The organism is Flavobacterium granuli, assembly GCF_900129705.1.
Lineage (GTDB): Bacteria > Bacteroidota > Bacteroidia > Flavobacteriales > Flavobacteriaceae > Flavobacterium > Flavobacterium granuli.
The window spans coordinates 57,672-98,221 of record NZ_FQWO01000014.1; the positions used below are offsets into that span (position 1 = coordinate 57,672).

The window sequence follows — 40,550 nt, forward strand, 5'->3', positions numbered from 1 at the left end:
TTTTTGACCCGTACGGCAGGAAAGAATAAGGTTCCCACCGTTCTCGACATATTTAGTCCATTTGTCAACCAGTTTTTGGTCAATCAATTGGTAGGCGGGTGCCACCATAAACGGATATTGAGAAAAATCATCCTCTTCAGTAATAAAATCCATCGGTGCCCCGGTTGATTTTACTGCCGCCGTATAGAAATTGCGGTGTTGCCAAGTGTTCCAGAATTCCGTTTGTTTTTGATTTTCCAAATCCCATAGGTTTTCGTGGTTCCAAAGAAAAGCGGTTTTACGTTGGGCAATTTCTTTAGGGATGACTGCTTTTGGATTGTATTCTTTGCGAAGCATTTTCATTTCTTCGATGGCTTGTACAAATTCTTTTCCTCCTGTAGAAAGACTTACTCCATCAGTACCTACAATTCCGTCATGGTACATTTCGCTGCTTCCCAGCGGGTGTCTGTAACGGTAGGTATTCGAAAAAGAACATCCGCCACCAAAGGCCTGCATCAGCCACATGTGTACTGTCCCGGGTTGTAGTTGTGGGTTAATGGAAGCCCAGTTTACCTGACCCGGTTGTAGTTCCATAATACCCGTTACCCCATTGATGGATCGGTAATAATCGTTGGCCTCAGCAATTTTATAAGGTGATCCCATTCTGAAATTATTGCCTCCCAACGTATTTCTTCCGCTCACAGGATACATGGTATAGGTGATGAAATCCATTTTGTTGGCGCGTCTAGGATCGGCATCATAGGTTACGTTGGTGAAATTGGTCGTGATCCACTGTTTTGGATCGGTATATTTTCTTAGTATTTCGGCTTGTCTGTTCAGGTATTCTGATTGCGCATCGGCGGTGAATCTTTTGAAGTCCAAAACAGCGTGTGGACTCAGTTTGTCTTCAACATAGATTTCAGTATTCGGCAATACAATTTGTTCGAAATTATTATAACGGGTGCTCCAGAAACTGCCAATCCATTCGGTATTGAGTTTGTCAATAGTTTTGTATTTGGCTTTAAGCCAATTTTGAAAAGCTTTGCGAGCTGATGGACTAAAATCAGGAGTAGCCAAGGGTTCATTGTCAATCTGCCAACCCATGATATTTTTGTTTTTTCCGTATCTTTTGCCCAATTCGGCTACGATCTGATCGGTATATTCACGGTATTTTTCGTTGGTAACCGAGACGTTGGCTCTATTGCCGTGTTCTCTTTGGCGGCCATTGGCATCGATCAAATAGATTTCGGGGTGTTTCTCTCCTAGCCAGGCCGGTGGTGTTAATGAGGGAGTACAAAGGATTACTTTAAGGCCTGATTTTTCGGCTAGCGCCAAAGCCTCATCCAGCCATTTGAAATCGTATTTCCCTTCTACGGGCTCCATGAATGTCCATGCAAATTCGGCAAAATGGGTAAATTCAAAACCCAGTTTTTTAATGTTTTTCAAATCGCGTTCCCATTGTTCTCTTGGCCATTGTTCCGGATAATAGTAAACACCAATACTCATTAAATCGGATTTTGGAAAAAAACGCTGCGCATCTTTCTTTTCTTGGGAAAAAGAAGGCACGCAATGGATGATGCTTAGGATTACAAAAAGAATTTTTGTCAGTAAATCGTTTCGTTTGTTCATTTTGGTTAGATAATAGAATTATTGGTTTGTAAATGTTTGCGTTATAGGTTACTCTTTTAATAATAGCATCAGGTAATGCGCGGCTGACCAGCTAAAGTTAAAAGATTCTAATCCTTTTCCGGTTAAGGGTTGATAATTTTCCCGAATAGCTTCGCCCGCTTGCATGACTCCTTCGGCATTGTGGATTAGTTTGTGAGATAATTCATTGGCTTCGGCAGTATAGCCGTAATTATACAAGCCTTTTATGCCAAAATAACTTTGGTCCAGCCAGATTGGTCCTCTCCAATATCCACCTTCGGGTTTGAATTTCGGGTGATCGGCGGCCAGAGTTGGCAAAGGCACAAAGGTGTTGAAAATAGCCGGATTCATCATATTTTCTTTGGCCATTTTTACTTGTGTTGGAGTGGCAACTTTGGCCCAAATAGGCAGATAGCCTTCACATCCCATATCTTTTAGTAAAGTGGTTCCATCGATGGTACTGTCATAAAACCAAGCTGTTTCCTGATCCCAAAATTGCTTTTGAATTTTTTCTTTTAAATGTAGGGCTTCTTTTTTTAAAGTCGCTGTCTCTATGGGCAATGAAATGATAGCCGCGATGTTGCTTAAAAACAATTTTTCAGCATATAAAAAACTATTTAGGTCTACACTTTCACGATCAAGAGAATAGGCTCCTTCGCTATTTTTTAAAATAGTACTATTATCAAAACGGACTGCGTTATCCATTCCGCTTTCCCATTTAGCCGCAATCAGCGTGCCATCTGTAGAACCAAATTCGCATAAACCATCCTGATCATGATCCCTCTCCTTGTACCACCAGTTGTGATATGCCTTCAATTTTGGATACATTTCGGCTAGGAATTTTTTGTCTTTTGATTTTTCAAAAGTTTTCCAAACAGCCCAAGCGGCCAAAGGGGATTTTGTGTTTCGGTAATTATTTTGTTCTATCAAGTGGTCTCTGTAAATACAATCAGGAATAAAACCATTCGGCTCTTGATAGTCAAACATGGCTCTGATTTGGTTTTTTGCCAATTCAGGATTGTAATTGGCAACCGCTACTGCGTGTTTCCAACTATCCCAAGCCCAGAAGCCATTAAACCATTGGTAATTATAACTCGGAAAAAGGCCATCGTGACGCAGACCTTCTGCTGCAATTCGGGTGTTATTTTGCAGGGTGAGTACCAGCTTAGCCACTAAATTCGAATAAATTTCGTTTTTGTAGATGTCTTTTTTATTGGCTATTAATTTTGCCAATTGAAGTTCTTTCTCTTTTTTGTTTCTTTCCAGTTCTGTTTCGAAGTTAATTTTTGTCAATGATTCTTTTTCTTTTTGCCAGGAATATTGAGGAAAAATGAAAGTTTGTGAAACCAATATTTCTTTGGTTTCATTTGGTTTTAGCGTTAGCTTTTCAATTTGGACTTTGTATCCTTCTTTTGTAATCTCAATAGCTGTAGCATTCGAAAATTGAATGTATCCAATGGCCTCGCTTTTTGTGGAAACGATTTTTAGTTGTTGATTTTCTTTCGATAATTGTAAATCATCCAAAAATAATTTCGATTCACAAGAGGGAAATAAGCTTATTTTTTGTGAGGAGCGATTGGTGATGGTCGTTTTTTGTAGTGCAGTGTGGCCGGAAACAAAAAACAATTGTTGTTTTACGGTTATTTTGTCATTTTTAAATTCCTGTTCCAAATGACTATTATAGCTGTTTTGGTTCACCAAAGTCATTTTCCAGTCGATAATTTCTTTTTGATTTTCATTCATCAAATGAAGGGAAATAAAAGAAGGACTGATCCAAACTCCGTTTTGTTCTGTCAATAAATAAGGTCCTGAGAAACCGCCTTGTGCTGCGGAAGATTCTAAAAATCCAAAAGCAAACCAAGCTCCTTTGTCTGAAAAGGCTAAAGATTTTCTATCGCTAGCATTGGACGGTCTTCCTTTGTAATTTAAGCTGTTTTTGCTGCTTTCTAAATTAGGAAATTTTTTTTGGGCATGTCCAATACTAATAAAAGCAAATGCTAAGAGTAATAAAGTGGTATTCTTGTGTTTCATGTTAGCTGAAAATAAATCGTTTTAGTCTTATTGGTTTTTGTTATTGGACTAAAATAGGAGATTATTTTGTCTTAATTATTTTTTAGTTGCAATATGATAAAATAGAATAATTTAGGGTTAATATAGTATAGGATTTAGAGGCTGTACGGATTTGTTCAAATACAGAAAAGAGGATGATTGTTTTGTAATAAAAAAGAGGCTGTCTTTATTGGGACAGCCTCTTTTTTATAAAGTTTTCTTTTGTTTTTCGACAAAATTATGAGCTTGTAATTCCAGAAGCTCGGTCGCTTTTTGTCTTTGTAAATCATATAACTTTTTATCTTCGGCGATATCAGCATATACTTTATCGTGCATCGTAGCACTGGTTTTTACCAAAAGTTCTCTTTGGTATTTGTCTTGTGACAGCGTCGTTTTTAAAGCGGTTTCCAGATCTTCCAACTTATAATCGTATTCTCCTTTTGGAGAAAGTAATTTGGCTATGATTGGTGAAGTTTCGATAGCTAAGAATAACAGCATGATAAAGAATGAAGGCAGCCAAGGCAATTTATTCAAAGCATTTATTCGTGCCATTAAACCGTCAAAACCATCAATGATGGGTTGTGTTTCGCTTACTTTTTTGTCCAAATCAGCCTGAAGAAGTTTTGCCTTGTTTTCTTTTTCGGTAATTTTTGCCAAATTGTTTTTTCGAATGGTATCCAGTTGAGTTGAAGCGAGATTGTGTTTGGCTATTTTTTCTTTAAAAACGGGGCCTTTGCCTAATTTCATGGTTCCTTTGGTTCCTTCGGCTTCCGTGATATAGGTTTCATACAGCGTATTGACTTCTTTCTCTTTTTTGGCGATGTCTGATTTTAAACTGTCAATTTCCGCTTTGTTTTTATCTAAATCCGTTTGGAAATAAGTAGCGACTTCTTTTTTGTTTTCGAGAGCCATCGCATTTTTTTCTTTCAATAAAACGGTGTTGATTTCCTTTTCGAAAATTTTAATTTCTAATGGTTTTGAAATGACGATAGCGATGATAATGGCTAAAATAATTCGGGGAGTGGCTTGTAGAAATTCACTTGAGAATCGATCTCTCTTTCGAATGGTAGAAACAATAAAACGATCTAGATTAAAAATAAGTAATCCCCATACTAGACCAAAAATTAGTGCGGGATAAATAGAGTCAAAGACGGTGAAGAGCGCGTAAGCACTGGCAATAAAGGCCATAATTGCTGTAAAAAAAACGGTGGCGCCAATGCCCACATACTTAGTTTGTTCTCCTTGGGAGCATCCCTCCAGGATGTCTTTGTCTGCTCCGGAGCAAACGATGAAAAATTGTTTTAACATGATTGATTTTTTTGATTGATTGATTGCTTCAGCAGTTCGCCTTTCAGGCTCTTTTGGTGCTGCAAATTTAACGCCAAAAAATCAATATTGTTGTAAAGCGCTGATTTGTTTTTGATTGTAGGCTTAAAACGAAAAAAGAGCTATTCATAACGAACAGCTCTTTTCATTTATTGAATTATAATTAACTTATGCTTTAGGTGCGCCAGCCATAATTTCGGCATTGGCAAACTCTTCAAATTTAGCGAAATTAGCTTTGAATTTTTGACCTAATTCAATCGCTTTTTTATCATACAAATCTTTGTCTTCCCAAGTGTTTCTCGGGTCTAAGATGTCAGCAGGAACATCCGGGCAAGATTGCGGAATTGCAATTCCAAAAACGTTATGGTCTTTATATTCTACATTGTCCAATTCTCCGTTTAAAGCGGCAGTAATCATGGCACGGGTATATTTTAGTTTCATTCGGCTCCCTGTTCCATAAGGGCCTCCAGTCCATCCAGTGTTGATTAGCCAAACTTTTACGTTAGCATCTTTGGTTTTTTTACTCAACATTTCAGCATATCTTGTTGGGTGTAAGGGCATAAATGGTGCTCCAAAACAAGCAGAGAAATTAGGTTGAGGTTCTGTTACCCCAGCTTCTGTACCAGCAACTTTAGCGGTATAGCCAGAAATAAAGTGATAAGCGGCCTGTCCTGGTGTTAATCTTGAAATAGGAGGTAGGATACCATAAGCATCTGCTGTCAAGAAGAAAATGTTTTTTGGGTTTTTCCCTATAGAACCAGGTTGTATATTATCAATATGGTAAATAGGGTAGCTTACTCTGGTATTTTGTGTTATCGAAATATCGCTATAATCCACATCGTTTGTGCCTTCTTTGAAAACCACGTTCTCCAGAATAGCTCCTTTTTTGATTGCTCTAAAGATGTCTGGTTCATTTTCTTCTGAAAGATTGATCACTTTTGCGTAACAACCGCCTTCAAAATTAAAAACAGTATTTTCGTTAGTCCAACCGTGTTCATCGTCTCCAATTAGTTTTCTTTTAGGATCTGCTGATAGAGTAGTTTTTCCTGTTCCTGATAATCCAAAGAAAATAGCAGTATCGTCTTCCTCTCCTACATTGGCACTGCAATGCATCGGTAAGGTGTTTTTGTCAACTGGGAGGATGAAGTTCAAGGCAGAGAAAATTCCCTTTTTCATTTCACCGGTATAACCTGTTCCTCCAATTAGTGCAATTTTTCGAGTAAAATCTAAGATAGCAAAATTACTTTGTCGGGTTCCGTCCACAGCTGGATCGGCAAGGAAACTTGGTACACACAATAAAGTCCAATCGGATTTAAAATCGGCAAGTTCTGCTGCCTCTGGTCTTAGAAACATATTGTAGCAAAACAGGTTTGCCCAAGCAGTTTCTGTAATTACCCTTACATTTAATCTGTAATTGGGATCTGCACATACATAAGAATCTCTTACAAAAACTTCTTTGTTAGATAAATAGGCAGTTACCTTATTGTACAAAGCATCAAACGCTTTTGATTCGAAAGGGATATTTACATTTCCCCACCAAACCTGATCTTTGGTGATGTTGTCTTTTACAATAAAACGATCTTGTGGCGAACGTCCTGTATATTCTCCTGTATTAATAGCTAAAGCACCAGTCGAACTTTCGATCCCCTGGCCTGACGCTATTGTCATGTCATGTAATTCGTTGGCTGATAATTGATAATGAATCTTTGCGTTTTCAATTCCTAAGTCTTCAAGCGAAATCGATTGCGTAAACGGTGTGTTATTATCCATAAAATTATTTATTGTGTTGTTTATTTTAAAGGCAACAAAAGTAGAAATTATATTTTAGATATGTTTTGATTATCTTAGTTTTATGATTTTTTGTTAAAATAATGCAATAATAAGGTCCCCCAAGCTAGTATTAACAGGAGTCCGCCTATAGGTGTTACAAAACCAATTGTTTTAAAATCAAAAGAAGTTAGGTTGTTTGTAGCTAATAAGTAAATGGATCCGGAGAATAAAAAGATCCCTGAAAGGGTCAGGAAATAGATAGTTTTCTTTGTTTTTTCGGGTAAGTCTTTTAGTGTTGCAATAAAAATTAAAAATAGTGCATGGTACATTTGGTAACGAACCCCTGTTTCAAAAGTAATGAGTTGTTCTGCGTCTAAAACTTTTTTGAGAGCATGTGCTCCAAATGCCCCCAAAATGATCGTTAACATTCCAATAAAAGCAGCTGTAGAGAGTATTCTTCTGTCCATTTTTTCTTTTTTTTTAACTGTAAAAGTATTCCTTATCTGAGATATCTAAAAGGAATTTGATAGATACTTTTGATTATTGTCGTTTTTTTAACAAAGCGCATTTGTTATAAATACAACAATTATGTATGTTTGTGTTATATTTATAAAATCATGAGAGTCATTTTAGTAATTGGGGCAGGAAGATCGGCATCTTCATTGATACAGTATTTTTTAAATAAATCTACAGCAGAGAATCTGCATCTCGTTATTGGTGACTTGTCATTGGAATTAGCGCAAAAGAAAACGAACAACCATCCTAATGCTACGGCAATGGCTTTGGATATTTTTGATGCCAATCAAAGAAAAGAAGCAATCCAAAAAGCCGATATCGTTATTTCGATGCTGCCGGCCCATTTGCACATTGAAGTGGCTAGAGATTGTGTTGTTTATAAAAAGAATATGGTTACGGCATCTTATATTAGCGATGAAATGCAGGGACTCGATGCGGCGGCAAAAGAGAATAATCTTATTTTCATGAATGAGATTGGTCTTGATCCGGGAATAGACCATATGAGTGCGATGAAAGTTATTGATGGGATTAGGGATAAAGGCGGAAAAATGCTTTTGTTTGAATCTTTTTGTGGCGGACTTGTTGCTCCTGAGTCAGATACGAATCTTTGGAACTATAAATTTACTTGGGCTCCCCGAAACGTGGTGCTTGCCGGACAAGGCGGTTGCGCTAAGTTTATTCAAGAAGGAACTTATAAATACATTCCTTATTGTAATTTATTCAGGAGAACGGAATTTTTGGATGTAGAGGGTTATGGTCGTTTTGAGGCTTATTCCAATAGGGATTCTCTGAAGTATAAAAGTGTCTATGGTTTAGATAATGTACTTACCTTGTATAGAGGGACGATTCGTAGAGTTGGTTTTTCAAAAGCTTGGAACATGTTTGTCCAACTTGGTATGACAGATGACAGCTATGTGATGGAAAATTCTGAAAACATGAGTTACCGTCAATTTGTCAATTCCTTTTTGCCGTATCATCCAACGGATTCTGTTGAAATAAAAACACGTCTGATTCTGAAAATTGACCAAGATGATATTATGTGGGATAAGTTGTTGGAATTGGATTTGTTTAATAATAAAAAAATCGTAGGGCTCAAAAATGCAACTCCTGCGCAGATTTTAGAAAAAATATTGAGCGATAGCTGGACACTTCAGGCCGATGATAAAGATATGATTGTGATGTACCATAAATTCGGTTATGAATTAAACGGAGTAAAACAGCAAATCGATTCAAAAATGGTTTGTATTGGTGACGATCAAACTTATACTGCAATGGCAAAAACCGTTGGTTTGCCGGTAGCAATGGCCACTTTGCTGATTTTGAATGGAAAAATAAAAACTCCCGGAGTGCAGCTTCCTATTAATAAAGAAGTGTATCTGCCTATCTTGGAAGAATTAGAAGAGTATGGAGTTGTTTTTAAAGAGGAATCCATGCCTTATTTAGGGTATAGACCGGATAAAATTTTTAGTTAGTGTTTTTTTTAGATTTTTTTTAGTTTTTATTATTCCGCTTCCATGCCTGGAAGCGGATTTTTTTTTACAGTTTATATTTTAGATTGAATAGTGATGGGTACGCTGTACATTGTTCGAACGGCTTCTCCATTTACTTTTCCGGGAGTCCATTTAGGGCTTAATTTTAAAACTCTTACCGCTTCTTCTCCTGTTCCATAGCCAATGTCTCGAAGTATTTTAAAGTCGTTTAGACTTCCATCAACCTCAACAATGAATGTTACATATACTTTTCCTTTTAATTTTACATCATCCGGTGTTTGGGGTATTTTGAAATTTGCTGCTACAAATTTGAAGAAATTTTCCATTCCCCCCGGGAAATTTGGTTTTTCATTTACTGAAGCGGTATTGTGAATTTTGTTTTCTTTTTGATCGTCAGTTTTTATTCTGACTGGTTGAGTCTTGTCTTTTTTGTTGGAAATTTTATTGATTGCTTCGGTATTTTTTTTCTTGTTTAATATTATTGTAATTTTTTTTCCTGAAAATTTAAGATGGGAATCCTTTAAATTTTTATCAAAATAGGCGGGGCTATATAAACTGAGCTGATGTAGTTGAGGGTGTTGTTTTGTTCGAGCGTTTTTATAGATAAAACTTACCGAAAAATAGGCAATGTCCTTTGTTGTGTAATGGTCTAATTTTGAGTTTGGAATATTTTTTCCGTCAAACCAGATTGCAAAATCCTTTTCGTTTTTCCAACTTTGGAATTCTTTTTCCGTGGGTGTTTTTTTAGCGTTCGCAGAAGGAATATAGCTTAAATACCTCGTTTTTTCGGCTAGAGTTAATTCTTCATATTTCTTGTCGATCAGTATTTTTTTGTTGGGGTCTTTAACGATGATTTTAACACCTGCATAATAGGTATCTCTCCTTTTGTCTTTAGAACTTTCGGATTGAATTGTTTTTTTAGGAGTAGAAGGCGTTTTTTCTTGGGCAACTGTTTCAACACATACTAAGAAAGTAAGTCCTGTTAATACTGGTATTAATACCAGTTTTTTCAACACAGTTCTTGATGCAGATGTGGTTTTTGTCATCATAATTAATCTTTTTTTGGTTACTGAATAATTCAAATTACTGGCCAAGTAATAGGTTGGGTTCGCGTTTGCCTTCGATAGGAGTAAATTCTGGTAAAACGGAACATTGTTATGGGATTTTACAACTTTTTCATCTGCGAGGAATTCGTGATTGAGTTGAATGGCTTTTTTGTAAAAAACAAAAATGGGATTGAACCAAAAAATTACTTTCAGGGTTTCGATAAATAGAATGTCTAAGGTGTGTTTTTGGCTTACGTGAATCAGTTCATGAGTGTATAATTCGGCTTCAATTTTTCGATGATGATAGTCGGTTTTATTGATAAAAATGCTGTTTAAGAAGGTATAAGGAAGCGTTTCTTCTTGCAACAAAACCAGTTTCGCCTTTTTGTAATCAATAGTTGGATTTGATTTTGTTTTTGCATTCAATTTTGAAACATTTAAAATGAACCGAAACAATAATGCCAAAGCCACTAAACCATATAAACTCCAGGCGGCGATAAGCCAATAATTAGTGGATTCTTCCAGAACATTCACACTGCTTCCTTCCATTGAGATGGTGTTTTGAGTTGCCTCGTGTTGGGCGACTTCCTGAATCACTTCGATGCTTATGAAAGGAATGGCAAATGAAAACAGCATGCTAAACAACAGGTAAAATCTATTGAACTGATGCATTTTTTCTTTTTCCAATGCCAGATGGTATACGGCCAGTAGCACAACTAAGGAAAGTGTCGATTTGATTAGAAAGTCTATCATTTTTTCTTTTTTTGAATGGCGCTATCTACTATTTTTTTGAGTTCTTCCAATTCTTTTTCAGATAGATTGGTCTCTGTGGTAAAGAAAGAGGCAAATTGGGAAGCGGAATCGTTAAAGAAGTTCTTTATTAATCCGTTGACGTGTTTGGAGAAATAAGCTGTTTTTTTGACCAATGGATAATATTCCCTTGAATTTCCAAATTCAGTATAAGCGATAAATTGCTTGTCGATCATTCTTTTTAATAAGGTAGCGACGGTGGTGGTTTTGGGTTTTGGTTCCGGATAAGCTTCGAGTAAATCTTTCATAAAGGCTTTCTCTAGTTTCCAAAGGTGTTCCATCAGCTGTTCTTCGGAGTTGGTGAGTTGTTGCATTTTTGATGTTTTTTTATTTTAAAATTGTTTCAGAGACAAGTTTGCCCTTGTCGTAATTTCGTTGCATTATGAGTTGGCCTTTGTTGTCATAAAAATTCCAATTGCCATTATAAAACCAATGTGCATATTTCTTGCTGAGATCTAAAGTGGTTTTTCCTTGGGATTGTATTTTTCCATTTTGGTGAAAAAATGTAGTGATACAATCGTTTTTCTTGTGTTTCTCTTTTTTGATTATTTTCCCGTCCAGGTAATAGCGCCATTTTTTGATGGGATCGTCATTACGGTATTTTCCAATGGACTTGTAATTGGCACTATCTAATGAGTATTTTTCGATCCAAAGTCCTTCTCTTTTCTTGTTTATCTTCTGATTGATTAATCTAGGTTTACATGAAAATAAACTTAAAAGAATACAGCTTAGAATGATAATTGATTTTTTCATACGCTTTATGTTCTACAGAAAAAGACATTGCTCTACAAATGTAGAATTAAAATTGAAATAAACAAATAGTTTTGTAATTGTTTTATTTTTAGCTGTTTATCTTTTTTGATGGCGTTAGGGATAGTAGCGACATCCTTTTGCTTTTTTTAAGAAAAGCAAAAGATATAGCGAATAGCCCGGCCGAAGGAAACGCTAAAAAAAAATCCGCTCATTGCTGAACGGATTTCGTGAAATTATTTTGAGGCAATTTATTTGCTTAACTCGACAAAATATTTGTAAAACAACGGAATGGTTTCAATTCCTTTCAGGTAGTTGAATACGCCGAAATGTTCGTTGGGTGAGTGGATGGCATCGCTGTCCAAGCCGAATCCCATTAATATTGTTTTGCTTTTTAGTTCTTTTTCGAATAAGGCAACAATAGGGATGCTTCCTCCGGAACGAACCGGAATGGCAGGAACGCCGAAAGTTTCGGTATAGGCCATATTGGCCGCTTTGTAGCCAATGCTGTCTATAGGAGTTACATAGCCTTGACCTCCGTGATGCGGTTTCACTTTTACTGTTACTCCGGCGGGAGCAATGCTTGTGAAATGTTTAGCAAACAGTTCAGTGATTTCTTCCCAGTCTTGATTAGGCACTAATCGCATCGAGATTTTGGCAAAAGCTTGGCTTGCAATAACCGTTTTGGCTCCTTCGCCAGTGTAACCGCCCCAGATTCCGTTGACGTCCAGTGTAGGACGGATGGAATTTCTTTCATTGGTCGTATAGCCTTTTTCCCCATAGACATCATTTAAGTCCAATGCTTTTTTATAATTTTCCAAGTTGAAAGGCGCTTTGGCCATTTCGGCTCTTTCTTCCAGAGATAATTCTTCTACCTTGTCATAGAATCCAGGAATGGTGATATGGTTGTTTTCGTCATGAAGCGAAGCAATCATTTTTGCCAAAACATTTATCGGATTGGCAACCGCTCCACCATAGAGTCCGGAGTGTAAGTCGCGGTTTGGACCTGTAACTTCCACTTCTACATAGCTTAATCCGCGTAATCCTGTTGTGATAGAAGGTTGCTGGTTAGAGATCATTCCGGTATCCGAAATCAAGATGACGTCGTTTTTAAGCTTTTCGGTATTGTTTTCAACGAATGTTTTCAGGTTTACGCTGCCTACTTCTTCTTCGCCTTCAATCATGAATTTAACATTACAAGGCAGGGTGTTGCTTTGGATCATGTATTCGAACGCCTTTACGTGCATGTACATTTGACCTTTGTCATCACAGGCGCCACGGGCAAATATGGCTCCTTCGGGATGTATTTCGGTAGTTTTGATTACCGGTTCAAATGGAGGAGAGGTCCATAACTCGATCGGATCGGCCGGTTGTACGTCATAATGACCGTAAACGAGAACCGTTGGTAAATTTTTATCAATTATTTTTTCGCCATAAACGATAGGGTAACCGGCAGTTTCGCAAATTTCGACTTTGTCGCAGCCTGCTTTTTCCAAGCTTCTTTTTACGGCTTCAGAAGTATCTATGACATCCTGCGAATAGGCTGTGTCTGCGCTTACGGATGGGATTTTTAGTAATTCAATTAATTCGTTGAGGAAACGCTCCTTGTTTTCTTGTACGTATGACTTAATATTTTCCATTTATGGGCTTTTTTTTATAAAAATCAAAAGTACAAAAAATAGAATGAAAATTTTTTTCAAAAATTGCTTTGAATATTAGAAGTTATGATTATATTTGCACCCACAATTACACGCGGATATGGTGAAATTGGTAGACATGCCAGACTTAGGATCTGGTGCCGCAAGGCGTGTAGGTTCGAGTCCTATTATCCGCACACAAATCAAGACTTAAACAGCTGTTATTCAGTTTTTTAAGTCTTTTTTGTTTTTATTCTATCCCCAATATTAGCCCGATCAGTCGCAAAATACTTACTTTAGGTTGTATTTTAGTTATAAAGAATCTAAAACTAAGCATAGACTATCCATACTGTATCTATACACGATCTATGCTATATCTGTACTATATCTATGCTATATCTATGCTATATCTGTACTATATCTATGCTGTATCTGTGCTATATCTATGCTGTATCTGTGCTTGATGTGTCGGGCTAAAATAATTATTTTCCGCTTGCTATCCAGGCATCTATTTTCTTTTCCAGTAAAGCCAATGGCATCACGCCGGATTCCAATACTTTTTGGTGGAATTTTTTAATATCAAATTGGGTACCCATTTTGGTTTCGGCTTTTTTTCGAAGTTCCAGGATTTTTAACTGGCCGATTTTATAGGACAATGCCTGGCCCGGAATGGCCATATATCGTTCTATTTCGGGGATGATGCTGGCTTCGCTTTCGGCTTCGTTTTCGAGGGAGTATTGGATGGCTTGTTCTCTCGTCCAGCCTTTGCTGTGTAGTCCGGTGTCAACTACTAAACGGATGGCTCTGTGCATTTCGTTACTCAGCATCCCAAAATACTGATAAGGATCTTGATACAGACCTAATTCCTTACCCAGACTTTCGGTGTATAATGCCCAGCCTTCGCCGTAAGCGCCAAACCAGTTGAACTTTCTGAAATCAGGTAGTTCGTTGTTTTCCTGTTGCAGCGAAATTTGGAAATGATGCCCGGGAATGGCTTCGTGCAGAAATAAATCCTCGTCGCCATAAGTATTGTAATTTGCCACATCGGGGATGGGAACATAAAAGATTCCTGGTCGGGAACCGTCTGCGGTGCCTTGAATGTATTCGGCGCTGGCCGTTTTTTCCCTGAAGGCTTCTGTTCTTCTGATTTCGAATTTGGTTTTGGGCTGCAGCGAGAATAGTTTGTCCACATTAGGTTTTATGATACCGTAAATGCGTTGGAAATTGGCAATTACCTCTTCGGGTTTTTTGAAGGGTTTTAGTTCTTTTTTGTTTCGAACTTCGTCAAAAAATTGAAGTAAAGTACCCTTGAAAGCCAGCTGAGTTTTTACTTTTTCCATTTCGGCCTGTAATCGGGCGACTTCTTTTAATCCCAATTCGTGAATTTGTTGAGGAGTCATTGTTGTCGTGGTCCATTGTTTGGTATAGCTGGCATATAATTCTTTGCCAAAAGGCAAACTTCCAATTCCGCTGCTTGCTCTCGAAGCGGGAAGGTATTCGTTTTTAAGAAAATCGGCCATTTTCTGGTATTGCGGAATTAGTTTTTCGTTGATCGCCGCAGTGTATTTGGCAGTTAAATCCTTTTTTACCTGATCAGAAAAAGTGTTCGGCATCCGTTTTATCGACGAATAAAAAAGGTTGTCTTCAATATTTGGAGTGGCCATTTCGGCAAATTGCGGGATTAGTTTCACGGTCAATGCTTTTGGCAGAACAATGCCTTGGTCGATTCCTTTTTTCATATAAACCATTGCCGAGTCAATCCAAAGGCTGTATTTTTCCATTCTGGACAGGAAATTAGCATAGTCCTTTTCTGTCTTGAAAGGCTGTGCACTGGTTCCTCCTGCAAATTGGCCCATGGTTAAATGCGTTCCCCAAAATTGGTGAATCGGCATCAGATTGGTCGGCTGTTTTAAAAGATCTTTTCCCACTTCAACTTCCCATCGGATAATTTCATAGCTGTTTTTCTCTTCTTCCGAAAGTTGTGTTTGGTCGATCGCATCCAAGGCAGCATTGTATTTATTGAAAAATGCCAGTTGTTTGCTTCTAAAATCATCAGTCATTTCGAACTGCAATTGGTCGTTGTACTGATTCTGTCCGTTTTGGGTTGCGTCCAGCGGGTTTAGGCTATTTTTATCGTCAAAATAGTTTTTTGTCAACAGGCTAAAGTCATTTTCCATGTCTTTCGATTTACAGTTTGCTAACAGAAAGATAAGGCTTAATGTGATGAAAACGGCGGTTATTTTTTTCATAGTCATTGGTTGTTACATAGTTGTAGCTAATTTATTTAAAAATAATGGATAAACTGCTATATCTATTTTTAGTTTGTTTTAAGTCAAGATGGTGAGAGGATTCGAATTTTTACTTGGCACGATTTGATGCATATTTTTTTGATTGTTGGAGTCGGATGAATAAATTGTATAAAATTTTATTAAAATTTAGTTAACTAATTGCATTATGTGCAAGTCTTGAGTTGTTTTGTATAAATTTACTTTTTTATAATTAATTAATTCCAAATGAGAAAAAAATCCTTTTTTATTTTGTTAGTCATTGGTAATATGCTAACAGTTGAAGCTCAGGAAAAAAGAGAAGAAACGATAGCGAATCCTTTTTTTCAACCGTATAATACGCCTTTTAATGTGCCGCCTTTTGATAAGATCAAAAACGAGCATTTTAAACCTGCAATTTTGGAAGGTATCAAAAAACACGATGCTGAGATTAATGCCATTGCCAATAATACAGCGGCTCCTAGTTTTGACAATACGATTCTTGCCATGGAAAATGCAGGAGAATTATTGTCGAATGTAAATGTGGTTTTTTCGAATTTGAATGGTGCGAATACCAATAAAGAAATGCAAAATATTGCCAAAGAAGTGGCGCCGAATTTGTCGGCACACAGAGACAATATTTATTTGAATGCGAAGTTGTTTGCCAGGGTAAAAACACTTTGGGATCAAAAAGAATCTTTGGGATTGAACTTAGAGCAGGCTAAAATTCTGGATAATTCCTATAAAGATTTCGTGCGAAGCGGAGCTAATTTGTCTGATTCTGATAAAGAAACTTTGCGAAAAATAAACGGGGAACTTTCGCTGTTAAGCCTGAAATACGGTCAAAATATCTTAGCAGAAACCAATAAATACGAATTGGTTATCACCGCTAAAAAAGACTTAGCCGGCTTGCCACAAGGATTGATAGATGCGGCAGCCGCAGATGCCAAGGCCAAAGGGAAAGAAGGAAAATGGGTTTTTACACTTGCTAATTCTAGCGTAATGCCGTTCTTGCAATACAGCTCTAACAGAAAATTGCGTCAGGAAATTTGGAATGCTTATCAAACCAGGGCAAATCATGACGATGAATTCGATAACAAAGAGAACGCCGTAAAACTGGCTAATCTGCGCGGTCAGAAAGCCCGTTTGCTGGGTTATAAATCCCATTCTAATTATGTGTTGGAGGAATCGATGGCCAAAACACCTGAGAATGTCAACAAACTTTTGAGTGATTTGTGGAAGCCTGCTTTGGAGATTGCTAAGCAAGAAGCGGCCGATATTAAAAAAATGATGGCCAAAGACGGGATCAAAGGCGAGGTGCAGCCTTATGATTGGAGGTATTATACCGAAAAAATCAGAAAGGCCCGTTTTGATTTGGACGAGGAGGAATTAAAACCTTTCTTTAGTCTGGAAAATGTGAGAAGCGGAGTTTTTCAAGTCACGGAGAAGTTATACGGAATTCAGTTTAAAGAATTGAATAATGTTCCTAAGTATCATGAAGATGCCTCTGTGTGGGAAGTTTTGGAGGCAGACGGAAGGCATATTGGGATTATTTATATGGACTTTCATCCTCGTGAATCAAAACGTGGTGGCGCCTGGATGACCTCGTATAGAAGTCAAAAAACAGTTGATGGAAAACGTATGGCACCAGTCATTTCTATTGTTTGTAATTTTACTAAACCTACAGGATCGGCTCCGGCATTGTTGACTTTTGACGAGGTGACTACTTTTTTCCATGAATTTGGACATGCTTTACATGGATTATTATCTAATGTGACTTATAAGAGTCTTGCGGGAACAAGTGTTCCAAGAGATTTTGTTGAATTGCCATCTCAAATTATGGAAAACTGGGCAGCAGAACCGGAGGTTTTGAACCTGTATGCCAAGCAGTATAAAACGGGTGAAGTTATTCCGGAGTCTTTAATCAATAAATTGAAAAAAGCGGGAACTTTTGATCAAGGCTTTACTACAACTGAATATCTTGCGGCTTCTTTGCTTGATTTGGAATACCATTCGCAAACCCAAGATATAAAGGTAGATGCTAATGCTTTTGAAAAGGCAGCGATGAATAAAATAGGTTTAATAGATGCGATTATCCCAAGGTATAGAAGTACTTATTTTAACCATATATTCGCGGGAGGTTATTCTTCAGGTTACTATAGTTATATCTGGTCCGGTGTTTTGGATACCGATGCATTTGAAGCCTTTAAAACCACTACTTTGTTCAATCCGGAGAAAGCAAAACTATTCCGCGAGAATATTTTGGAAAAGGGTGGAACGGAAGATCCGATGATTCTTTATAAGCGTTTTCGCGGGGCAGAACCGAGTATTGAGCCTTTGTTGAGAAAAAGAGGATTAGATAAAAAGGAAGTGCCGACTAAAAAAGTGAGGGACTAAAAAAGAGTTTCACTTTTTAATAGAAAAACCTACAACGGAATGATTTCGGTTGTAGGTTTTTTTTTGTTTCTGTAATTCAAGAATACTATCCGTGATATACGCGTGAAGCAATGATTTTATCTTCTTTTACAACGAGAACTTCGGCTATCAGCATGTTCTCTTCTCCTTCTACAGATCGGGTGTATTCCATGAAAACGCGATCGCCATTTGCCGTAAGCGAAGTGACTTTGTAATTTAGGCTTGGCAATCTGTGAAAGGCGTCCTGCCACCATTCGCGAATCGCTTGTTTCCCAATGACAAGTCCGTTAGTTTCGGGTTTGCGAAGTTTCAGTTTTGGACTGAAATGTTGTGCGTCATCATCATAAAGCGAAAGCAGTTGTTCTAGATTGTGTGTGTTAAAAGCATCAAACCATTTGAAGGCAATAGACTGTAATTTTTCGGGTGTCATAATAATTGTGTTGGTCAAGCATAAAAAAATCCCATTTCGTTTGTCACGAAAGGGATTTTAATTGTAATGATTTCAATGAATTTATTTTAAATTCTTCAAATTGATGATTTCTTGTTCGGTAAGTAATCTCCAGTTTCCTCTTGGTAAATTTTTCTTGGTTAAACCAGCGAATGAAACACGGTCAATTCTTAAAACATCGTATTTGAAGTGTTCGAAGATAGCACGAACCACTTTTACATTAGAAGATCTTAATTTAAGTCCGATCTCGCTTTTTGCTTCTCCTTCAATATAGCTTACATCTTCTACAAAAACACGGTGTCCGTCAAGAACAAGACCTTTACTGATTTTTTCTAAATCCTCAAATTTCAAATTCTTGTCTAAAGAAACCTGGTAGATTTTAGATGATTTTTGGCTTGGTAAGGAGAATTTACGAATCATATCCGTATCATTCGTAAACAATAGCAGACCGGTAGTGTTCTTGTCCATTCTTCCTACAGCGGCAATTTTTGAAGTTGTAGAACCTTTAACCAGTTCTAATACATTTCGAAATTCCTGACCTTCGTCAAGTGCTGTTGTAAAGTTTTTTGGTTTGTTTAACAAGATGTATACTTTTTTCTCCGGAGTAAGTGTTGCTCCGTCAAAATTTACGGTATCGCCTGGTTTTACCATGTATCCCATTTCGGTAACCGGAATTCCGTTTACTTTTACGTTACCGGATTGAATGTAAATATCCGCATCACGACGGGAACAAGCGCCAGAGTTGGCGATATATTTATTCAAACGAATTTCGTCTTTTACTTTAGGTCTTTTAGGTGCCTGATTTGGTTTTTTTTCCACTTTATCAGAAACCACTTCTACTGCTTTAGTATTTATTTTTGCTTTTTTTGGACCTTGTGCCCTTTTTTGCATCGCAGGTTTTGGCTTATTGGAGCTAGGTCTAGAACTTGTTGGTCTAGCGCCACTTCTTTTATTATTGCCTTCCTTATTATTCATAATATTCCGTTAATTTACTTCGTCAGTTCGGGCTACTTAGCCCTCATGCGTGCAAAGATAGTATTTATATCATTGAGAATCGATAAATGCAAATTATAAAACGCTAACTCTCTAATTAATAAGTAAATTCAGGAAATTGGAAAAGTGGATTCCGTTGGTTTTCTTTATTGTCTGGACCGGAATATGGTTTTTTATTTTTAAAGTCAGAAGATCAGATGGAAAAACAGCCTTTAATGACTGACTTTAAGGAAAGTCTTAGTTGGAGTGTGAAGCTTTAAAAAAAATAGTTTTTAGCTCCAGTCTGACTTTAAAATAAAAAAGCCCCAATTGGGATTGGAGCTTTAAGTTGTTTCAAGTTTTTTTATTTTACGATGAGTTTTCGGGTAGCTGTTGCGTTCTGTTCGTTAATCTTTATGATGTAAACACCCGGTGATAGATTGGAAACATTCAGTTCTCTGGAGCTAATCATCGTTTGGAGTACTTTTTTTCCTAGAAGGTCAAAAATAATTATTTCTTTTTCTAAATCATTTTTTGTCGAAATATATACTTTACCATTACTCACAGGATTGGGGTACAAGTTCAAACCTTCAATGACCGAGGCTTCTTGTGTTTTTGGCACTTGTTTGAGATCTTGTGCGCTGAGGCTCAAGGAAAAGAAAAGTACCATTAAGATTGTACTATAAAAGTAATTTTTTTTCATTAGCAAGATTTTGAATAGTAAAGATATAAAAAAATATTCAAATAGTATGCCAAAAAAAGAGGCTGTTGATTGACCAACAGCCTCTTTGAATGCTTTTTTTATGTTTTTTATAGACCTGCAGTCCATCCAGCAGCCCATGTTGGGGCAGCTGCACCATTACCTGCACCACTATTGTTTCCGGCAGTAATGTAAGTAGTGTTTGTTCCTGTGTAATCAGAAGTGATGAAATTAGCTCCAGAATTAGCAAATTGGATAGGATTGAATTTGATGTTTCCATCCGTTACATTCTTGTTTGCTGCTGCATCAGTAGATGAAATTTTAATTCCTTTACCTGCAAATGCACCATCAATATATATGTTTGAAGCCGTCCATTTTCCAGCACCTTCTTTCAGGTAGATTGCATTTTCAGAGTTTGCTAAAGTTCCCATTACAATCGAAATGTTTTTTAAAGTAGCGTTTGTTGTAGGAGTAGCATATCCGTTAGTTCCGTTGTTTGATCCTTCGATACCGGCTTTAGCTGTATTTTTGATATACCAATTTTCACCTGTTCCAGCCCATCCGTCTGCGAAGTCAATAGAATCATCATCACTGTCAGTTGATACTAAGAATTTACCGTTTACTGTTCCTCCGAAGAATTCGATTCCGTCATCTCCATTGTGGTTAGCCTGAACATATTCTAAAGTTGTTCCAGCACCTACACCAAACAATGATAAGCCATTAAATTCTTTTGTAGACGTATAAGCATATCCTGTGTATTCGATTCTCAAGTATTTAATTACTCCGGAGTTGTCATTTACATCAGAACCACCGTAAGTTAAGTCAGAAACTTCAGCTGAGGCCGTACCTCCGGCAGTAGCAGAAGTATTGATCGGAGCTTTTCCGCAGATTACTAAACCTCCCCAGTCACTTTTAGCAGGACTTGCTTTAGCAGAAGTCATTACTACAGGATTTGTAGCGGTACCATTGATGAAGATTTGCGCGCCTTGTGAAACGGCAATGTATCTCACGGTACTGTCAGTGTTTTCAGTAGCTTTGATTACTGTTCCAGCAGGAATAGTTAGTTTAGCTCCACTTTTTACGATAAATGCTCCCGTTAAATAATATACTTTTGAAGGGTCTAAGGTAGCTTCTTTTCCACTTTCTAAGACACCTTTCAAATTAGCAGGATCTAGAGAAACTTCATTTGGATTTGTTTCAGTATTACTACCGTTATCACATGAAGTGAAAGCTAATGTTACTACTAATGACAGCATTGATAAAAATACTTTTTTCATTTTAATTGTTTTAATTTGGTTTGTTTTTTTGTTTTATAACTATGAAGCAAACTTAGAGCTGTTTTTTCGAAGTTTGATTTTTTAAAGTTTATGAGTTTGTTAAATAAACGTAAACTATTTTAGAAGGTGTAAGTCATTGATAACTTGAAGTTAACGCCTTTTTTATAGGATTGTACTAATACGTTTTGTTTGTCTTGAAATCTCTCGATAGTAGGGTCTAGGATGTTCTTTGCAGAAAAGCCAATTCCAATGTTTTTAGTAAGCTTTGATTTTAATATTACATCCAGAGTTCCTACGGCTTTGTCTATTAAGTCACCTCGTTCGCTGGTTCCAAGAGCATAGATTCGGTCTGAAAAATAACTGTAAGTCAGTGTGGCTAAAATGTTTTTTTCTTTAGAAAACTCTTTGAAATAGCTGACATCCCCATTTAATAATAAGTCGGAAGCACCGGTTAATTTACCTTCGGTTTTAGAGAAGAAAACAGTCAGGTCTGTTTCATCTTCCACTTTTTTACCGTTGAAATCTTGGTTGTTGTACATGTACGAAGCATTGAAACCAGCGCTTAAGTTTTCTTTGTTGTCAGATTCTTTTTCAAAGATGTTTTTTCTGATTTCAAATTCAGCTCCCAGGGCTACTGCTTTGTCTCCCGTATTTACATAGGAAATATCATTGGTTGCCGATGCAATTGTGATTTCATTGATTGGATTTTGGATTAATTTACCAAAGGCTGTCAAGGAAATGATTTCGTTTGATTTTGGGAAATATTCCCATTTTATATCTGCATTGTAGTTTGATGAAGAATATAATTTTGGATTACCAATAATTACTTCGGTAACATTTTCAAACTGAAAAGGAGCTCTTTCTTTGAACTGTGGCAGTGTATAGGATTTGCTGGCAGCAAATTTCAAATTTTGCTTCTCGTTTAGTTCGTATTTGATGTTTGTTGTAGGTAGGATTTCAACTTTATCAAATTTGTTTGTTCCCTTACTGATGTTGGTAAACCAGTCAATGTTTTGAATGATGTATTCTCCTCTTGTTCCTAGCACAACAGTAAGTTTAGGGTTGAATTTGTATTCCACTCCTACGAATCCTGTTTGAATATTTTGTTCTCCATTATAAGTTTGAGGTTTTAATCCTCCGTTAAATGTTTTAATAGAAAACAAGTTGTTGCTAAAATTAGCCTGATTAAAGTAGCCATCAATATTGTTTTTGTCTACTATTGGTTGGCTGATGGCAGTGTTGATGTCAAAGTTGAACTGTCTTGCCTGAAAATCTACTTTTTTAGTGTAACCACTATAGCCTAAAGTTACTTTTCCTTTATAACCCTCTTCGCCTTCTTGGAATTTGTAGTCCAGTGCAAAGTTTGCGGCCAGTTGATTGTCTTTTAGGTTTTGATAGAATCTGTGGTTTTCAGAATCATTATTGTCAGAAACCTGCTTGATGTTTGGATCAGATTGACCGTTCAATGGGATTAAAGTATTTTGCATTCTGTCCGGAATACTATTCTTTAATGCATTATAGGATACAGCCCAGTTGATTTTTGTTCTTTCGTTTAAGCTATGTTTTCCTAATAATTGGTTGATGTACATCGTAGTTTGATCAAAATTGGATCTTCTGATGTATCCGCCGCCGTCAGCTGCAATGTCATATCGGTCAATGATTCCATCGTATTCACTGTGGTCCTGCGCAGATGAATTGATAAAAAGGGAGTTGTATTGCAATGTGTTTGAAGCATTGATTTTGTAATTGATATTCCCCATTAAGGTTGTATTGGTATTATAGGAGAAAGATTTAAAAGCCAAGTTTCTTCTTGGGATGCCATCTGTTCCAATGGATCCATTTGAAACTCCACTTTTATAATTATAATCATTATCAAAGGAAGCAGTTCCAAAAAAACCTATTTTTCCATTTTCGCCAACGTGGAAAGAATCTCCTCCTCTTATGAAATAGGAGTTGTTGATAGGCGTTGCTGCCTTTGTATTCCAATTGGTTTTAAAGTTGTATCCTGAGAAAGGATCTGTAGGGTAATTCGTGTTCGAAAAACCAAATTTTGGTGCCCCATCTTGCAGGCGGAAGTCTTTTTGAGCTATTGCCTGAGTGTTTAATCCTAAGTCTACGCCAAATTCTAACATTCCATTTCCGGTATAGGATTTAGAAACGATATCAATGTTTGCTCCTCCAAAGTCACCAAAGTTTCTAAAATTATAGGTTTTGTCAATTCCGATGGATTCAACGATATCGGTATTGAAGATGTCTAGTTTGATGTTCTTTTTTGAAGGATCATTAGAAGGCAGGGGTAATCCATTCATCGTAGTGGAGTTGTAACGATCGCCTAAACCTCTTACGAAAATGTTTCCGGAACCCTCTTGTTTAGTGATTCCCGTGGTTTTGGTAACGGCTGTTGCAACGTCACTTACTCCTTTTCGGGATAATTCCTGCGCTCCAATAGACTGTTTGATTTCGACTGCATTTTTTTGTTCTAATAATAATGCAGATTCCTTCTGTCTGTTGACTTTTGATTTAATGACCACTGTGTCCAGATTATAGCTGGCAGAAACCAAAGTTTCATTAATAACAGTGGTTTGTCCTTCTTTTACAGTTACCAGTACTTCTACTGTTTCATAACCCATTAAGCTGAACTGGACCACGTAGTTTCCAGGTGTAATGGTTAGGCTGTATTTTCCGTCAGCATCAGTGTTGGTACTAATGTTTGTTCCTTTAATCAGTACGTTTGCTGCTGGTAAACCTTTGTCATTAAGGTTTCGGTCTTTCAGTATTCCTGTAATTGTACCTTGACTTTTGGAGAAAGCCAGAGTTGTAATTAATAAAGCAATAAATGCTAATCTAAATTTCATTGTGTGTGTTGTTTTTATTTGGTGCAAAGTAATGTTGTCTTTGTAAAGTTCAGGTTAATGCTTTGTTACGATTGTGTTGTTCCAGTATTAACAAAAGGTTATGATATTAAATTAAAGTAAACACAGTTTTTTAGCCGTTGTTTTATTCTTACATTTACAACACATTTAACAATTATTGGGTCTGATTGCAGATGAAGATTCGATAGCAAAAAATATAATTTTGCATTTATGAAGCAGCTATGATTCACTAAACAAGATCATTAACAAAGTGAAATTCTTATGGCGTATGGCATAGGTCCAAAATTTAATATTATTTATATATGAAAAAGAAAAACACAAAGATTTTATTGGTAGATGACGAGCCGGATATCTTGGAAATTGTAGGGTACAATCTTGCACAGGAAGGTTATCAAATAGTTACCGCAGCAAATGGTAAAGAAGCCATTTTGAAAGCCAAGAAAGAATTGCCGGATCTTATTATTATGGATGTGATGATGCCAGAAATGGATGGAATGGAAGCTTGCGAGAATATTCGAAAAATCCCGGAATTAAGCAATGTAATCATTACTTTTTTAACGGCGAGAAGTGAGGATTATTCTCAGGTTGCCGGATTTGATGCCGGCGCTGATGATTATATTACAAAACCAATTAAGCCTAAATTATTGGTGAGTAAAGTAAAGGGACTTTTGCGTAGATTAAAGGAGAAAGAACAAAATACGGAGACGCTGAATGTGGGCGGAATAGAAATAAATCGCGAAGAGTACAAAATTGTAAAGGACGAAATTGAAATATCGCTACCCAGAAAAGAATTCGAATTGTTTTATTTATTAGCTTCAAAACCGGGCAAGGTTTTTAAGAGAGATGAAATTTTGGATAAGGTTTGGGGAAATGAGGTTGTTGTTGGAGGCAGAACCATTGATGTTCACATCAGAAAACTGCGAGAAAAAATAGGAGAAGATCTTTTTAAAACCATAAAAGGAGTAGGTTATAAATTTGAAGTTTAACGGATACTATATAGTAGTCGCGTGAATTTTAAAGGGGTCGTTAGCTGTTTGGCTTTCGATTGTATAAACAGAGTGTATATCAGATGAAAATCAGTTTTAAAAAAACCTACAAGTTTGCTATAAAATCGGCATTGTATATCAGTGTCTTTGCCACAGGATTTGGATTGCTAATTGTGAATTCAATTTTTAAGCCCAGCTTTCCAAGTTTATTACTTTTTGGGTTTGTCTTTATTTTCTGCGTTTATGCTTTTTCCTTTATTGTTTTGCAATACCGGGTGGAACGTTTTATCTATAGGAGAGTAAAAAAGATATATGATGAGGTTTCCTTACTCGAATCCAGTAGTTTGATTAATCAGCCCATTACCACAGATATGGAGACCCTGTCCAGGGAGGTAAAGAAATTTGCCACTGATAAAAAACTGGAAATCGAAATGCTTCAAATTCGCGAAGAATACCGAAGAGAATTTCTGGGTAATGTGTCGCATGAGTTAAAAACCCCTTTGTTTACCGTTCAAGGTTATCTTTCTACCCTGATTGACGGCGCTATGGAAGATAAGAATATTCGAAAAAAATATTTGAAACGTGCCGAGAAAGGAGTGGAGCGATTGATCTATATCGTGGAGGATTTAGACATGATAACCAAATTGGAGGCCGGAGATTTGAATTTAGAGTATTCTGAATTTGATGTTGTCGAATTGATCCAGAACGTCTTTGATTTATTGGAGATGAAAGCCGAAAAAAGACATATTAAATTGAGTTTCGAAAATGCCAATATTCAGCCTAATTTTGTTCAGGGAGACAAAGACAGAATCCAGCAGGTCATCGAAAATTTAATAGTCAACTCCATTAAGTACGGAAAAGAGAATGGGCTCACCGAGGTAGCCGTTGTTAATCTAACCAAGAAAAAGATATTGATTCGCATAAGCGATAACGGCGAGGGGATTGAAAAGCAAAATATTCCCCGACTTTTTGAGCGTTTTTATCGCGTTGACAAGAGCGGTTCGCGCACAGAAGGCGGTTCCGGTTTAGGGCTGGCCATTGTCAAACATATTATAGAGGCACATAAGGAAAAGATTTATGTAGAAAGTGAATATGGCATCGGTTCTGAATTTTCTTTTACCCTAGAAAAGGCTTCCAGAAAGAAGATCGCTAAAGTTTAATTGATGTAAAAAAAATAGCTCCTTATATAGGAAGAGTTTTCAAACCTGCAGTTGTTTATTCAGCTGCAGGTTTTTTTTATGCTTTTTGTTTTGATGGCAATTATAGGGACTCGATTTTTTTTCGTTTTACGGACTCAAAAAATACGCGTATTGAAGGTATGAATACCGAGGCTCAAAGATATTTGAAAGAATATTCTTTTGCTTTTATTTCTTTTTTTATAAAATACTGTAAAACCGTTGTTTATGAGCGGGAGATTACCTAAATTTATTAGAACCGTAACCTTTTCTTAATATAAGAAAAATAAATTAACATTATTTTTGCGTTATAATAACACAACGTTAATTAAAAATTAAAATGAAAAAACTATCATTTCTTGCCTTCTTTATGTTTTCTTTGATTGCATCGGCGCAGGACAGTAAAATTGAAGTAAAGACTTCGGAGAAAAAAGCGAGTTCCAAGAATTATTTTAACTCTGATAAAAAGTTGGGATTCACAGCCCAGGACAGTTTGTTTCAGGTAAATATTGGTGTTAGGGTTCAGAGTAGGGCCGGCTATCAGAAAGCGGATGGTCAAGCGGGTTCGGTTGAAGGGGAAATCAGAAGAATGAGACTAAAATTTGATGGTTTTGTTTATAATCCAAAGTTTGGTTATAAGGTGGAACTTGGTTTTTCGGCCGGAGATTTAGGAGTAATCAAAGCGGGAGAAAATCAAAATGTAATTTTAGACGGAATTCTTTTTTATAAGCCTACCAAGAGCTGGACAATCGGTTTTGGTCAGAGTAAATTGCCAGGGAACAATCAGCGTGTAATTTCTTCGGGAGCGTTGGAATTTACAGATCGAACCATAAATAACTCTAAGTTTAATATTGATCGTGACTTTGGATTGTTTGTTGACTATGGAAAAGAAAATCCCAATCATTTTACCTATGCTGTAAAAGGAGCCTTGACTAAAGGAGAAGGCAGAAACTGGACAAAAACCAAAGATGATGGAATATCGTTAACGGGTAAACTGGAATTGTTTCCTTTGGGTTCGTTTACTAAAAACGGTTCTAATTTTGAGGCAGATTTGGTAAGAGAAAAAACAGCTAAATTGTTAATTTCCGCCGCTTTCAATCAAAATAATAATGCCCGTAGATCACAAGGTCAACTGGGGAATGATTTATACCAAGCAAGAACATTGCAGTCTTTCTTTTTTGATACGATGTTAAAGTACAACGGATGGGCGGCTTCGGCTAATTATATGTCAAGAAGAGCGGATAATCCAATTACCATAAATCCTTTGGATAATACGAAAACCCAGGCTGTTTTTGTGGGTGAAGGTGTAGATACACAATTGAGTTATTTGTTTCCGTCTAAATATCAAATTGCCGGAAGGTATTCGACGCAAAATGTAGGGAAAGAGATTCATGCTTTTACTCCGGATGTAGAAGAATTTGCGGTTAGTTTTTCTAAATATTTTTTAGAGCATAAAGTGAAATTGCAAACAGAATGTTCGTATGAGAACATGAATCATTTTTCGGGGAATACAACAGGAAGTTGGTATGTTCGTTTCCAATTCGAAATTGGGATATAACAATCTGATAATGAGTTTGTTTTGCTGATTTTGACAACATTAAATATCACAATTGGATAATGCTGGCTTAACACAGGCTTAACATTTAAGAAATACTTTTGTCATAAATAAAAACAACAAAAATAAAAACAACAAAAATGAATAGAACTAAATTATTTTTAATCTTACCATTAATTGGTATGTTAAGTTGCGGTAAAGCAAAAACGGAAAACAAAGAAACTGAATCTAATGCTGCTAAAGTTTCTGTTACCATTAAAGGTAGTGACACCGTGTTGCCCTTGGCTCAAAAAGAGGCAGAAGAATTGATGAAGACAAACAAAGACGTTAGTGTTACTGTTGTTGGAGGTGGAACTGGTGTAGGATTGACAGCCTTAATTGATGGTACTACTGATATTGCCATGGCTTCAAGAGATATTAAAACAGAAGAGAAATTGAAGTTTTCGGAATTGAAAAAAGAAATTGAAGAGGTAATTATTGCTTATGATGCATTGACAGTTATTGTTAACCCGGCAAATAAAGTTTCGAAATTGACACGTGAGCAATTAGAGAAAATCTTTACCGGAGAAATCAAAAACTGGAAAGAAGTAGGTGGAGCCGATGAGAAAATAGTAGCTTATTCAAGAGAATCTTCTTCGGGGACTTATGAGTTCTTTAAGGATGAAGTAATGGATAAGAAAAACTATGCTACAGATGTTTTGAGCTTAGCTGCAACAGGAGCTATTGTACAGGCAGTAGGTCAGACTAAAGGTGCTATTGGCTATATCGGATTGGCTTATGAGACCAAAGAAGTAAAACAATTGGCGGTATCTTACGATCAGGGAAAAACATTCGTAGAGCCATCGATCGCTTCTGCTAAAGATAAATCGTACCCAATTTCAAGACCATTGTTCTATATGTATGATAAGACTAATGCGGCAAAAGTGAAAACGGTTATTGATTACGCTCTTTCTCCAGAAGGACAAAAAAGAGTTTCTGAAATAGGTTATATTCCATTAAATTAATAAAGGTTAATTTTTATAATCGGGAAAAGCTGTCGTATTTCGACAGCTTTTTTTATTAAAATAAATTGTAAATTTATAATCAGGAAGCTTTTCTTAACATTAAGCTAACATAAGGATAACAACAGTAAAACATTAGCAACGAAATGGTAACGTAATTTTGCTAAAAATAAAAAAGACTGATTTGAAAACAAATTTGAAACAGATTAAGGAAAAGGTAATTGAATCTATTTTGATGCTAAGTAGTGCTGCTACTAGTATTACGGTAATACTTATTGTCTTTTTTTTATTTATTGAAGGCGCCGGGGTCTTTAGTAAAAAGCCCATAGAAGATGGTTTCTTGCTCGCTGTTGCGGCGGATAATCCGGTAAAGAAATTAGAACCTTCGCAGATCAAAGATATTTTTGATCAAAAAATTAAAAACTGGAAGGAAGTTGGCGGAAAAGACGAAGCGATCGTTTTGTTTCGAACGAGTGATATTAGCCAGTATTATACGGACGAAGAGCTGGGGGAGAATTTTGAGTATTTTCCGGCGAAGATAAATGAACTTATCGCTAAGACTCCCGGTATAGTTGCTTTTTTCTCGGATAAATACAAAGCCAAAGATTTTAAAGGAAGAGAGCTTGATATTGATAGAATCAAGGTTTTTGAGTTCTTATCGGGCGAGGAATGGTTCCCAACAGCCCAGCCCATTGCTCAAATGGGAGTGAAGCCGTTGATTTATGGAACGCTTTGGGTAAGTTTTGGAGCGATCCTATTGGCTTTGCCTATAGGTTTGGCCGCTGCGATTTACCTGAGTGAAATTGCCAAGAAGAGAACACGCAGTTTGTTGAAACCGCTTATCGAATTGCTGGCAGGAATTCCATCGGTGGTCTATGGTTTCTTTGGCTTGGTCGTTATCGTTCCTTTAATTCAGAGTCTTTTCAATTTACCTGTAGGAGAAACGGCTTTGGCAGGAAGTGTCGTTTTGGCTATTATGGCCTTGCCTACGATTATCACTATTTCTGAAGATGCGATGCGCAATACGCCACGTGCGATGAAAGAAGCCAGTTTGGCTTTGGGCGCCAGCCAATGGCAGACTATTTATAAGGTGGTGATTCCTTATTCCGCTTCCGGGATAACGGCCGGAGCTATTTTAGGAATTGGTAGGGCTATTGGGGAAACTATGGCGGTTTTGATGGTTACCGGAAATGCGGCTGTGATACCAAAGTCTTTTTTAGCTCCCGTAAGAACCATTCCGGCTACTATTGCTGCAGAATTGGGTGAAGCGCCTAACGGTGGTTTGCATTATGAAGCCTTATTTGCTTTAGGTTGCATACTGTTTCTAATCACTTTTGGAATCAACATGTTAGTAGAAATGGTTACGAATAAACAATCCCATAAAAAACACTAAAATGACTAAGGAAATTCGTTTAGCAAAAAAGAAAAGAAGAAATCAAAAAATTGCTTTTGGCCTATTTAGCCTTATTAGTTATGCGGTTGTGGCTATTTTATTTGTAATATTAGCTTTTATAGTAATCAAAGGAATAGGCGTTATCAGTTGGGAATTTATCAGCGCCATGCCTAGCAACGGTATGACCGAAGGTGGTATTTATCCAGCGATAATCGGAACGCTTTGTCTGGTTTTGGTCAGCATGGTATTTGCCTTTCCGGTAGGTGTTTTGGCTGCAATTTACATGAATGAATATGTCAAAGAAGGATGGCCTAAGAAAATAATCAAGCAAATGACGAATAACCTTGCCGGTGTTCCGTCGATTGTCTTTGGATTGTTCGGGATGTCTTTGTTCGTTAATAAAATGGGATTTGGCGATTCGATCTTAGCCGGTGGATTAACACTGGGTTTGTTAGTCCTTCCGATTGTGATCAGAACGACAGAGGAATCGCTAAAAGCGGTGGATGATACCTTCCGTCAGGCCAGTTTTGGATTAGGAGCCAGTAAATGGGAGACTACCAGTAAAATTGTGTTTCCAATTGCTTTTCCCAATATTATTACCGGATTGATATTATCCATTGGAAGGGTTTCGGGAGAAACGGCACCAATTTTATTTACCGTTGCTGCTTATTTTTTACCTAAATTGCCTACGTCAATATTCGATCAGGCGATGGCCTTGCCTTATCATTTATATGTTATCGCCACAAGTGGAACTAATATAGAAGCTTCGAGAGCGATGGCTTATGGTACAGCGCTTATTTTAATTATTATTGTATTAATTTCTAATTTACTAGCGAATGCGCTTCGCAAGTATTACGGAAAAAAAGTAAAAATGAATTAACATGCATAAAATAGAATCCAAAAACGTGAATTTTTACTACGGCGAAAATCAAGCTTTGCACGATATTTCGTTATCAATGAAAACCAATACGGTTACCGCATTAATAGGCCCTTCGGGTTGTGGTAAGTCTACTTATCTTCGTTTGTTGAATAGAATGAATGATTTGATTGACAATACCCAGATGTCGGGAAGTATTCTTATTGATGGGAACGATATTTATGCCAAAAACACGAATGTAGACGATTTGCGTAAGAATGTCGGGATGGTTTTTCAAAAACCCAATCCTTTTCCTAAAACGATCTATGAGAATGTGGCTTATGGTCTAAGAGTAAACGGAATTACCGATAAAAAGCTAATTGAAGAACGAGTGATTACTTCGATAGAGCAGGTAGCACTTTGGGATGAGGTCAAAGACAAGCTTAAAAAATCGGCTTTCGAACTTTCCGGAGGACAACAACAGCGGCTGTGTATTGCGCGAGCGCTGGCCATTAAACCATCGGTATTGCTGATGGATGAACCTACTTCTGCTTTAGATCCGATTTCGACTTCAAAAATCGAAGAATTAATCTATGAGCTCAAGAATAAATACACCATCGTTATTGTGACGCACAACATGCAACAGGCAGGACGTATCAGTGATACGACCGCTTTTTTCTATATGGGAGAGCTTATTGAGCACGATACAACAAAGACGATTTTTACAAAACCGGCGATAAAACAAACCGAAGATTATATAACGGGAAGATTTGGCTAGGATTGATTTTGAATTCGATTTTGAATCAACTATCTTTAAATTTTTAAACCTTTAAAAAATGGCATCATATTTAGAAACAGAACTAGGCAAGCTAAGAAGTATTATTTTAAAAATTGGTAAGCTGGCTGAAGGCCAAGTTGCCGAGGCGGTAAAAGCATTGCTTTCCGAGCCCGTTGCTGAAGGGAGAGAAGTAAAGAAAACAGAAAATAAGATTGATAAATTGGATGTAAAAATCGATGATATTTGTCAAAGTGTTTTTGCTTTGCAACAACCGGTGGCTTCAGACCTGCGCTTTATCATGTCGGCAATGCAAATCAGCAACGAGATCGAAAGAATTGGAGACTTGGCGGTCAGTGTTATTAAAGCTTCTAAAAACATCAAGGAGAAACACGAATTGATCTCCAAATTCAATATTGCCGAAATTGCAAGGGAAGTGGAGAGCATTACGATAAAAACAAATGAGTGCTTTCAAGATATGGATGAAACCACTATCGAAGAAATCTTTGTTTTGAATAATAGTATAAAGTCTAAGAGTGTAACGGCTATAGAAGAGATTATTGGCGAAATGAAGAGTCATTCTAAAACCGTGGGTTCAGGAACAAACCTTATTATTGCGCTGAAACATATGGAAAGAATAGCAGATCACAATTCTAATATTGCAGAATCGGTCTATTTTATGATCAATGCCAAAACCATTAAACACGAACGATTATTTGATAAGAAGTAATTAGTTTTTAGGTGAGTAGTGAGTTGTGAGAAGTGAGAAGTGAGTTGTGAGGTTGGTACGCCTATGTTGCGCTCGAGTCGATACAAATTTTCTGAAAAAGCTGTTCGCATTTTCTGAAAATTCACTCGAACTGACGGAAGTTATTTCTATGTTTTGCATTCGTCAGTTCGAGTGTTTTTGGTTTTGAAGATTAGGAATTAAAGCGCAATCAAGTTTAAACCAAAAATGTATCGAGAACCCTGCTTAGAGGTTCTCGATACATTTTTTAAAGTCGGAGATTTTTTTTTTAAGCTACACTGTTTTTGAAAGCTTTAAAAAACACTCGAACTGAGGGCGAGCTTAACGTCATCTTATATTGCTTTTTTAGGATAAAAATTATGTCTTGAAGCGACGATCTAAGTAAAAAGTAAAATGGTATTGGTTTTGTTCTCTTTGATTGTATAAAAACACCGTAACTATCTTTAATAGTGGGTTAAGGATGTTAAGTTTCTAATTTAAGAAACGACTTTTAGATCTCTCTACAGATTTAGAAGTCGTTTTTTTGTTTTTTAGCGGTGCTCACTGAATCGATTATTTGTCTTGATCAGCCCTTCGACTTCGCTGGCATTGACGTTTTTATTAAAAGAAAAGATTAAGGTTGCTAATTTTCTTTTTTGCTTGATCAAAAAAGAAACAAAAAAATCAAGTCTGCGCTCCCTCGTCGGTCAAATTAGTTTTCGAATACTAAAAGAAAAGAACTCTCCGCCGCGGCGGATCAAACAGCTTTTCTTTTTACGTATTCTTCAAACATTTGACGCTCGACTGCGGAAGCTAAGGACAGTTTAATCCCGGAAATAATAGTATGTGAGTTGTGAGTTGTGGGTGCTTTGAAGTGGCTTTTTACTTTTTTAGCCCACTTAATTGTTGTTTTTTTTTAGTGGTGTTTGCTTCGCCTGTGCTGCGTTCGAGTCGATACATAATTTTGAAAAAGCTATCCGTATTTTCTGAAAATTTACTCGAACTGAGGGCGAGCTTAACGTCATCTTATATTGCTTTTTTAGGATAAAAAATTATGCCTCGAAGTGACGGGAACTAACAGAACACAACTCACAACCGACAACCCACAACTAGCATTGACGTTTTTTACATTGAAGCCTCTCGACTCCGCTCGAGGTGACACTGTGGATGTCATATCATGCCTACCATTGATGTTTTTGTTAAAAATGGTTCTCGATACAAATTTTCTGAAAAAGCTGTTCGCATTTTCTGAAAATTCACTCGAACTGACGGAAGTTATTTCGATGTTTTGCATTCGTCAGTTCGAGTGTTTTTGGTTTTGAAGATCAGGGATTAAAGCGCAAGCAAGTTTAAACCAAAAATGTATCGAGAACCCTGCTTAGAGGTTCTCGATACATTTTTTAAAGTCGGAGATTTTTTTTTAAGCTATACTATTTTCGGAAGCTTTAAAAAACACTCGAACTGACGGCGAGACTAACGTCATCTTATATTGCTTTTTTAGGATAAAAATTATGTCTTGAAGCGACGATCTAAGCAAAAAGTAAAATGGTATTGGTTTTGTTCTCTTTCATTGTATAAAAACACCGTAACTATCTCTAATGGTGGGTTAAGGATGTTAACTTTCTAATTTAGTTTTGTTCGAATAAATGAAAGCATTTCTCCCAGTCTATTGGGGAATTGAATTGCTGTAAGCCACTATAATTACTCACTTCGGTTAGTTTGTTGATCGTGAAATCGTCTTGAGTTGACCAAGGGGCAATGCCGTCTTTTTGTAGTTTCAGAGCGAGATATTCTTGTTCGTATTGGCCCGGTGTCGGGATAAAAAAAGCTTTTTTTCCGAGTTTGGCCAGATCCATGATGGTGGTGTATCCGGAACGGCACAGCACCAGATCACTTTCGTTAAATGTTTGTTCCAGCTGTCGGCTGTTCATGAAATTGTAAAAAGTGACATTGTCGTTTTCTTGCTTTTTCTGCTCTTTTTCTATGACCCCTTTTATGAAAATCACCTTTCCGGTATAGTTTTGAACTTCCGTTTTTAATTTCTCTTCCAGATAGCTTCGTTGCGGTTCCGGGCCCGACAGAATAACCATTAGATCGTATTTTTTTTCGACTTCTTTTTTCTGAATCCGACTCAAAGGCCCAATGTAGTTCAGTTTCAAATCCGAGGTCTTTAGGTGGCCCAGTTCCCCGCTTAGATTTGGTGTTCCCACTACATCCGGAACCCAGCAAATGCGGTGTTTTTTTATGATGTTTTGGTGGATTTTACTGGTAAGCCAGCTGGTGTTTCCTGTCATCACGTTCAGTTGGTGGGTGATGAATACCGAAGGGGTTTTTTTGTCAAAGACGCCCAAACGGTTGTCGGATATGATGCCGTCAATTTCATATTTGTCAATCCATTCTTTGGTGGTTCTTTTTTCTTTCCAAATGGCACGGATCATTTTCGGGAGATTTTTTATTAGTTTCCACTTGAAATTTTTACCGTTTTTGGCATATTCTATTTGGTAAGAGGGCAATTCAAGTGTTTTTATATAAGGGAATTCTTTTCGTAACAGTTCGAGCGCGACACCATCTGAGGCAATTATGGGGATGTAATTGTTCTCTTGTAGGGCTTTGATAATTGGGATGCATCTGGTGGCATGTCCTAAACCCCAATTCAACGGGGCAACCAAAATCGTTTTGTAGTTGGGGTCTTTTTCCATTGGTGTACTCTAAGTTTTTTAATCCAAACGAAAGATACACAAAGTGATGGTTTTTTTGTGTTGGTAAAGCGTTATCAAATTCTTAAATTGTTGGTTTGGAATAGTTTTATTTATGGGCTTTCCCGCTAAGCGAACCAAGTTTTAATTTTAACCACAAATTACACTAATTTACGTTGATTAGTCTTGTGTTTTAAAGAATTAGTGAAATTGTGAATTCTGGTTTTTATGACAACCGATAATTCATACCTCCACACCCTCATCTTCCGCAAAGTTAAATAACAATACTATACTGCCTTTGAATGGATTGAAAGTCGGTTCATATTTGATATAGCCTTTATCATTAAGCTCCCGCATGCATTTATGGTAGGTAGTCTTAGAGCTTATTTTACTGATGATCATGATCTCATCTCGGGTAATGCTAATCGGATTTTGAAAGCGATTGATATTCCAATATTGAAATAAAGTAAAGTACAAACTGATGTGGGTGGGATGAATAGCTTGGTCTTCAATCAGGCGATCAAATAAGCCGGTGAGGTGTTTTATAGGTTTCATGTTTTTTAGATTTGAGATGCGGAAGGGTCTTAATAATCCATAATTTTGGTATGTAATTCTGAATAGTAATGATATAGAATCCCGATTATATTCGGGATTCTATATTAAATACAGAATTATTATAAAAAACATCTTTATCACAAATTGCAAGTATTGGTACTAATTAATTTGTGAAAATTAGTGCAATTTGTAGTTTAAATTTAACCGGATGCACTCTCAATCAGTGAAGCTAAATCTTTTCTTCGTCAGTCTATAGAGGTTTAGCTTAAAGCTTCGTTTTGTAGCATTCCCATCAATTCCATCGAAAAATTATCTCTTGTTTGAATGTAGGCTACTTTTGGAATTATTGTCGCTCCCAGTTTTCTCTTTTCAAAAGTTGCAGAAAAGCCAAAATCAATTTTGCTCCTATTTAGTTCCCGAGCCCGTTTGATGGTTTGAAATAGCAGTTGGCGGTAGAGGTGGAATTCTTTAGCATAATCATAATCCATTCCTATCAATGCCGGAGTATAAGTTTGCTCTGTGTTTTTATAACAAAACATGATTCCGACCAATGGGTTTGAAGCTCCTTTTTTTAAATATAATAGGATGAATTCCCATTGGGAATGTTCATCCATTTTTTGGAATACTTCTACGGGATAGGTAAATGTATTTATGGCATGGTTGTTATTTTTAACATTTTGATACAGTTTATACGCTTGTTCTAATTCTTCATTAGTTAATTTATTTTTTATTACAATATCAAAAGCCTGTTCAAAAGGCAGTATCTCTTTCAAGAAATGTTTTCTAGAACGGGGAGAAAGTGAAGCAGAAAATTCTTCGATGGTATTCCAGCCTATGTTTTGCACGATGCAGCTTTCGGGCATGTTTATTTTTAGGAAGCCCTGATTGTGAAAAATGTCATTTATTTGATTGTCTTCCTCAAAATCCCTTAGCACCAGCATGTCGGCGTTTAATTGATGGTATAAGGCCTCTGCTTTTTCGAGTAAAAGTGTTATCGCTTGTTGTGCCAGCGGATGGGTTTTATTGATGTAACAATGGTTTCCTTCGGTGAACAGTGAGCCCATTCCCAGTACTTTTGAAGTCAGGTATAATGGATTTAGCTTTCTTTTTTCTTCCAATTGCAGTGAAATGGATTCGGGTGCGAGCATATCGTCTTTCCATAAACCATAGGTAAAAAAAGTAGCCAATAACGGCATTCCGTTTTTGTCTTTGATTATGTAATAATGGAAATCCCAGTGATTTTCCAGGCATGCCGGATTTGTAAAGGTGTTTTCAAGGAAAGAGAGCCCATCCCAGTCGAAAACGCTTTGGTTGCCTAAAAGTTCGTTCCAGAGCGGTTTGTTTATTTTTTGTATCGCTGTCTCGTATTGGAGTAGTAAGGCCGTTTCGCTTGCTGTTGTCTTAGCCGGCGAGTTGGTTTCTGTTATTCCAAAGGCCCGTTTTATCTTAGGCTGACTGTTGGCCGTTTCCAGCAGGACTTTGGGGAAATGGTATTCCATTGCTTCTACCAATGCTTTTATTTCCTCTTTTTGATTGTGACGGGATAGGGTGATGCGGATACCGGTATTTTTTGTCGGTACGGCCGGATAGATGGCGGCATTGAGATAAAAACCTTCGCTAAAGAGGTATTGGACCAATTTATAAGTCGTTAGCGGCATAGCGGTTCCCAGGAAAAACACCGGAGAGTTGTTTGGTGCTATCATGGGTAGGGATGTTTTGGCTAATAGGGATTTGAAGTATTCAATTTTATCGGCCAGATCGGATTGTAAGGCTGTGATTTCGGGAGAAAGGTGAATTTGCGCTGATGCAATTGCGGCAGCTACGGAAGCGGGTTCGAGTTGGGCTGAGAAAGTAAGGGGGCCGCCAAAGTTTTTTAATTTTTTCACGCAGGCGACTATCGGTACACAGCAATGTTGCTCCGCTGGCACCAAAGGTCTTGCTCAAGGTACCGAAGAGTAAGACATTGTCCGGTAATTCCTTTAAAATGTCCAACACATATCCAGTTCCGTTTTTTCCTTTCCAGCTCATGCCGTGCACATCATCAAAATAAAGATGCAGCTGGGGGTATTTGTCTGCAAGTTGCATCAGTTCCTTTATGGGTGCATAATCGCCAAACATGGAATATACGCCGTCTGCCATGTACCATATTTTATTGCATCGGGTTGTGAGGTATTTGATTTTGTCTTCCAGCATATCCAGATTGGAGTGGCGGATCATTTCGACCGGAATGCCTCTTGTCTTTAGAATTTGGCAGGCATTCTGAACGCTCCAATGCACCTGATGGTCGAGAATTACCCCATCTTCGTCCCTTATCACTGTTGGGATAACGGCCATGTGGCCGAGGGTACTGTTTTTGGTTATAATAGGTGGGATTGCATACATTTCTTCGATTTTGGCTTCCAATTGGCTGTACAGCGGATGGGATATGTATGATTTTGAAAGTGGAAATTGGGTGCCATATTGTTGAATGGCTGCTATTGCCGCTTCTTTTAAACGGCTGTCCTGTTCGAGTCCGAGGTAGCCCGTTGTGCCAAAATGGAACATCTTTTGGCCGTTTATCTGCAGGGTACGTCCGTTTAGGTTTTTGTCTTCGGCATAGAGATGGAGTACGCCTTCTTTTTTTGCTGCTGAGAATACTTCCTCTACGGTATCGATGAAATTGTTGTGTTTGATTTTTGCCATGTCATTTGAAGTTTTAAGTTAAGGGGTAGATTTTTTTGAAGCATGCGCAGTTTTTTATTTAGTAAAATTCTGAATAAAAAGATGATTGTGGTACATAGACTTGCAAATAATCCCTTTTTGACTACTAATACTCCCGATTTGACACTTTTGGGGTTATCGGTTGTGAGTCGTGAGTCGTGAGTCGTGAGCCCCGATAGTTATCGGTCCCGATAGCTATCGGGAGAGTTGTGATTTTACGAGAGAATTCAGAATATAGAGAATATGTAGTGGGTCAAAGGGGATTTTTTCTTCTTTGACCTTTTTTTGTGAGTTGTCGGTCCCGATAGCTATCGGGATCAGTTGATTCCGTCACTTCGAGTGATTTTATAAAATAGCGATAGCCTTTTTATAAAATTGTATCGAGAAGTCGGTTGGGGGTTGTGCCCTTCGGCAAGCTCAGGGTGACGGTGAGTTGTGGGTTATCAGTTGTCAGTCCCGATAGCTATCGGGATCGGTTGTCTATCCCGAGGTGGTTTTGTTTTATACTATTTTTTTGGTTAAATTGGGGGTTTTATTTTAAAATTCGTGAAAATGACAGCTGATTATCATCAAAATGAGTTTAGCCAATTCTGGATTCGGAATGGGATTCTGTTTTTTGAATATAAGCCCGATGTTAGTATTGATTTGGCTGCCGCCCGGCTGATTGTGGCCGATCGGATTCGGTTTCAAAACAATAGCTATTATCCTGTTTTATGTGATATCAGGGGTATTGCTTTTATTGATAAAGGGGGACGGGATTATCTGGCTCAAAGCGGTTCTGTTATGACTAAGGCAGTTGCTTTACTATACAGCGGACCTGTTTCTTTGACGCTTTCCACTTTTTATCTTGAAGTCAACAAGCATCGAGTGCCAAGCGCGATTTTTACCGATACTGGGGGGGCTTTGGGGTTTCTGGGGGGGTATGTGTGAGTTGTCGGTTGTCGGTTGTGTTACCGGTTTTCAGTTAGCTGTTATGGGTTGTGAGGGGATTCTAATTAGAGCGAATGGCTTACTATCATAAACTTTACACTATGGATCAGAAGATTAATCAAAGGCGTATTCGTAAAATTTCTAAAATGCTTCTTCAGATGGCGAAAGGTAATTTTAGTTATAGGATAAGGCGTACGGGAAAAGATGATGAATTGGAAGCATTGGTTGTTCTTGCTAACATGCTTGCTGAGGAATTGAGGGAGAGTGTTTTTCATGCCGGTTTTATCAATCCTCATCGTACTTATAAAAATCTTCTGGAGAGCAGTTTTATACTGGATGCCGATTTTGTCATCAAAGGTTATAATGCAAATGCTCTGGAGGTGTTGGGTTTTTCCTGTGAGATGCTTGATAATAAACCGTTCAACAGTATTCTTGCGGAGTCTTCTTTGGCATCCTGGAATCGCGTTGCGGCGGAGATTCCACATCAGGACCATTATAGGAGCAGATTGGAATTGGTTTTTATTAATCAGGATGAGTCGCTTGTTTCTTTTTATTGCTCCATTTCGCGAATATTAGGCTGTTCTTCTATTTTGATCAGTACGGTTGGCTGCGTCATTGAAGAGACTATAGATACCGATGGTGTAGTGGTGGCTGAAGCGCCTCAGTTGCTTGGCGGTTTGTATCGGCATTCGGATATTGCCCTGATGCAGGATGTTTATGATTATATTTTAGAGAATTTGGATTCGACCTTGCCTTCAATCAAAGAGCTTTCGCGCATTTTTGGCACTAATGAACATAAGCTGAAGTGCGATTTCAAGCTTTTATTTAAAACGACAATTTATCAATTTTATACTAATGAGCGGCTGAAAAAGGCACATCTATTGATTCAGCAAACAGGAATGCCTTTTAAGCTGATTGCCAGCAGCTGTGGTTTTAATAACTATTCTAACTTTTTGAAAGGGTTTAAGAAATGTTTTGGCTGTAGTCCTATGGCTGTTAAGAGGAGGGGAGGCGGTTTTCGGTTGTGAGTTTTCGGTTATCGGTTGTCTGTTATCGGTTGTCTGTTATCGGTTATCAGTCCCGATAGATTCTGTGTTGATTTCCTAATAAATCTAAATTTTATTTTTATCGGGAAGCCTTTTTTTTATGTTTAATATTCTTAATTTTGTCGTCTAAGTCGGTCTTAGAGCCAGACTGTATAGCGTGTTTATGCCTTTTGTGCTAGCACGCTA

31 protein-coding genes and 1 tRNA gene (1 of these 32 only partly in view) are annotated in these 40,550 nt (G+C 37.4%); 13 read left to right on the forward strand and 19 right to left on the reverse strand.

Going from position 1 to position 40,550, the window contains the following annotated elements:
• The 5 genes from BUB25_RS15085 to BUB25_RS15105 form a co-directional block, all read right to left on the reverse strand.
• A protein-coding gene (locus BUB25_RS15085) for a beta-galactosidase (RefSeq protein WP_072945794.1) crosses the window boundary here: on the reverse strand, positions 1–1,608 show its 5' portion. The gene continues 501 nt to the left of window position 1, outside the view; only the first 1,608 of its 2,109 coding nucleotides appear in the window; the start codon lies at positions 1,606–1,608; the stop codon falls past the left edge of the window.
• Between the two features lie 48 nt (positions 1,609–1,656).
• On the reverse strand, positions 1,657–3,657 hold the full coding sequence (locus BUB25_RS15090; RefSeq protein ID WP_072945796.1) for an MGH1-like glycoside hydrolase domain-containing protein: 2,001 nt from the start codon (positions 3,655–3,657) through the stop codon (positions 1,657–1,659).
• Between the two features lie 225 nt (positions 3,658–3,882).
• Positions 3,883–4,983: a DUF4407 domain-containing protein gene (locus tag BUB25_RS15095; protein WP_072945798.1), complete on the reverse strand. Its 1,101-nt coding sequence runs from the start codon at positions 4,981–4,983 to the stop codon at positions 3,883–3,885.
• A gap of 186 nt (positions 4,984–5,169) precedes the next feature.
• Positions 5,170–6,771 (reverse strand): phosphoenolpyruvate carboxykinase (ATP), encoded by a 1,602-nt coding sequence (gene pckA, locus BUB25_RS15100; protein WP_072945799.1) that lies wholly within the window; start codon positions 6,769–6,771, stop codon positions 5,170–5,172.
• Between the two features lie 80 nt (positions 6,772–6,851).
• The gene (locus BUB25_RS15105) at positions 6,852–7,238 is read right to left on the reverse strand and encodes a DUF423 domain-containing protein (RefSeq protein WP_072945801.1); all 387 of its coding nucleotides are present in this window, start codon (positions 7,236–7,238) and stop codon (positions 6,852–6,854) included.
• A 150-nt stretch (positions 7,239–7,388) separates the two neighbouring features.
• On the opposite strand from BUB25_RS15105, the gene BUB25_RS15110 reads away from it, so the two are divergent.
• The gene (locus tag BUB25_RS15110) at positions 7,389–8,759 is read left to right on the forward strand and encodes a saccharopine dehydrogenase family protein (RefSeq protein ID WP_072945803.1); all 1,371 of its coding nucleotides are present in this window, start codon (positions 7,389–7,391) and stop codon (positions 8,757–8,759) included.
• Positions 8,760–8,830: 71 nt separating this feature from the next.
• Here the strand turns inward: BUB25_RS15110 and BUB25_RS16765 are convergent, their stop codons facing one another.
• The 4 genes from BUB25_RS16765 to BUB25_RS15130 all read right to left on the reverse strand — a co-directional run bounded on the left by BUB25_RS16765 (position 8,831) and on the right by BUB25_RS15130 (position 13,023).
• Positions 8,831–10,576 (reverse strand): M56 family metallopeptidase, encoded by a 1,746-nt coding sequence (locus BUB25_RS16765; RefSeq protein ID WP_072945808.1) that lies wholly within the window; start codon positions 10,574–10,576, stop codon positions 8,831–8,833.
• Positions 10,573–10,947: a BlaI/MecI/CopY family transcriptional regulator gene (locus tag BUB25_RS15120; protein WP_072945810.1), complete on the reverse strand. Its 375-nt coding sequence runs from the start codon at positions 10,945–10,947 to the stop codon at positions 10,573–10,575. Before BUB25_RS15120 ends, BUB25_RS16765 begins: the two co-directional genes overlap by 4 nt.
• Positions 10,948–10,960: 13 nt before the next feature.
• On the reverse strand, positions 10,961–11,386 hold the full coding sequence (locus BUB25_RS15125; protein WP_072945811.1) for a toxin-antitoxin system YwqK family antitoxin: 426 nt from the start codon (positions 11,384–11,386) through the stop codon (positions 10,961–10,963).
• Positions 11,387–11,634: 248 nt separating this feature from the next.
• Positions 11,635–13,023, reverse strand: a complete 1,389-nt coding sequence (locus BUB25_RS15130) for a dipeptidase (RefSeq protein ID WP_072945813.1) — start codon at positions 13,021–13,023, stop codon at positions 11,635–11,637.
• Positions 13,024–13,135: 112 nt separating this feature from the next.
• Between BUB25_RS15130 and BUB25_RS15135 the strand changes: the two genes are divergently transcribed.
• Positions 13,136–13,217: transfer RNA gene (locus BUB25_RS15135), tRNA-Leu, on the forward strand.
• Positions 13,218–13,502: 285 nt separating this feature from the next.
• Here BUB25_RS15135 and BUB25_RS15140 read toward each other — a convergent pair.
• Entirely contained in the window at positions 13,503–15,269 is a 1,767-nt protein-coding gene (locus BUB25_RS15140; RefSeq protein WP_072945847.1) for a DUF885 domain-containing protein, read from the reverse strand.
• Positions 15,270–15,533: 264 nt separating this feature from the next.
• Between BUB25_RS15140 and BUB25_RS15145 the strand changes: the two genes are divergently transcribed.
• On the forward strand, positions 15,534–17,681 hold the full coding sequence (locus tag BUB25_RS15145) for a M3 family metallopeptidase (protein ID WP_072945814.1): 2,148 nt from the start codon (positions 15,534–15,536) through the stop codon (positions 17,679–17,681).
• Between the two features lie 85 nt (positions 17,682–17,766).
• Here BUB25_RS15145 and BUB25_RS15150 read toward each other — a convergent pair whose 3' ends face one another.
• From BUB25_RS15150 to BUB25_RS15170, 5 genes are all read right to left on the reverse strand, one after another.
• On the reverse strand, positions 17,767–18,129 hold the full coding sequence (locus BUB25_RS15150) for a nuclear transport factor 2 family protein (protein ID WP_072945816.1): 363 nt from the start codon (positions 18,127–18,129) through the stop codon (positions 17,767–17,769).
• 81 nt (positions 18,130–18,210) lie between these two features.
• The gene (locus tag BUB25_RS15155; RefSeq protein ID WP_072945818.1) at positions 18,211–19,122 is read right to left on the reverse strand and encodes a pseudouridine synthase; all 912 of its coding nucleotides are present in this window, start codon (positions 19,120–19,122) and stop codon (positions 18,211–18,213) included.
• Positions 19,123–19,483: 361 nt separating this feature from the next.
• Positions 19,484–19,822 (reverse strand): T9SS type A sorting domain-containing protein, encoded by a 339-nt coding sequence (locus BUB25_RS15160; protein ID WP_072945819.1) that lies wholly within the window; start codon positions 19,820–19,822, stop codon positions 19,484–19,486.
• Between the two features lie 107 nt (positions 19,823–19,929).
• The gene (locus tag BUB25_RS15165) at positions 19,930–21,096 is read right to left on the reverse strand and encodes a hypothetical protein (protein WP_072945821.1); all 1,167 of its coding nucleotides are present in this window, start codon (positions 21,094–21,096) and stop codon (positions 19,930–19,932) included.
• A 119-nt stretch (positions 21,097–21,215) separates the two neighbouring features.
• Entirely contained in the window at positions 21,216–23,951 is a 2,736-nt protein-coding gene (locus tag BUB25_RS15170; RefSeq protein WP_072945823.1) for a TonB-dependent receptor, read from the reverse strand.
• Between the two features lie 320 nt (positions 23,952–24,271).
• On the opposite strand from BUB25_RS15170, the gene BUB25_RS15175 reads away from it, so the two are divergent.
• From BUB25_RS15175 to phoU, 8 genes are all read left to right on the forward strand, one after another.
• Complete coding sequence (locus BUB25_RS15175) at positions 24,272–24,955, forward strand: response regulator transcription factor (protein ID WP_072945825.1); 684 nt, start codon at positions 24,272–24,274, stop codon at positions 24,953–24,955.
• An 83-nt stretch (positions 24,956–25,038) separates the two neighbouring features.
• Positions 25,039–26,115: a sensor histidine kinase gene (locus tag BUB25_RS15180; RefSeq protein ID WP_072945826.1), complete on the forward strand. Its 1,077-nt coding sequence runs from the start codon at positions 25,039–25,041 to the stop codon at positions 26,113–26,115.
• 355 nt (positions 26,116–26,470) lie between these two features.
• Positions 26,471–27,688 carry a porin gene (locus BUB25_RS15185; RefSeq protein WP_072945828.1) on the forward strand — a complete coding sequence of 406 codons (1,218 nt, stop codon included), beginning with the start codon at positions 26,471–26,473 and terminating at the stop codon, positions 27,686–27,688.
• Positions 27,689–27,825: 137 nt separating this feature from the next.
• Positions 27,826–28,689: a phosphate ABC transporter substrate-binding protein gene (locus BUB25_RS15190; protein WP_072945830.1), complete on the forward strand. Its 864-nt coding sequence runs from the start codon at positions 27,826–27,828 to the stop codon at positions 28,687–28,689.
• A 181-nt stretch (positions 28,690–28,870) separates the two neighbouring features.
• The gene (gene pstC, locus BUB25_RS15195) at positions 28,871–30,079 is read left to right on the forward strand and encodes a phosphate ABC transporter permease subunit PstC (RefSeq protein ID WP_244533840.1); all 1,209 of its coding nucleotides are present in this window, start codon (positions 28,871–28,873) and stop codon (positions 30,077–30,079) included.
• Position 30,080: 1 nt separating this feature from the next.
• The gene (pstA, locus tag BUB25_RS15200) at positions 30,081–30,959 is read left to right on the forward strand and encodes a phosphate ABC transporter permease PstA (protein ID WP_072945831.1); all 879 of its coding nucleotides are present in this window, start codon (positions 30,081–30,083) and stop codon (positions 30,957–30,959) included.
• A 1-nt stretch (position 30,960) separates the two neighbouring features.
• Positions 30,961–31,713: a phosphate ABC transporter ATP-binding protein PstB gene (pstB, locus tag BUB25_RS15205; protein WP_072945832.1), complete on the forward strand. Its 753-nt coding sequence runs from the start codon at positions 30,961–30,963 to the stop codon at positions 31,711–31,713.
• Positions 31,714–31,771: 58 nt separating this feature from the next.
• Positions 31,772–32,440 (forward strand): phosphate signaling complex protein PhoU, encoded by a 669-nt coding sequence (phoU, locus tag BUB25_RS15210; protein WP_072945833.1) that lies wholly within the window; start codon positions 31,772–31,774, stop codon positions 32,438–32,440.
• A 1,625-nt stretch (positions 32,441–34,065) separates the two neighbouring features.
• Here the strand turns inward: phoU and BUB25_RS15215 are convergent.
• From BUB25_RS15215 to BUB25_RS16770, 4 genes are all read right to left on the reverse strand, one after another.
• The gene (locus BUB25_RS15215; RefSeq protein WP_072945835.1) at positions 34,066–35,136 is read right to left on the reverse strand and encodes a glycosyltransferase; all 1,071 of its coding nucleotides are present in this window, start codon (positions 35,134–35,136) and stop codon (positions 34,066–34,068) included.
• Positions 35,137–35,376: 240 nt separating this feature from the next.
• On the reverse strand, positions 35,377–35,688 hold the full coding sequence (locus tag BUB25_RS15220) for a hypothetical protein (protein WP_244533841.1): 312 nt from the start codon (positions 35,686–35,688) through the stop codon (positions 35,377–35,379).
• A gap of 260 nt (positions 35,689–35,948) precedes the next feature.
• A complete protein-coding gene (locus BUB25_RS15225) occupies positions 35,949–37,499 on the reverse strand; it encodes a GNAT family N-acetyltransferase (RefSeq protein ID WP_394336307.1) in 1,551 nt (516 codons plus the stop codon).
• On the reverse strand, positions 37,435–38,370 hold the full coding sequence (locus BUB25_RS16770; RefSeq protein ID WP_394336306.1) for an aminotransferase class I/II-fold pyridoxal phosphate-dependent enzyme: 936 nt from the start codon (positions 38,368–38,370) through the stop codon (positions 37,435–37,437). Before BUB25_RS16770 ends, BUB25_RS15225 begins: the two co-directional genes overlap by 65 nt.
• Positions 38,371–38,940: 570 nt before the next feature.
• Between BUB25_RS16770 and BUB25_RS15230 the strand changes: the two genes are divergently transcribed.
• Positions 38,941–39,318 (forward strand): DUF7793 family protein, encoded by a 378-nt coding sequence (locus BUB25_RS15230; RefSeq protein ID WP_072945837.1) that lies wholly within the window; start codon positions 38,941–38,943, stop codon positions 39,316–39,318.
• Positions 39,319–39,476: 158 nt separating this feature from the next.
• Complete coding sequence (locus BUB25_RS15235) at positions 39,477–40,346, forward strand: helix-turn-helix domain-containing protein (RefSeq protein WP_170066915.1); 870 nt, start codon at positions 39,477–39,479, stop codon at positions 40,344–40,346.
• Positions 40,347–40,550: the final 204 nt, after the last annotated feature.

Excerpts from the sequence above, each read along its gene's own strand:
- BUB25_RS15090 (WP_072945796.1), bottom strand. The coding sequence starts at position 3,657 with ATGAAACACAAGAATACCACTTTATTACTCTTAGCATTTGCTTTTATT.
- BUB25_RS15095 (WP_072945798.1), bottom strand. The coding sequence starts at position 4,983 with ATGTTAAAACAATTTTTCATCGTTTGCTCCGGAGCAGACAAAGACATC.
- pckA (WP_072945799.1), bottom strand. The coding sequence starts at position 6,771 with ATGGATAATAACACACCGTTTACGCAATCGATTTCGCTTGAAGACTTA.
- BUB25_RS15105 (WP_072945801.1), bottom strand. The coding sequence starts at position 7,238 with ATGGACAGAAGAATACTCTCTACAGCTGCTTTTATTGGAATGTTAACG.
- BUB25_RS15110 (WP_072945803.1), top strand. The coding sequence starts at position 7,389 with ATGAGAGTCATTTTAGTAATTGGGGCAGGAAGATCGGCATCTTCATTG.
- BUB25_RS16765 (WP_072945808.1), bottom strand. The coding sequence starts at position 10,576 with ATGATAGACTTTCTAATCAAATCGACACTTTCCTTAGTTGTGCTACTG.
- BUB25_RS15120 (WP_072945810.1), bottom strand. The coding sequence starts at position 10,947 with ATGCAACAACTCACCAACTCCGAAGAACAGCTGATGGAACACCTTTGG.
- BUB25_RS15125 (WP_072945811.1), bottom strand. The coding sequence starts at position 11,386 with ATGAAAAAATCAATTATCATTCTAAGCTGTATTCTTTTAAGTTTATTT.
- BUB25_RS15130 (WP_072945813.1), bottom strand. The coding sequence starts at position 13,023 with ATGGAAAATATTAAGTCATACGTACAAGAAAACAAGGAGCGTTTCCTC.
- BUB25_RS15140 (WP_072945847.1), bottom strand. The coding sequence starts at position 15,269 with ATGAAAAAAATAACCGCCGTTTTCATCACATTAAGCCTTATCTTTCTG.
- BUB25_RS15145 (WP_072945814.1), top strand. The coding sequence starts at position 15,534 with ATGAGAAAAAAATCCTTTTTTATTTTGTTAGTCATTGGTAATATGCTA.
- BUB25_RS15150 (WP_072945816.1), bottom strand. The coding sequence starts at position 18,129 with ATGACACCCGAAAAATTACAGTCTATTGCCTTCAAATGGTTTGATGCT.
- BUB25_RS15155 (WP_072945818.1), bottom strand. The coding sequence starts at position 19,122 with ATGAATAATAAGGAAGGCAATAATAAAAGAAGTGGCGCTAGACCAACA.
- BUB25_RS15160 (WP_072945819.1), bottom strand. The coding sequence starts at position 19,822 with ATGAAAAAAAATTACTTTTATAGTACAATCTTAATGGTACTTTTCTTT.
- BUB25_RS15165 (WP_072945821.1), bottom strand. The coding sequence starts at position 21,096 with ATGAAAAAAGTATTTTTATCAATGCTGTCATTAGTAGTAACATTAGCT.
- BUB25_RS15170 (WP_072945823.1), bottom strand. The coding sequence starts at position 23,951 with ATGAAATTTAGATTAGCATTTATTGCTTTATTAATTACAACTCTGGCT.
- BUB25_RS15175 (WP_072945825.1), top strand. The coding sequence starts at position 24,272 with ATGAAAAAGAAAAACACAAAGATTTTATTGGTAGATGACGAGCCGGAT.
- BUB25_RS15180 (WP_072945826.1), top strand. The coding sequence starts at position 25,039 with ATGAAAATCAGTTTTAAAAAAACCTACAAGTTTGCTATAAAATCGGCA.
- BUB25_RS15185 (WP_072945828.1), top strand. The coding sequence starts at position 26,471 with ATGAAAAAACTATCATTTCTTGCCTTCTTTATGTTTTCTTTGATTGCA.
- BUB25_RS15190 (WP_072945830.1), top strand. The coding sequence starts at position 27,826 with ATGAATAGAACTAAATTATTTTTAATCTTACCATTAATTGGTATGTTA.
- pstA (WP_072945831.1), top strand. The coding sequence starts at position 30,081 with ATGACTAAGGAAATTCGTTTAGCAAAAAAGAAAAGAAGAAATCAAAAA.
- pstB (WP_072945832.1), top strand. The coding sequence starts at position 30,961 with ATGCATAAAATAGAATCCAAAAACGTGAATTTTTACTACGGCGAAAAT.
- phoU (WP_072945833.1), top strand. The coding sequence starts at position 31,772 with ATGGCATCATATTTAGAAACAGAACTAGGCAAGCTAAGAAGTATTATT.
- BUB25_RS15215 (WP_072945835.1), bottom strand. The coding sequence starts at position 35,136 with ATGGAAAAAGACCCCAACTACAAAACGATTTTGGTTGCCCCGTTGAAT.
- BUB25_RS15220 (WP_244533841.1), bottom strand. The coding sequence starts at position 35,688 with ATGAAACCTATAAAACACCTCACCGGCTTATTTGATCGCCTGATTGAA.
- BUB25_RS16770 (WP_394336306.1), bottom strand. The coding sequence starts at position 38,370 with ATGGCAAAAATCAAACACAACAATTTCATCGATACCGTAGAGGAAGTA.
- BUB25_RS15230 (WP_072945837.1), top strand. The coding sequence starts at position 38,941 with ATGACAGCTGATTATCATCAAAATGAGTTTAGCCAATTCTGGATTCGG.
- BUB25_RS15235 (WP_170066915.1), top strand. The coding sequence starts at position 39,477 with ATGGCGAAAGGTAATTTTAGTTATAGGATAAGGCGTACGGGAAAAGAT.